This is a genomic window from Marininema halotolerans (assembly GCF_900116235.1).
Taxonomy (GTDB): Bacteria; Bacillota; Bacilli; order Thermoactinomycetales; family DSM-45169; genus Marininema; species Marininema halotolerans.
In genome coordinates, this window is the sequence record NZ_FPAA01000008.1 from 56,896 (window position 1) to 114,566 (window position 57,671).

The 57,671-nt window shown below is 44.9% G+C and carries 53 protein-coding genes, 1 tRNA gene, 1 other RNA gene and 1 riboswitch (1 of these 56 running past the window's edge); of the genes, 9 read left to right on the top strand and 46 right to left on the bottom strand.

The features are described 5' to 3' along the window. The 3 genes from CHX35_RS11280 to CHX35_RS11290 all read right to left on the bottom strand — a co-directional run. A protein-coding gene (locus CHX35_RS11280; RefSeq protein ID WP_091837540.1) for an MFS transporter crosses the window boundary here: on the bottom strand, positions 1 to 429 show its 5' end (the start). Its footprint begins 738 nt before the window's first position; only the first 429 of its 1,167 coding nucleotides appear in the window; its start codon is at positions 427 to 429; its stop codon lies off the left edge, out of view. An 83-nt stretch (positions 430 to 512) separates the two neighbouring features. After that, positions 513 to 926 (bottom strand): preQ(1) synthase, encoded by a 414-nt coding sequence (gene queF / locus CHX35_RS11285; RefSeq protein WP_091837542.1) that lies wholly within the window; start codon positions 924 to 926, stop codon positions 513 to 515. A gap of 236 nt (positions 927 to 1,162) precedes the next feature. After that, positions 1,163 to 1,732, bottom strand: a complete 570-nt coding sequence (locus CHX35_RS11290; protein WP_176392046.1) for an N-acetylmuramoyl-L-alanine amidase family protein — start codon at positions 1,730 to 1,732, stop codon at positions 1,163 to 1,165. Positions 1,733 to 1,996: 264 nt separating this feature from the next. On the opposite strand from CHX35_RS11290, the gene helD reads away from it, so the two are divergent. Further along, a complete protein-coding gene (gene helD / locus CHX35_RS11295) occupies positions 1,997 to 4,348 on the top strand; it encodes an RNA polymerase recycling motor HelD (RefSeq protein ID WP_091837545.1) in 2,352 nt (783 codons plus the stop codon). Between the two features lie 46 nt (positions 4,349 to 4,394). Here the strand turns inward: helD and nagB are convergent, their stop codons facing one another. The 5 genes from nagB to CHX35_RS11320 all read right to left on the bottom strand — a co-directional run bounded on the left by nagB (position 4,395) and on the right by CHX35_RS11320 (position 10,044). Further along, on the bottom strand, positions 4,395 to 5,120 hold the full coding sequence (nagB, locus tag CHX35_RS11300) for a glucosamine-6-phosphate deaminase (protein ID WP_091837547.1): 726 nt from the start codon (positions 5,118 to 5,120) through the stop codon (positions 4,395 to 4,397). Continuing rightward, positions 5,108 to 6,319 carry an N-acetylglucosamine-6-phosphate deacetylase gene (gene nagA, locus CHX35_RS11305; protein WP_091837549.1) on the bottom strand — a complete coding sequence of 404 codons (1,212 nt, stop codon included), beginning with the start codon at positions 6,317 to 6,319 and terminating at the stop codon, positions 5,108 to 5,110. The genes nagB and nagA overlap by 13 nt, the downstream gene beginning before the upstream one ends. Before the next feature lie 47 nt (positions 6,320 to 6,366). Further along, complete coding sequence (locus CHX35_RS11310; protein ID WP_091837551.1) at positions 6,367 to 7,290, bottom strand: hypothetical protein; 924 nt, start codon at positions 7,288 to 7,290, stop codon at positions 6,367 to 6,369. 214 nt (positions 7,291 to 7,504) lie between these two features. After that, on the bottom strand, positions 7,505 to 8,272 hold the full coding sequence (gene fadH / locus CHX35_RS11315; RefSeq protein ID WP_091837553.1) for a 2,4-dienoyl-CoA reductase: 768 nt from the start codon (positions 8,270 to 8,272) through the stop codon (positions 7,505 to 7,507). A gap of 32 nt (positions 8,273 to 8,304) precedes the next feature. Further along, positions 8,305 to 10,044 (bottom strand): acyl-CoA dehydrogenase family protein, encoded by a 1,740-nt coding sequence (locus CHX35_RS11320; protein WP_091837554.1) that lies wholly within the window; start codon positions 10,042 to 10,044, stop codon positions 8,305 to 8,307. Positions 10,045 to 10,239: 195 nt separating this feature from the next. Here CHX35_RS11320 and CHX35_RS11325 point away from each other — a divergent pair, with 195 nt between their 5' ends. Beyond that, positions 10,240 to 10,896, top strand: coding sequence for a CBS domain-containing protein (locus CHX35_RS11325; RefSeq protein WP_091837556.1), 657 nt, complete (start codon positions 10,240 to 10,242; stop codon positions 10,894 to 10,896). A gap of 56 nt (positions 10,897 to 10,952) precedes the next feature. On the opposite strand, the gene CHX35_RS11330 is transcribed toward CHX35_RS11325, so the two are convergent. Further along, a complete protein-coding gene (locus CHX35_RS11330) occupies positions 10,953 to 11,150 on the bottom strand; it encodes a hypothetical protein (RefSeq protein ID WP_140413606.1) in 198 nt (65 codons plus the stop codon). 11 nt (positions 11,151 to 11,161) lie between these two features. Beyond that, positions 11,162 to 11,950, bottom strand: a complete 789-nt coding sequence (locus CHX35_RS11335; protein WP_091837560.1) for a ParM/StbA family protein — start codon at positions 11,948 to 11,950, stop codon at positions 11,162 to 11,164. A 255-nt stretch (positions 11,951 to 12,205) separates the two neighbouring features. Between CHX35_RS11335 and CHX35_RS11340 the strand changes: the two genes are divergently transcribed. Beyond that, on the top strand, positions 12,206 to 12,457 hold the full coding sequence (locus CHX35_RS11340; RefSeq protein WP_176392047.1) for a DUF454 family protein: 252 nt from the start codon (positions 12,206 to 12,208) through the stop codon (positions 12,455 to 12,457). Positions 12,458 to 12,513: 56 nt separating this feature from the next. Here CHX35_RS11340 and CHX35_RS11345 read toward each other — a convergent pair whose 3' ends face one another. The 6 genes from CHX35_RS11345 to CHX35_RS11370 all read right to left on the bottom strand — a co-directional run bounded on the left by CHX35_RS11345 (position 12,514) and on the right by CHX35_RS11370 (position 16,764). Beyond that, the gene (locus CHX35_RS11345) at positions 12,514 to 13,143 is read right to left on the bottom strand and encodes an O-methyltransferase (protein ID WP_176392048.1); all 630 of its coding nucleotides are present in this window, start codon (positions 13,141 to 13,143) and stop codon (positions 12,514 to 12,516) included. A 12-nt stretch (positions 13,144 to 13,155) separates the two neighbouring features. After that, on the bottom strand, positions 13,156 to 13,623 hold the full coding sequence (locus tag CHX35_RS11350; RefSeq protein ID WP_091837566.1) for a DinB family protein: 468 nt from the start codon (positions 13,621 to 13,623) through the stop codon (positions 13,156 to 13,158). Positions 13,624 to 13,697: 74 nt separating this feature from the next. Beyond that, positions 13,698 to 14,240 carry a GNAT family N-acetyltransferase gene (locus CHX35_RS11355; RefSeq protein WP_091837567.1) on the bottom strand — a complete coding sequence of 181 codons (543 nt, stop codon included), beginning with the start codon at positions 14,238 to 14,240 and terminating at the stop codon, positions 13,698 to 13,700. 58 nt (positions 14,241 to 14,298) lie between these two features. Further along, a tRNA-Gly gene (locus CHX35_RS11360) sits at positions 14,299 to 14,372 on the bottom strand. A 125-nt stretch (positions 14,373 to 14,497) separates the two neighbouring features. Then, positions 14,498 to 15,025, bottom strand: coding sequence for a hypothetical protein (locus CHX35_RS11365; RefSeq protein ID WP_091837569.1), 528 nt, complete (start codon positions 15,023 to 15,025; stop codon positions 14,498 to 14,500). A gap of 110 nt (positions 15,026 to 15,135) precedes the next feature. Beyond that, positions 15,136 to 16,764 carry a peptide ABC transporter substrate-binding protein gene (locus tag CHX35_RS11370; RefSeq protein ID WP_091837570.1) on the bottom strand — a complete coding sequence of 543 codons (1,629 nt, stop codon included), beginning with the start codon at positions 16,762 to 16,764 and terminating at the stop codon, positions 15,136 to 15,138. Between the two features lie 190 nt (positions 16,765 to 16,954). Between CHX35_RS11370 and CHX35_RS11375 the strand changes: the two genes are divergently transcribed. After that, entirely contained in the window at positions 16,955 to 17,872 is a 918-nt protein-coding gene (locus CHX35_RS11375) for a C40 family peptidase (RefSeq protein WP_176392049.1), read from the top strand. Here CHX35_RS11375 and dacB read toward each other — a convergent pair. From dacB to CHX35_RS11395, 4 genes are all read right to left on the bottom strand, one after another. Continuing rightward, a complete protein-coding gene (gene dacB / locus CHX35_RS11380; protein ID WP_091837574.1) occupies positions 17,864 to 19,171 on the bottom strand; it encodes a D-alanyl-D-alanine carboxypeptidase/D-alanyl-D-alanine endopeptidase in 1,308 nt (435 codons plus the stop codon). The genes CHX35_RS11375 and dacB overlap by 9 nt on opposite strands. Before the next feature lie 173 nt (positions 19,172 to 19,344). Next, positions 19,345 to 19,680, bottom strand: a complete 336-nt coding sequence (locus CHX35_RS11385) for a DivIVA domain-containing protein (RefSeq protein ID WP_091837576.1) — start codon at positions 19,678 to 19,680, stop codon at positions 19,345 to 19,347. Positions 19,681 to 19,905: 225 nt separating this feature from the next. Next, a complete protein-coding gene (locus CHX35_RS11390; RefSeq protein WP_091837578.1) occupies positions 19,906 to 20,421 on the bottom strand; it encodes a YhcN/YlaJ family sporulation lipoprotein in 516 nt (171 codons plus the stop codon). A gap of 121 nt (positions 20,422 to 20,542) precedes the next feature. Further along, a complete protein-coding gene (locus tag CHX35_RS11395; RefSeq protein WP_091837579.1) occupies positions 20,543 to 21,226 on the bottom strand; it encodes a zinc metallopeptidase in 684 nt (227 codons plus the stop codon). 488 nt (positions 21,227 to 21,714) lie between these two features. Here CHX35_RS11395 and CHX35_RS11400 point away from each other — a divergent pair, with 488 nt between their 5' ends. Continuing rightward, positions 21,715 to 22,938: a cation:proton antiporter gene (locus CHX35_RS11400; protein WP_091837581.1), complete on the top strand. Its 1,224-nt coding sequence runs from the start codon at positions 21,715 to 21,717 to the stop codon at positions 22,936 to 22,938. 47 nt (positions 22,939 to 22,985) lie between these two features. Here CHX35_RS11400 and CHX35_RS11405 read toward each other — a convergent pair whose 3' ends face one another. Both CHX35_RS11405 and rodA read right to left on the bottom strand, forming a co-directional pair. Continuing rightward, entirely contained in the window at positions 22,986 to 23,261 is a 276-nt protein-coding gene (locus tag CHX35_RS11405; protein ID WP_091837582.1) for a hypothetical protein, read from the bottom strand. Between the two features lie 19 nt (positions 23,262 to 23,280). After that, positions 23,281 to 24,426, bottom strand: a complete 1,146-nt coding sequence (gene rodA / locus CHX35_RS11410; protein WP_091837584.1) for a rod shape-determining protein RodA — start codon at positions 24,424 to 24,426, stop codon at positions 23,281 to 23,283. A gap of 139 nt (positions 24,427 to 24,565) precedes the next feature. On the opposite strand from rodA, the gene ftsW reads away from it, so the two are divergent. Then, positions 24,566 to 25,738 (top strand): putative lipid II flippase FtsW, encoded by a 1,173-nt coding sequence (gene ftsW / locus CHX35_RS11415; protein WP_245838772.1) that lies wholly within the window; start codon positions 24,566 to 24,568, stop codon positions 25,736 to 25,738. 43 nt (positions 25,739 to 25,781) lie between these two features. On the opposite strand, the gene CHX35_RS11420 is transcribed toward ftsW, so the two are convergent. From CHX35_RS11420 to CHX35_RS11445, 6 genes are all read right to left on the bottom strand, one after another. Beyond that, positions 25,782 to 26,549, bottom strand: coding sequence for a thiazole synthase (locus CHX35_RS11420; RefSeq protein WP_091837587.1), 768 nt, complete (start codon positions 26,547 to 26,549; stop codon positions 25,782 to 25,784). Between the two features lie 2 nt (positions 26,550 to 26,551). Next, positions 26,552 to 26,755 (bottom strand): sulfur carrier protein ThiS, encoded by a 204-nt coding sequence (thiS, locus tag CHX35_RS11425; RefSeq protein ID WP_091837589.1) that lies wholly within the window; start codon positions 26,753 to 26,755, stop codon positions 26,552 to 26,554. Between the two features lie 15 nt (positions 26,756 to 26,770). Continuing rightward, positions 26,771 to 27,880 (bottom strand): glycine oxidase ThiO, encoded by a 1,110-nt coding sequence (gene thiO / locus CHX35_RS11430; protein ID WP_091837590.1) that lies wholly within the window; start codon positions 27,878 to 27,880, stop codon positions 26,771 to 26,773. Further along, the gene (locus CHX35_RS11435; RefSeq protein ID WP_140413607.1) at positions 27,877 to 28,560 is read right to left on the bottom strand and encodes a thiamine phosphate synthase; all 684 of its coding nucleotides are present in this window, start codon (positions 28,558 to 28,560) and stop codon (positions 27,877 to 27,879) included. Before CHX35_RS11435 ends, thiO begins: the two co-directional genes overlap by 4 nt. Then, positions 28,559 to 28,663, bottom strand: a riboswitch (TPP riboswitch). (Overlaps the previous gene by 2 nt.) A gap of 95 nt (positions 28,664 to 28,758) precedes the next feature. Next, the gene (locus CHX35_RS11440) at positions 28,759 to 29,058 is read right to left on the bottom strand and encodes a 2Fe-2S iron-sulfur cluster-binding protein (protein WP_091837591.1); all 300 of its coding nucleotides are present in this window, start codon (positions 29,056 to 29,058) and stop codon (positions 28,759 to 28,761) included. Between the two features lie 77 nt (positions 29,059 to 29,135). Further along, positions 29,136 to 29,753, bottom strand: a complete 618-nt coding sequence (locus CHX35_RS11445) for a DedA family protein (protein ID WP_091837592.1) — start codon at positions 29,751 to 29,753, stop codon at positions 29,136 to 29,138. Positions 29,754 to 30,073: 320 nt separating this feature from the next. On the opposite strand from CHX35_RS11445, the gene tnpB reads away from it, so the two are divergent. Then, complete coding sequence (gene tnpB / locus CHX35_RS11450; protein ID WP_091837593.1) at positions 30,074 to 31,204, top strand: IS200/IS605 family element RNA-guided endonuclease TnpB; 1,131 nt, start codon at positions 30,074 to 30,076, stop codon at positions 31,202 to 31,204. A 67-nt stretch (positions 31,205 to 31,271) separates the two neighbouring features. Here the strand turns inward: tnpB and CHX35_RS11455 are convergent, their stop codons facing one another. Continuing rightward, positions 31,272 to 32,369: an NADH-quinone oxidoreductase subunit D gene (locus tag CHX35_RS11455; RefSeq protein ID WP_091837594.1), complete on the bottom strand. Its 1,098-nt coding sequence runs from the start codon at positions 32,367 to 32,369 to the stop codon at positions 31,272 to 31,274. Between the two features lie 131 nt (positions 32,370 to 32,500). Next, complete coding sequence (locus CHX35_RS11460) at positions 32,501 to 33,568, bottom strand: M42 family metallopeptidase (protein ID WP_091837597.1); 1,068 nt, start codon at positions 33,566 to 33,568, stop codon at positions 32,501 to 32,503. 168 nt (positions 33,569 to 33,736) lie between these two features. Here CHX35_RS11460 and CHX35_RS11465 point away from each other — a divergent pair, with 168 nt between their 5' ends. Beyond that, positions 33,737 to 35,425 (top strand): hypothetical protein, encoded by a 1,689-nt coding sequence (locus CHX35_RS11465; RefSeq protein WP_091837599.1) that lies wholly within the window; start codon positions 33,737 to 33,739, stop codon positions 35,423 to 35,425. Between the two features lie 201 nt (positions 35,426 to 35,626). On the opposite strand, the gene CHX35_RS11470 is transcribed toward CHX35_RS11465, so the two are convergent. The 14 genes from CHX35_RS11470 to ccpN all read right to left on the bottom strand — a co-directional run bounded on the left by CHX35_RS11470 (position 35,627) and on the right by ccpN (position 53,242). Then, complete coding sequence (locus tag CHX35_RS11470; RefSeq protein ID WP_091837600.1) at positions 35,627 to 35,920, bottom strand: hypothetical protein; 294 nt, start codon at positions 35,918 to 35,920, stop codon at positions 35,627 to 35,629. A gap of 124 nt (positions 35,921 to 36,044) precedes the next feature. Beyond that, a complete protein-coding gene (locus CHX35_RS11475) occupies positions 36,045 to 36,857 on the bottom strand; it encodes a GDSL-type esterase/lipase family protein (protein ID WP_091837604.1) in 813 nt (270 codons plus the stop codon). A gap of 180 nt (positions 36,858 to 37,037) precedes the next feature. Next, positions 37,038 to 37,460: RNase P RNA component class A (gene rnpB / locus CHX35_RS11480), an RNA gene on the bottom strand. A gap of 53 nt (positions 37,461 to 37,513) precedes the next feature. Further along, positions 37,514 to 38,617: a Nif3-like dinuclear metal center hexameric protein gene (locus CHX35_RS11485; protein WP_091837606.1), complete on the bottom strand. Its 1,104-nt coding sequence runs from the start codon at positions 38,615 to 38,617 to the stop codon at positions 37,514 to 37,516. Beyond that, complete coding sequence (locus tag CHX35_RS11490) at positions 38,614 to 39,354, bottom strand: tRNA (adenine(22)-N(1))-methyltransferase (RefSeq protein WP_091837608.1); 741 nt, start codon at positions 39,352 to 39,354, stop codon at positions 38,614 to 38,616. The genes CHX35_RS11485 and CHX35_RS11490 overlap by 4 nt, the downstream gene beginning before the upstream one ends. Before the next feature lie 202 nt (positions 39,355 to 39,556). After that, the gene (locus CHX35_RS11495) at positions 39,557 to 41,020 is read right to left on the bottom strand and encodes a M1 family metallopeptidase (RefSeq protein ID WP_176392050.1); all 1,464 of its coding nucleotides are present in this window, start codon (positions 41,018 to 41,020) and stop codon (positions 39,557 to 39,559) included. A gap of 140 nt (positions 41,021 to 41,160) precedes the next feature. Next, on the bottom strand, positions 41,161 to 42,282 hold the full coding sequence (gene hppD / locus CHX35_RS11500; protein ID WP_091837612.1) for a 4-hydroxyphenylpyruvate dioxygenase: 1,122 nt from the start codon (positions 42,280 to 42,282) through the stop codon (positions 41,161 to 41,163). Between the two features lie 111 nt (positions 42,283 to 42,393). Next, positions 42,394 to 44,049 (bottom strand): AMP-binding protein, encoded by a 1,656-nt coding sequence (locus CHX35_RS11505; RefSeq protein ID WP_091837614.1) that lies wholly within the window; start codon positions 44,047 to 44,049, stop codon positions 42,394 to 42,396. Positions 44,050 to 44,234: 185 nt separating this feature from the next. Then, positions 44,235 to 45,374, bottom strand: coding sequence for an acyl-CoA dehydrogenase family protein (locus CHX35_RS11510; protein ID WP_091837616.1), 1,140 nt, complete (start codon positions 45,372 to 45,374; stop codon positions 44,235 to 44,237). Between the two features lie 225 nt (positions 45,375 to 45,599). Beyond that, positions 45,600 to 46,718 (bottom strand): RNA polymerase sigma factor RpoD, encoded by a 1,119-nt coding sequence (gene rpoD / locus CHX35_RS11515; RefSeq protein ID WP_091837618.1) that lies wholly within the window; start codon positions 46,716 to 46,718, stop codon positions 45,600 to 45,602. A gap of 30 nt (positions 46,719 to 46,748) precedes the next feature. Further along, on the bottom strand, positions 46,749 to 48,587 hold the full coding sequence (dnaG, locus tag CHX35_RS11520; RefSeq protein ID WP_091837620.1) for a DNA primase: 1,839 nt from the start codon (positions 48,585 to 48,587) through the stop codon (positions 46,749 to 46,751). A gap of 488 nt (positions 48,588 to 49,075) precedes the next feature. Then, on the bottom strand, positions 49,076 to 51,724 hold the full coding sequence (ppdK, locus tag CHX35_RS11525) for a pyruvate, phosphate dikinase (RefSeq protein WP_091837622.1): 2,649 nt from the start codon (positions 51,722 to 51,724) through the stop codon (positions 49,076 to 49,078). Continuing rightward, positions 51,721 to 52,548 carry a pyruvate, water dikinase regulatory protein gene (locus CHX35_RS11530; RefSeq protein WP_091837736.1) on the bottom strand — a complete coding sequence of 276 codons (828 nt, stop codon included), beginning with the start codon at positions 52,546 to 52,548 and terminating at the stop codon, positions 51,721 to 51,723. The genes ppdK and CHX35_RS11530 overlap by 4 nt, the downstream gene beginning before the upstream one ends. Positions 52,549 to 52,567: 19 nt before the next feature. Further along, positions 52,568 to 53,242, bottom strand: coding sequence for a transcriptional regulator CcpN (ccpN, locus tag CHX35_RS11535; protein ID WP_091837624.1), 675 nt, complete (start codon positions 53,240 to 53,242; stop codon positions 52,568 to 52,570). 211 nt (positions 53,243 to 53,453) lie between these two features. On the opposite strand from ccpN, the gene CHX35_RS11540 reads away from it, so the two are divergent. Continuing rightward, on the top strand, positions 53,454 to 54,362 hold the full coding sequence (locus tag CHX35_RS11540; protein WP_091837625.1) for an apurinic/apyrimidinic endonuclease family protein: 909 nt from the start codon (positions 53,454 to 53,456) through the stop codon (positions 54,360 to 54,362). 142 nt (positions 54,363 to 54,504) lie between these two features. Here the strand turns inward: CHX35_RS11540 and glyS are convergent, their stop codons facing one another. Both glyS and glyQ read right to left on the bottom strand, forming a co-directional pair. Further along, a complete protein-coding gene (gene glyS / locus CHX35_RS11545; protein WP_091837627.1) occupies positions 54,505 to 56,595 on the bottom strand; it encodes a glycine--tRNA ligase subunit beta in 2,091 nt (696 codons plus the stop codon). Beyond that, positions 56,588 to 57,475, bottom strand: a complete 888-nt coding sequence (gene glyQ / locus CHX35_RS11550; RefSeq protein ID WP_091837629.1) for a glycine--tRNA ligase subunit alpha — start codon at positions 57,473 to 57,475, stop codon at positions 56,588 to 56,590. Before glyQ ends, glyS begins: the two co-directional genes overlap by 8 nt. Between the last annotated feature and the right edge of the window lie 196 nt (positions 57,476 to 57,671).

Here is a 57,671-nt window from a genome sequence, read left to right on the forward strand (position 1 = left end):
GGCAAAACCAACTGCTCCCCATAAACGTATCTGACCATAGTCACCTTTTATCCGATGCACATAACTCATCGTCAGGCTATCCGAAATGGGGATAATGCTCGCTTGGAAAATCGCCAATAATATCGCAGTCACCAACATCCAACTGTATGCATTATGAACGAGATAACCCAACCCACAAATCCCTGTCAGTAGTGTGGCGAGGGTAAGCACCTGTTTTGATCGTTGGGTATAATCACAGATTAGCCCCCATATGGGTTGCGCAAGGACCATGACAATCGGTCCAACTGATAAAATCATGCCAATTTGTGTACCAGTTAACCCTTCTTCACGAAAATAAACACTTAAGAGTGGGAAAAAGCCCCCTAAACCAAAAAAGATAAAAAAATACAGCATACGAAAAGTGATTTGTCTCGGTTGACTCCATGCCATCCCACTACTTCCCTCCATTAAACACCAAAGGTAACCCGCAAAAGACGATAAAAAAACCCGGGGGTCTGACCCCGGTTTCTCAGTTATTCTGTATATTCTGTAACTACCCGTGTTCCAAGTCCTCCACGAGGGTTCCACAAAGCTTCCACTTTCATTCTTTTTGGCTTGATCGCAGCGACTACCTCTTCTAAAATACGTCGTGTCGCATGCTCTTGATAAATCCCCACATTCCGATAAGAGGTGAGATAATATTTAAGCGATTTCATCTCGATTAAATCATGATTAGGTACGAAACTGATCATAATCTCAGCAAAGTCAGGCAATCCAGACCAAGGGCATACGGAAGTAAATTCATTGGTTGGAATTTCAATTTCCACTTCTTTCCCAGGATACTCATATGGAATTGTTTCTAAAATATCCGTCATAATCGCTGATTCATCCTGAATATCAAAGCGGATATTTTGATATTTACTATGATCTACATTCACTTTCCCCACAAGCAATTTCCCCCTTCTGTATATACGAGACGGTATCCAGTCAGATCCGTAGTCTCAATCTCATGTACCCATTACTGAGCACACCTCAAACCGCCTGTCCATCTATAGGGAAGGGATTCCACCCTATTATGCACAAAGGCATCGTGTACCATTATAACGAAAAGTGATCCATTGATCATCAACAAAAAAACCAGCTGATCATGGGGAAATCATTAAATCCCCCATCCATCAGCCAGTTATTTCACACTTTTCTGTTGCAATAAAGCGATCGCGCCTTCAGCAATCGCATATGCAAGCGCTTCCCGAAATGGACGATGACGACACCAACGTTTTTCTTCCGGATGTGTCAGGAAAAAAAGCTGCAATTGTATGACAGGACACACCGCTTCATCCAATAATGGAAATGCGCCTGTGGAATCATACTTTTTTCCGCGATCCCATATCCCAAAAGGGCGAAAAAATGCTGCGATATGATTATGTAACCACGATTGAAGACTTCGTTCAGTCAGGCCAGCACAGCCCCCGATATACGATTCAAATCCTGAATCCTGGTGATCAGAAGATCCACTCAAATGGAGACTGATCATCACCTCGGCTTCAAATTCCTCCGCTCGTCTGGCACGCTCTAACCACGTCAACGCAACATCCTCACTTCGTGTGAGTCGCCCTTCTACCCCTTGCATCGAAAGGTATTCTCTTACACGACAAGCAATATCGAGACAAATTTCCTTCTCTTCCAAGCCAAAAGCAATGACGCCGGTATCTGCACCACCATGGCCTGGATCGATACAGATCCTTCTCTCCATCATACCGCTTCCTTTTAATTCGTTAATCCCAACAAGGATGTTTCCCCTTGGTATTCAGAGACAAACCTAACTTGTCTCATCAAAAAAGAGGGGCACATATGCCCCTCTTTAATTTCATTGAAAAAACAATACATTCTATGCTATAGTATTAACAGTGTCAAAAATATAGCATCATAAATACAATTCAAATTAATTTTATCACTTCTTAGACGCTATGTCAATAGCTTCACATTATTTATTTTATGTGAACAGGAGATGAAGAGGATGGGTATACGGCCTGAGGACCACCAACAAGAGCAACACCGAGTTAATCAAGTGATTCAAGAAATTGAACGTCAAATGAATCTCCTTCTGCAAAACACATCTCAATTAAAAGGGGACATTGTTTCGATTCGCAAAAATTTTTGGGAAGATATTCGCATCAACCTTGAGAATGAGTCCGAGGTAATTGAAACGGTGGCCAGTATGCTACAACAATCTCAGGTTCTTTCCGAACGAGAACGTACCCATCAACAAGGAAGTCGGCAACTCTCCTCCCTTTCCCGTCTGCACCAATCTCCTTGGTTCGGTCGTGTGAACTTTATGGAAACCGGTGAACAACATGAAGAAGCCATTTATATTGGAATCGCTTCACTCTATGATGCAGAGGGTGATGAAATCCTGGTTTATGATTGGCGGACACCGATTGCGAGTCTGTTTTATGATTATCCACCAGGACCTGTACAATTTGATACCCCCACTGGAACCATCTATGGAGATATGTCGCTGAAAAGACAATATATTATTCGTCATAACACCATTCAAGCCATGTTTGATACTGGATTAACCATCGGGGATCAAATCCTGCAAGAAGTTCTCGGACAACAAGCCAATTCAGAAATGAAAAGCATTGTCGCTACGATTCAGAGGGAGCAAAATCGTCTCATTCGAGCAAAGGATAGTCGAATTCTTCTTGTACAAGGCCCTGCAGGTAGCGGAAAAACCTCCACAGCCTTGCAACGAATTGCTTATTTGTTATATCGCGATCGGAATACCCTTACTTCAGAAAACATTCTCCTCTTCTCCCCTAACCCATTATTCAATAGTTATGTATCCACGGTATTGCCTGAATTGGGCGAACGAAATATGCAACAAACCACTTTTCAGGAATACCTCGAAAGTGGGATTGAATCCATATTCACTCTCGAAGATGCCTTTACACAATTGGAATATTTACTAACTGCTACCAAAGACGTTGCTTATGAAACGCGCCTCACCGGCATTTCGTTTAAGGCGAGCCTTTCCTTTATGAAAGCCATCGATCACTATGTCACGTCACTCGAAACACAAGGCATGGTCTTTAAAGACCTTATTTTTAAAGACCGTATTCTCATCTCCCATGAGGAAATCCATCACTATTATCAAAACTGCGATCCTGCTTTATCTATCCCGGAACGCATTCAAAAAGTAACCATTTGGATTCTTGCTCAAATGAAAAAACGTACCCAAAAGGATCGCAAGCTTCCCTGGGTATCCGAAGAAATTCAACTGCTTGATGATGAAACCCTAAATCGCGCCTATCAAAAACTACAACAAAAGAATGCCTTTACGGAAGACTCCTTTGATGATTTTGCAAGAGAGGAAGAACTTCTGGCAAACTGGGTGATTCAAAAACACTTGCAACCCTTACGAAATGATGTGAAAAAGCGATCTTTCATCGACGTCCCTGCTCTTTATCAACAATTATTCTCAGACCCATCTTTTCTCCATCGTTTTATGGAAGATCTTCCTGCAAATTGGCCTGGGATTTGCGAACAGACCACTTCTCAATTAGCAACAAACCAACTCGCTTATGAGGATACGACTCCCTATTTATATCTAAAGGAGAAGCTGGAAGGATTTCGAGAAAATCGCTCTCTACGTCATGTTTTTATCGATGAAGCCCAAGATTACTCCCTCTTTCAATTTGCATTTATCCGTCATCTTTTTCCTCGTGCCAAGATGACCGTTCTCGGGGATCCCTACCAACAAATCCATCCCCATAGCGGTTCCTATGACGATAACCTGTTGTCTACCCCCTTTACTACCCTTTTCTCGCAGGAGGAGATTAAAGAAATCCCATTGGGGAAAAGTTACCGTTCCACCCGACCCATTGTTGAATTTACTCGCCAGATCATCAAAAATCCAACGATTCAACCCTTTGATCGTCAAGGAGAACGTCCTCATTTAGTTCAATGGAGAAACAAAGACGAACATATTCAACAATTGATTACACGGCTTCACGAAATCCAACAACGAGGGCATCGCACCATTGCCATCCTTTGCAAAACGGCTCAAGAAAGTCACGATGCTTATGAAAGATTACAGGATCGTATCCAGCTACAGCTAATTCATCACGAAAGTTCCTCCTTTGACGATGGAATTCTCATTCTCCCTTGCTATCTAGCGAAGGGCGTTGAGTTTGATGCCGTGATCATCTATGATGTTTCCGCCTCCCAGTACAACCATAAGAGCGAACGCAAGCTTCTCTATACCGCTTGTACGCGCGCGATGCATGAACTTCACCTCTTTTATGGGGAAGAATTAAGCCCGATGATCGCCTCGATTGATCCGGCCTCTTATGTGCATGAATGCTAATCGGTATATAAAAAAGGTACCCTCGGCATCTATCAGGGTACCTTTTTTATTGCCGTATGAGTGCTTCTCGGTCCACAATCATGGTCACTTTCGGGTGTTCCAACAAGGCCGTTGCAGGAAATTGATGCTGGATCTTCCCTTCTAGTAAACGAGTGATGGCCTCTGATTTACCGCTCCCAGACGCAAGTAATACAATTTCACGACTCTCTAATATGGTCGCAATCCCCATGGTAATTGCACGCGATGGCACCTCATCTTCCCTTGCAAAATAACGAGCATTGGCCCGGCGGGTAGAACGGGCAAGCTCTACCACATGGGTTCTTGCATGAAACGAGGTACCGGGCTCATTAAATCCAATATGGCCATTCCTCCCTAATCCGAGCACCTGTAAATCAACCCCTCCCATGTGATGGATCAGATCTTCATAGCGGAAACATTCAAGTGTTAGATCCTCTGCTTTCCCATTCGGAAGATGGGTATGGGAGCGATCGATATCGATCCAGCGAAAAAAATGCATCGCCATATAAGTATGGTAGCTACTGGGGTGGTGCCTTTCCAAGCCGACATATTCATCAAGATTGACCGTTTGCACATTTCGAAAAGAGACCCCTTTTTCCTGATGGGAAGCCACGAGCATTTGATACATCCCCCGCGGCGTTGCGCCTGTTGCTAACCCTAGGGTCACTTTTTGTGTGTGATTCATCTTATTTAACAAAATGCGTGTCGCTGTCATGCTCATCTCTTCGTAGTTTGCCACCTCTAACACTTCCATGAAGAAAACGCTCCTCCATTTCTCGCAAAAGATAAACTCCCCTTGCAAAACGTAGCAATTCGCTCTCCCTCTTCATTATAAACATTCAAGTCTGCATCTTTACCGGACGCAAGACTCCCTTTCCGATGAAAAACACCCAGTTGTTTCGCTGGATTAACTGCGGTCATATGAACAATATCCAATAGGGTACATCCGGTATATCGAAGCATATTCGTAGCTCCATCGTCCATAGTTAATACACTTCCTGCCAATGTCCCATCGGATAAGGTTGCACAGCGGTCGGTTACATTGACCGTTTGACCCCCAAGTTCATATGTCCCATCAGGTAAACATTTCGCCCGCATACCATCTGTGATGAGAATTATGCCTCGGGCAGTTTTCATCTGTAAAGCAAGTTTCACCATCTCGGGGAGTGAGTGAATACCATCCGGGATCACCTCCACCATCAACTCCTTGTGCAAAAGCGCTGCTCCAACTACACCCGGCTCGCGATGATGAAGGCCTCGCATGCCGTTATAAAGGTGAGTGATATGAGAAGCTCCCAGCTTTATTGCTTGCTCCACCTCCGAAAAAGTCGCATCGGAGTGACCAATCGAAACAATAACACCCCGCTGCTTTAACGATTTCACTAGATTAAACCCTCCCTCGATTTCCGGAGCGAGGGTCACAATACGAATACTCCCCTTGGCAAGTGATTGCCAATGATTAAACTGTTGCAAGTCAGGTAACTGAATATAATCAATGGGCTGAGCGCCACGACGTTTCCATGCAATAAAAGGCCCCTCCAAATGAATACCGAGCACCTCTGCATACCCTTTCTTTGGTTGCATTTGCTGGTATGAAGTTACATTGGAGATGGCCTGACTAATTCGATCCACTGACTGGGTCAGCGTTGTCGCTAAAAAGGAGGTGGTTCCTTCACGAGGGAGAGCTTTGGCGATGGTAGTTAGTGCATCTAAAGTACCATCCATGATATCGGCACCTTCCGCACCATGGATATGAATATCAATCATGCCGGGTGTAAGATAACAACCTGGCAAAGAGAGTGTACGAATCCCTCCTTCTCTCTCTAACTCCTCAATTCTTCCAACCCTTTTAATCATCCCATTCTCAACAATAAGAAATCCATCGGAGATTGCTTCGTATTCTGTATAAACCGTAACATCCCGCAGGAGAAACCTTTCTTCATGTTGAGTCATATCGGCTCCCTCCACTTCAATCCATTTCAAAACGAGCAACCAGGAGATTATTGACCTCTCTTTTCTTTCCACTGCCAACGGATGAAAGCAAGAATCATAAGAACTGTCCAGATAAGAATCCAAAGATAGACATTCTGCTTCGATGCATACTCGTGGATCGGGTCAGCAAGATAGCCACTTTTTTTCATTTTATCCATGGCTGCACGCGCCTGTTTATCCGTGATATATTCATTATCATAAGCGGTGTTAATGGGGTAGATCTTCGTACGATGGTCCTGAATAAGAAGCCGTTTCGTATCGTATATTGCAATGGGTGTCCCGCCTACTTCTCCATGAAAGACCGTCCTTAATAAATATTGACCAGAGCTTAAAGGGGACGAGATCTGACTTTTCCCCGGACCACTTTTTATAATTTTGCCATTCATCTTTGCAACTGCAATCATAAAGCTTCCCCTTACATCCTTACCGACCAAACGAGCACTCATCTTTGTTTCACGATCTTCTTGCCGATCCACTTGTATGGTGATCTTTGGGATCTTCACCGTTATTTCCGTAACCCCTTTTTCTCCAGAAACTCCCGTCCAATGGATACGTACGTTGCGTTGACCAGGCTTTCTCATTGGGAGAAAAGCCATTCCATCTTGGGAATTCACCCTAATTTTAGGCTGAAGGGGGCCTTCTTTCATTGTTCGTCCTGGAACCCTTTTATAGGATGGATAGATAAAATGCCATTTCCCCTTAGGAATTCCGTGTTGAGGGAACGATTGTATCCAAACACCCTGGACCTTGCCTGTTGTCGGATCAACAACCAAATAATCCTTTGTCCGTAACCATTCCTCTGTCAACGAATCGTTCTCCTGCAGGGGTACTTCAATGCTTGACGCTGCATTCATCAAGTCTACATGGTGAACCACACCTTCCGAATGAGTGGTTCCCCATAGACTGATCCATATCATCATCCAAACAACCACGCTTACAACGACTCCTTTTCTCCCCTACTTCATGATTTCTATAAAATTATTCCTATCTACAGGCAGGTTATCACTACAAGTACAGGATCGACGACCCCTTCTCTCTGCCATAATTTCTACTCCCCGGTTTGAATCCATTCATTATACCACCCCGAGTCATAAAGAAAAGACCGACTCTGGGACGAGTCGGCCTACTAGTTCCACTCAACTTAACTTAAATGAAACGAGCACCGTTTAACCACATACCACCATCCATGGTAATGCAATCACCATTAACATATTGGGCATCATCGGACATCAGGAAGGCAGCAACGCCAGCGATCTCTTCCAATTTTCCAAAGCGACCTGCAGGGATGGAAGCGAGGGCAAGTTTATGCATTTCCTCATTTAAGATCAGTTTATCCACTCCACCTGTATTTTCTACAGCACCTGGAGCGATGCAGTTGATACGAATACCGTATTTACGTCCCCACTCCACTGCTAGCGTACGGGACATTGCCAACACACCTGCTTTTGCACTCGCTGAATGGACAACTCCTGCAGCACCTGTCCATGCATAGGTAGCTACAATGTTCACAATAGAGCCTGATTTCTTCTCATCAATCCATTCCTTTGCCACTCGTTGGGTGCAATGCCAGGTCCCATTGAGTACAATATCAATCACAGAATTCCACCCATTAAGAGATAACTCCTCCGCTTGAACAATAAAGTTCCCGGCAGCATTATTTACAAGCCCATCAATTGTTCCAAAGGCTTCCTTCGCTTTCACGACGGTTTCATCCACTTGATCCGGCTTACGAACATCCATTGGAACTGTAAGTACTTGACCAGCAAGAGAAGCCATGTCTGCTTTTGCTGCTTCTAATTTTTCCGGGTCACGACCTGTGATCACAACATTCGCTCCATCTGCACAAAATCGAGTCGCCATCGCTTTCCCCATGCCATTTGAACCGCCTGTTACGATAATTGTTTTTGCACTCATTTCTCTCACTCCACATCTAGTTTTTTAATAATTTAAGAACCAATAGATTGACTTGGTTTCGAATGACGCAAAACCACTTGTTCAAATAGATCCATCGCTGGGATCGTTTCACTCCGGATGCTATGAACCTCTGGACGGAAGGTACGATCCACATAATACTCAGCAATGCGAGCTAGACGATCATCCCCAGATTCCTCTAGATCCATCTGGGCCTCTTTTAATAAACGGATGCCTGTATAAACATGGGTGAGCTGATCCAAAAAGGTTCGAGCATGGGCGTTTTGCACCATCGCATCCGCAGCAAGTAAATAGCGCACATCCAAGAAAAGTTCTTTTCTTTTCTTATCAATACATTGAGAGGCATCCGCCAGCTCAGGTCGGTCCACCTCCGCAAGCGTCCTTTTCATTTCCGAAAAGAGTATCCCCTCACCCTCACACTGCTTCGCCTCTCGAGCGAGAATTTTCAGAACTTCCAGTGCCATAATATTGGAAGGGCCTTCCCATACCGTACTCACCTGGGCATCTCTCAATAAGCGCGGCGTGACAAAATCTTCAATATATCCATTGCCACCAAGAAGTTCTAGCGCTTGTTTCGCATGAGCAACACTATTTTCACTTAAACGGTATTTTGCCATAGCGAGCAGTAGACGAAGGCGTGTCAACTCTTCCAGGGTTTCATGTCCCTCTGTGTGACAACGATCCATCCCCTGCATCATTTGAGCAGCTAATGCCCAACCTGCTTCAATATCTGTCATGATGTCCAACAGGGTTTGTTGAATCATTGGAAAATCCTTCAACAAGTGACCAAAAGCGGATCGCCTAGAAGCGTGAATGATCGCTTCAAGATATGCCCGGCGTGACATCGCTAAGGAGCCCGTCGCCGTACACATTCGAGAAACATTAAGGGCTTCTGCCATATACTTAAACCCTTTATCCGGTTCCCCGATTAACTCCGCCTCTGCTCCATGAAGTTCCAATTCTCCACTTGCAACTGCTCGCACACCCAGTTTATCCTTCAGGCGCCGAATGGTTATGTGATTCTTCGAACCATCATCCAGTACCCGGGGCATTAAGAACAAACCTAATCCCTTTGTTCCAGGGGCATCGGATATGCGAGCAAGTGTAATTGATACATCCCCATCACAGTTACTTGCAAACCATTTTTCGCCGGTAAGTAGCCACCGATCGCCATCTTTCACTGCCGTTGTTTGTGTCGCCCCTACATCCGATCCTCCCTCGATTTCCGTCAGGAAGGTAGCTCCCTGCATCAATTGCTCAGGATCCATTGCAGCCAAACGAGGAAGGAACTTTTTCTTTTGCTCATCATTCCCAAACTTCTCAATGACGAAGGCAACGGACATCGTTAAGGTAACCGGACAAGTAAACCCGGTTTCGGCCCCCGACATTAACATGTGGAGTAGTTGTGTAAAGAAGAAGGGAATTGGTTCGGGTACATCTTCACGGTATCGCCATCCCACCACCCCTGAACGGAAACCCTCTGCCACCGTTGTGCGATACCCTTCGTTGTACCATACTTCGTTAATTTCATTACCATAACGATCATACCGAAGGAGCTGTGGTGCTCCCTCACGATCCGTATGGCGAGCCCGTTCATCCATCGGTCCAGCAGCATAGGCCCCCATTTGTACGAGCTGCTCTTCTCCCCATTCCTTAAGGGCTGGTGAAAGATATCGTTGAACATAACGCTTCATCGTGTAATCGCTTTCATACCAATTGACAGCATTACTATCTGTAAAACGACTGTAATCCATCACGCCCTCACTCCTTCACTCGTCAGGTTAGAGAATGGGAAATCACTTATTCATAAGAGTAAGTGAATACTAATTCAATGCTAACCAAGAGTCTGGAACACGTCAATAAACAATTTTTTTACCAGAGGAGATTTTTTCATCATGTCGAATGTTTTTCTATAGAAGGATTTTTTGAATGGACTGGAGAGATGTGATGTGTTCATAAAACAATGTCTAACCACTGTGGATGAAATCGCCACCGTTACACCAGAAACCCCCATCAAGGACATGCTCAATCTCCTCAATGAGCATCGTTTAGACTCAATTCCTGTCATTGATTCCAACGGCCTTTTTCTTGGTATTACTGGCTATACCTATGTGATGAAGGCATTTTTAGAAAATAAATCAAACCAGGTTACCCACCTTGATGTGACCCATGGCACCGTCAATGAAGCTCTTCATACGATGGACCCTCTAACGATCAATAACGATTTTGAAGAAACCCTTCCTGTTATCGTTCGCTACCCGTTTGTTCCTGTCGTTGATGAAGATGGCTTTACTTTCCTCGGAATCGTCAAGATTAGTGATATCGAAACCGCTCTTGCCTCCACTTATGGTCATGATTTACCTGGCGTCCGCTTTTTGATGGCGGTCGTTCTTGATGCCCCCCATGAATTGGAGCATATTGTTGAATCGCTACAAACCTTCGATGTCAATATCATCAGCCTTGTCACCTTTGATGCAGGTGATGCCGCTGTACGACGCATTATGCTAAAAGTTCAGCCAACACCCCACGTTGAAGCGATCCAAAAAGAGTTGGAGCAACGCGGTTTTCGTATTCTCAATATCAAAGAAACCCACGCCACCAATTAAATTCTTTCACACCCATGGATCCATAGAAAAAAGAGCAGGCATTTTGCCTGCTCTTTTTATGCAAAGGGAAGACCACTATTCCGTATATCTTCTTGCGGATCTTCCTCTTCTTCCCCCGTTGACTTCTGATAACCATAAGCCAGGGTAAATAGGTGATTTTTTACAATGTCGCTAAAATCCTCAGGGTTACGGTTCACAAAATGATATAACTCACGATCCAATGAATTTTCCATATCAAAGGAAACGCATTTCATTTTCTTGTAACTCATCGGATCATGGCCTTTCCAATCTCAAAATAGCCGCGCACATTCGCCATTTGTGGGTTTTCTAATGCAAAGGCATGACGGAAATGATCTTGAAGATAGGGTTCTAATTTGCGGGCCATTCCACCGACCAACATCACAATATCTCTTTCTGACCACGTCTTAGAAACGGTCCCGGCAATAAGATCTGCCATCTCTTTAATATTGGAAACTTTGACGGTTTCCCAACCAACGGGTAACGTTCCTGACTCTCGATCAATAAACACCTTGTCACGGAAAGTCGCATAATTGGTTGTTTTTGCTCCCACATCAATGATGCGCACTAGACCCATACGCGGTGCTGAGAAAAATGCCCCTCCACCTTCGATCGTGGTATATACGTTTTCCACATAAAATCGCTTTTCGGCGCGATTTAAGCTGACGACGTGAGGTCCCTCTAGAAGACGCTTGATTGCTTTTTGCTCGACATCTGTAAAGTTCCCTATTGGAAGACCCGTGACGAGGGTGATCCGCCCACGCGCACCTGCTAGATGAAGAGCTGCCATCATTAGAATCAGTGTTTCTTCTACCGCTTTAGAATCTTGCATCGCCTGTCTGGTAAATTCACCTTCTCTTTCTGCCAGTTTTCCAACAAACCACTTTCTTCCCTGATATTCAAGCTCAATATCTCCCGCCAATTCCTGCTTATAATTTCGCTGTCTCCAACTGCTGACCTTGCTGGGAAAGAGGAAAGTATGTCCCTCTGTAATCACTTTTACATAACTTCTTCCGCAGTCGACCGCCACTATCATGCCGCATCCCTCCGCAATAAGGTATACGCGCGTTACTGGTCCGCCATGCATTATGCGGAAAAACAGACCCTCGCTAAAGTATATGGTGATGCACCTACTTTTTTTCCAGTGACACCTATTCCATAAAGGTACCGTTAAATTAATTAAACCCAGAAAGAAAATAAAGCTTTCCTAATCCCTAACAAACATGAATAAGGGATCGACACATTGAAACAATAAACCTGCCTCGATCTCGAAAGGATGTATGGAAACCCCATGAACAAAACAAGGCTCAAAATAATTGGTAGCCAAGTACTTGGCTGGTTCTTTATTGTGCTTGGTATTCTCGGTCTCTTTTTGCCTATCCTCCAGGGTGTAATTTTTCTCATGCTGGGTTTTTTAATCCTTTCAAAAACATCGCCATGGGCCAAACGTAAACTTCATCAATTCGAAGAACGTCATCCCCTGATTGCAAAACAGATGAACCGCCTACGAAAACATCCTCGTCTGCGACGAATTTTGCCATAAAAAAGAGCCCCAGAAGGGCTCTTTTTTATTAATCTAAAAGGATTGTCAGGGGTCGATTATTTTACACGAGCCACAGCCAATCCATCACCAACAGCCAGTAAGGTGGCATCTAACCGCTCATCCTGAGTTAGGATATCATGGGCCCGTAAAATTCCTTGTACACTTGGGTTATTGTCATCTTTATCAAAGATCGCATCCCCAAAGAACATATTATCCATAGCAATCACTGCACCTGGTGTACTCATCTTAATCGCTTTTTCCAAATAAAATGGGTAATTTTCTTTGTCTGCATCAATAAAAAAGAAGTCAAATTGCTTACGCTGGGAGTCCAATACCTCGAGACTTTTTCTAGCATCCCCGATATAAACACTCGCCTTATCAGAGAGGCCCGCTTTTTTTAAATTTTCTTCAGCAAATGCTGCATAATCGGGCTCCAACTCGAGGGTGAGAAGCTCGCCTTCTGCAGGAAGGGCTCTGGCTAGCCAAATCGAGCTATAGCCCCCAAGTCCTCCTACTTCTAAGGCGTGGTGGGCACCACACATTTTCACTAACATATAGAGTGTTTTACCGATTCCGGGCGGAACAGAAATCTGTGGCATTTCTCTGTCCTGTAACCCTGGGGCAATCGACTGTAATACATCATCTTCCTTGGCGTATCGATCATTTACAAATTGATATCGATCCATAGTATCCCTCATTCACTCTTGATAATAGGTTGGGGGAGTCACCCCGTTCATCCGTAAGTAAATAACCATCTGCCCTCGATGATGGGCTTCATGTTCTAACATCATCCGGAATGCTTCTACACATGGGATGGGCTCTTCTCTAAAGGGCGTCTGTATCACTTTATCCCAACCCGCAAACCTTTTTAAATGATCTTCATGCAAAAGAAAGGTCGTTCGTGTAACGTCCCGTACCGCTTCCATGTCTACATAATTCTCCGGCGTAAAGATTGGATTCCATTCCCATTCACCTTGCTCAATCCCTTTTAATATCCACGATTCCGCAGCTAACAAATGGAGAGCTTGTTCACGAAAGCTCATCATTTCACTGGATGGCTTGTATTCCCCTTTTTCGTTTGGCATCGCGTCAATGACATGAGAGGAGTAGTTACGAGAACGCTTCCAATATCCGATTAGGTACTCTTTTTCGATAGAAGATAACATTCCAATGCACGCTCCTTGTCTTTCGTCAATCAAATGAATTCATCTAATATTTTCTCTTTTTTTATTGTTTTTGTCTACTCTTGTTTTCTTTCCCAATCGGAACGTAAAATCCCCATTATTACACGATCTTGGTACCCCTTCGTCGTCCAAAAAGATTGCCTCAATTTCCCCTCCTGTTTAAATCCGCACTTTTCATAGGCACGTATCGCTCGAATATTATCCTGAAATGTGTCCAATTGAATACGATGAAGATTGTAGCGACGAAAAAGTAAATCAACAAAGGCGCGGATCGCTTTGCTACCATACCCTTGGCCCCAGTATTCTTTATTGCCAATCGTAATTCCAATGGTGACAGCATGCACGACGGGTTCATAATTTCGAAACGTTACCCGTCCAATCGCCCTCCATCCCTTAGCCCCTTCGTTTACATCGATCATCCACCATCGTCCACTATGCAGAGAATTCATCGTTGCTAAGCGTTCCGCTAACTGTTCCCGTGTAAATAACGTTTCTCCATGGGATCCTGAGGACCAATACATCACTTCTTCGTCAGCAAACCAAATCGCCATATCATCTAAATCTTTCTCCTCAGCATATCGCAAACGTATTTCCTTCATCTGGCTCCTCCTGCAAAGTTAAAAAAGTCATTGCACTACCTGTGCAATGACTTGGTTGTGGAGCGGACGACGGGAATCGAACCCGCGTTACCAGCTTGGGAAGCTGAAGTTCTACCATTAAACTACATCCGCATCATTTAATTTAATCCCTCAATAGGGAACTTTATTATATCACCAATAAAATTAAACTGCAAGGAATATTTCCATTCGATTAAAATAAAAACCACCCCATATTCAGGGTGGCTGTTGGGCATCATTTAAAAACCTGCAAGCGGAGCTACAAAGGCAGTTAAAAGAATCGCTGCAGCACCGATCCCTACTGCCCACCACCCTAACATGCTTCCACGACGTGCACTGATGATACCAAGAACGATCCCGGCTGGTCCCATGAGAAAAGGAACCAAGAAAAATGCAAGGGCTGATAAAATAATTCCCACAACACCAATCCCTTGACCACCACTCTCAGTCGAATCCTCCACTGAACTATCATCGCGATCCACAGGATCCGGTGAATAGACATTGGGGGTAGGCGCTATTTCAGCTGCCGCCTCTGCATCATCGTCCCGATCGTTAAAACGTTCATACTGCCCCATATCCTTTGTCGCTAATTCATCGTGATTACTGATGGGAGCTTGCTGAAGATTACTTACTCCAGCAGGAGCAAATTCGCTCGCTGTCTCCTCGTCGAAGGAATCGGAAGGACGATCTTCCTTCGTTCTCATGGGGACATCATGATGTTCCCTCTGCCCGTGATTGTGCTTATGCTTTTTTTTGTGTTTGCTCATCGTTTAATCCTCCTCTCTAATCAATCTGACCTTAGTATGCTCCGACAGGCGCAGGGTACAATGGCAGATTGATGCAAAAACCCCTCCGGACACATCCGGAGGGGTTTTTATCATCCTTTGATTTCGGCAAACCGATAATCCCTGGGACCAGTGGGGTGGGATAATACCCCATGGACAGTCGATTTCTTCATTTCAATGTTGTTATAGTAATATAAGGGAATCACAGGCATTTGATCCATCAATACCTCTTCCGCTCGATGCAAAAGCTCCATGCGTCGCGCCTCATTCTTCGCTGTGTATGCCCCATGAAGTAATGCATCATATTCCTTATCACTCCAACCCGTCTGATTCATTGGGTGATTCGTTTGAAAGCTTTCTAGGTAGTTGTAAGGATCATTATAATCCGGAAGGAAACTGGAGCGAGCAACCATATAGTTGCCCCGGGTTCGATTATTTAAAAACACCTTCGCTTCTTGGGCTTTTAGGGTCACATTGGCACCCAGGTATTTATGCCACATTTCCTGAATCACTTCAGCTACTTTTCTGTTCTTTTCATCCTGACTAAATAAGATCTCTACTTTGGGCAATTTCGTAATGCCCTCTTCTTTCATCCCTTCCTTCAATAATTTCTTGGCTTGTTGCCCATCATGATCACTAAGGTATGCCACCTTCCCATCTTTTCGAAAATCTCCAGAATGGGTCATGGTGCCCGGCGAAACATAAGCCAGTGCAATCTGTTGCCGTCCTTGAACCACTTGATCCACGATGGTTTGGCGATCGATGGCGAGGGAGAAGGCTTTTCGGATTTTTGCATTGGTAAATGGCTTCTTCTTCACATTCAAACGATAAAAATCCACGCCCCCACCATCGGATACCGTAGCATCGCCTTTTTCAATTAGCTTTCCCAAAAGGTCCGGCGGAATTGAGGTACTATCGATATAATTCATTTCACCTGCTTGATATTGTTGATACACCGTCGCTCGATCCTTATTCATCCCCCAATCGATTTCTTCCAATGACACGTTTTTCGCATCATGATACTTTTCATTCTTCACTGCAATAATTCGATCATCATGTTTCCATGCTTTCATCATAAAGGGGCCATTGGATACGTAGCTTTTCCCCTTACTAAAAGGATGCTTCTCTTTTTTAATTCCCTTGCTGTAAACGGGCATAAAGGGGGTATAGGCTGTTAATTGTTCAAAATAGGGCGTGGGTTGCTCCAAAGTGACAACCAAGGTATTCACATTCTTAGCTTTTACCCCAACATCTTCTGCCTTCGCCTTCCCCTCATTGTAAGCCTGTGCATTTTTTATCGGGTTCATCAGTGAAGCAGCGCTGGAGGCCATGTTCGGATCCATCACCCTTTTCCAAGCCACCTCAAAATCCTGTGCCGTCACCGGCTCCCCATTGGACCAAAGAAGATCGTCACGCAGAGTAAATGTGTAGGTTAACCCATCCTGAGATTTCTCGATGGTTTTTGCGGACGCTGGTTGTGGTTGATGGTTTTTATCTAAGCGCATCAACCCTTCAAATAAGTTGTTGACTACCTCCATGGAGTTTCCATCGAAGGCCTTTGCCGGATCAAGGGAAGTAGGTTCACCTGAAGTGAGATTTAAACGTAATTTTTGCTGTTTTACATTCTTTGAAATTGCATCCGAATCATTATTCATACATCCTGCTAACAATGCACTTCCTGCAAAAAGGAAAGATAACCCAATCATCATCATTTTACGCATGGTCAGGCCCCTCCTTCGTTAAAATTTAACAATTATTTAACCTTTACCCATTTCCATTTTATAAGGAAGAATTCCTTCTCATCTCCCCTGAAAAGAGGTGCTCCTTCTTTGCATCCCGAAGATGTTTAAGACCTTGTTGATTCGATCTGCTCAAATTGATTATTTGGCTTCCAACGGAAAGGAGAGCCCAATGGAAATACGATATTGCAACGTTCCAGTGGCCAACTTATGGCGATCCCCTGAGCACGGTTTGGAAGAAGAACCTCTAGTAAAAAAGAGTACCGAAGGATATGCAGATTGGATTAATTCCCTTAATCTTGATCAACGAAAAAAACTGAATGGAAGACTGGAATCCCAATTTCTTTATGGTGAACCAGTAATGATCTTGGAGGAAAAAGAGCATTGGGTTAAGGCCTGCCTCCCCCGTCAGACAACAGAAAAGGATTCAAAGGGATACCCCGGCTGGGTCCGACACGATCAACTTACCTTCCATCCCCGTTTCGATGAAGCTTACAAACAATCTCCCTTCACTTGGGTCGTTGCCAACCAAACGATTCTCTTTAATCAGAATCGAACAAAAGCACACACGCTCTCTTTTATGACGCGCCTTCCTTATATCGATCATGAAGGAAGCGATACCCTTGTGCTATGTCCAGAAGGTCAACTCAAACGGATAACCAATGGTGATGTCCAAGTCGCCACTCACTTGCCCATTTCGCCCCCTCTTCAACGTATCGCCACAGCAAAACAATTTCTTGGCCTTCCCTATTTATGGGGTGGGATGTCTTCCTTTGGGTTTGATTGTTCAGGCTTTGTATATCGAATTTTTGAAGCCCATGGCATTACCATTCCCCGAGATGCTAGTGATCAAGCCCATCATGGTAAAAAAGTAACGGAGAAAGAACTTCAACCAGGGGATCTTGTCTTTTTCGCCCATAAAAAAGGGCATGGCGCGATTCATCACGTTGGTTTATATATGGGAAGTCAACAGTTTATCCATTCTCCCCATAGTGGTCAGCCGGTTCGCATTAATCAGCTGAGTGATGCTCCTTATCATGAAGAATTTTGTTGGGGTGTCCGTTACCATTTCCGATCCAGCCTACATTGACCCTGCCAACATATGAAGAAATCGATCTTGTAAATCCTCCCCGTTTGCTTCTTCGCTTAATCCATTAATCAAAAGGGAAAATACCATGATGGGAGATTGGTTCTGCAAGAAATATCCACTTAATGTCCTAACATTGACCAAACTACCGGTCTTTGCCGCAACGTCCCAATTAGAAGGCAGGGAAGTCTTTCGATCCGCCAATGTCCCAACCTTCCCATAGCGAGAAAGACTATTTAAAAAGAGCGGAAACATCGGGCTGTGAAGTTGGTATGCTAATAATTCAACAATGGCATTGGGAGAAGATAAATTATCCATGGATAAACCAGAACCATCCACATATTGAGTAGGACCTTGTAATCCCCAATTGTGCAAAACCCTTAACACGCGATGGATTCCTTTTTCTTCACTGAAGTTTTCACTTGACTTACCTAGGGTACGCAATAAGATTTCAGCCGACAGATTATTACTCTCCCGGTTAATTTGCAAAACGATTTGGGACAACGGATTTGAATAATGGATCAAGCGTAACCCTTTTTCATCCAATCGGTCTCCGTATAAAATTTGAGTCTTTTCTGAAATTTGAATTCCTTCTCTCAGACAAGCTTGGCGAAATCCTTCCACAAAATAAGAAGGTCCCGACCAAACGGCTCCTGTGACTTCGGGCTCCCTGCGAGATAGCTTTCCTGAAATATAAAAATCATTGGTATGATCTTCTCGTTGCACCACGACTTCTGATTCCCCATCCGTCCAAGTGCAATGGGAAGATACACGAACCTTTCCGAACCCGTGTGAACAAAATTGCGGAATTTCAGTTTGGGGGTTCGCTTGAAAGTGAATGCGATTGCCCTCCATGATCAGCCCTTCAATACGAGGGCAGTATCCAGAGGCAAGATGATCCCACTTCCATCCCGCGCCCCAAGGATGATCATCACACCAACCATTATTGATCCACCATTTCTTAGGAAGACGTTCGACGCCTCTCACTCGTAACCGTTGAGCGATTTTCTGTGCATCCTCAAAACAAAAGCCGGGGTCTCCTCCTCCTTGGATCATTAGCTGATCTGGAGTGATATGCACCTGTGTCTCCCAACGATATTGACTACCCAACTGATCTAAGGCAACGGCAGACGTCCATAATTTATTATTAGATGCTGGGATAAAAAGTTTATCTCCATCAATATTGCCCCCTTCTCCCAAGGGGACACAAAATAGAGCGCAACCCACTCGTGCGCCCTTCTCATCACGCTCTTTCTCCCAATCCGCTACTAACTTTTCCACCTTCAGAAGCAACTCTCTCATGGTACCCCCTCCGAATGTACATTGTACGATCCAGTTGCGGCCTAACCTACTCGTTAGCTTTCCAAACAGTATAAAAGGCCTGGGGTTTCACCCTCCTTTTTGAGATAATGCTTCCCATGATGATAAAATGTATCATCATCATTTTCTAATAATTAAGAGAGAACAACAAACTCTCACCCGCGTCTTCTTATGTATTCCTCGAGTCGATCTAAACGACGCATCAAATCTTCTACCTTCCGGTCACTATCCACCGATGCTTGTGGTGACATGGATGGTTGCGTTGCCGAAATCTGATTCATTGGTTGATTCAGTTGATTACCTGGACCTTGTTTTATTTTTGTTTTTCGCTCTTTCTTTAGTTCTTCCTTCAGCTGGAGGTTTTCTTCGAGCAAGTCCTCGAAGTTTTTAATAACGACATCGAGAAACTCGTTCACTTCATCCACGTTATATCCTTTCCGCGTCGTTTTGAAATCTTTATTAAAGATATCTCGTGGTGTCAAACGCTCCATCTGCACACGCCTCCTGAATTCTCATAAATTATTTGAAATCAGCAATCTTTTGCTCATCTTTGATTTCGAGCATCGTTTCTTACGGATGAGCTCATTCAAAATATAGGAATCAACACCCCTTATTGTACCATATCGCTACATTGAGAGAGAATGCTTTCAATGATATTCTACCCGTTGATATTGGAAAAAATGAAGACCTCCAGTGGAGGTCTTTTGACTTGCTTGTTACTGTGAGGACGGGAATGTACGTCCTACCAGATCCATAAATCCATTAACCAATCCCGAAATGGGTTTTCCTTCACGTACAGATCTAGCGTAATTTTCCAAAGCATCGACAAAGCCTGGGTTTGCTGAAACGTAGACACGTTTTAAGCTTGAATCAATCTCCCGCGCTTTTTTGGCAACTTTATTCTTTAATTTGCTGGTCATGCCACCTTGATAATTGTTGGCAAATGCTACTCCAATATACGCAGTATCTCTGATGACGACGGTTGTTGCAGCATCAATTTCATTCATTTTTACTAAGGCATCCGATACATCATCAGCAGTACGCATTTTTTGCCCAACCGGCGGTTTTGTTGTATTGCTTGGATTCGTGTTCCTCATACTTTCATTGTATCGTACCTGTTGCGTATTCGGCTTTTGCATCGATTGGGGCTTTTGGCTGATTGAACATCCTACAGTAGTAAAGACAAGGGGTACAGCAATTGTCAAGACAAACCATTGGTTACGAAATCGCATTGTGTTCCCTCCTTTTCTGAAGCAAGATCAGCCTTAGTATTTATCTCTCCGTTGAAATTATGTGCAAAAAAAGCTGGGTCGCATAAGCGTCCCAGCTTTCATTTATTGCCTATTCCATTGCTTAATCCTCATCAGACATGAAGAAGAGGAGGGCAAAACGGATTAATTCCAGAAGCGCATACAATGCGGATGCGACATACGTAAGCGCAGCTGCATTAAGCACTTTGCTAACTCCCCGCTCCTCTTGGCTACTGACCATCCCTTGATGGACAATAATTTCTTTTGCCCGGGAACTGGCATTAAACTCCACGGGTAAGGTGACCAATTGAAAAGCCACAACCGCCGCATATAAAATCACACCTAGACCAAATAAACCCATGGCTTGGAGGAGAAGACCTCCCATTAACAAGAATGGTGCGATTCCTGACGCAAAATTTGCAATCGGGACCATACGATGACGCAAAACCAAAGCACCATAAGCATTTTTATGCTGAATGGCATGACCACACTCGTGAGCCGCTACCGATACAGCAGCAATCGAATTACTGTAAAATACAGGTTCTGATAAATTAACCGTCCGGGAAACCGGATCGTAATGATCAGTTAATTGTCCACGAACAGGATGAACTGCCACATCACGCAACCCATTCTGATCCAAAATACTCCGCGCAACTTCTTGCCCAGTCATGCCCGATTTGGCTTGCACATTGGACCATCGTTTGAAGCTACCTTTCACCCTGAATTGAGCCCAGATGGTAAGTCCAAAGGCTGCCAGGACGAGAATCAGCATCAACAGGTTGATCATCAGTCTTCACTTCTCCTTTTTTCTTGCTCTTACATTCATTATATGGGTCTACCTGGATACCGTCATCCTTAGTAAGAGCCAATCTAAAAAAATGGAGAGAATCCTTGATTGGATTTGACTCCAAGGATATCCTAATGGGTAGTATGGTATCCTTAGAGTCATTATACCATGGTGAAGATCCCTTCTTATCAATCTTTTGATTGTATTCAAGAAGGCGTCACAAATTGCAACACGAGTCCAGCAATAAGGACCACGGCTAAAATCAGCACAACCCAAAGTCCGACATTGGATTTACCCATTTTCATCCTCCTATTTCGGTATCTCATTCTGATTGGAGCCTGAACAATTCGGGAAGGATTTGATATAGGCCTTATCAGAACATATCTTGATGAGGGTGTAACACCAGTAACATTCCTCATCCATGAATTGCTTCCCTTCTTTTTATGACGAAACACTTAGGAATGAAACCTCTACATAAGGAGAATGTTATGGATTTATTTGCTAATTTCTTTGATATGCAAACGATGAAGGATTATTATTTCTTATTGGAAATTGTCATGATGTTGCTCGCTGTAAAGTTAGCAGGTCATTTAAGTAGAAAGATGGGCCAACCCTCGGTTTTTGGTGAACTCCTTGTTGGGGTAATCCTCGGACCTGCTATACTCGGTTGGATTGAAATCAATCCAGAACACCCTGGTTTCATCAAACATCTAGCAGAAATTGGTGTGATTCTGCTTATGTTTCTGGCCGGACTTGAAACTGATGTGGATGAGTTTAAAGAAAATGCCTCCACTTCTACACTGGTTGCCGTGGGTGGAGTCCTCCTCCCATTAGTGCTCGGTTTCCTTTGTGGAAGCCTCTTTGGCTACAGTATCCCAACTTCCATCTATATCGGCACACTCTTGGTAGCGACCAGTGTCAGTATCACGGTTCAAACGTTACGAGAGCTGGGTCAACTGCAGAGCAAAGAAGGCGTCACGATATTAGGCGCAGCTGTATTAGACGATGTATTGGGCCTCATCCTTTTATCCATCGTGATTGCCTTGACATCAGGGAAGGGTGGTGGAGATTTTACTGACATTGGCATTCTTCTCATTAAAATTATTCTTTTCTTTTTCGTTGCCATTACCATCGGGAGAAAGATCCTTCCCCGCATCTTTCGGTGGGCATCCCCTCTGATGACCTCGGAAGTCGTCATCACCTTTGGAATCATCACTGCCCTTAGTTATGCTTATTTCGCCGAGATCTTTGGACTTGCGGGCATTGTGGGTGCTTACTTTGCTGGGTTGATTCTCAGTAGCACCCGGCACAGGCAAGAACTTTATGAAAAAGTAGAGGTGGTTTCCTCATCCTTCTTTGTCCCCATCTTTTTCGTCAGCATTGGGGTTTCAACCGATGTTCGGTACTTAAAACCCGAAGCAATCGGACTCCTTGTCGTCTTACTCCTCATTGCCATTGCATCGAAAATTGTCGGGGGTGGATTAGGAGCCCGTATATCCGGGCTTCCATGGAGTAGCTCATTGGCTATTGGTTCAGGCATGGTGGCTCGTGGTGAAGTCGGACTCATCGTCGCCTCATTGGGACTCAGTCGTAAATTGATTGATGGACAGTTATTTACGGTTATGGTCCTGATCATTCTATTAACAACCTTAGTCACTCCACCCTTACTCAAATTAAGCTTTGCCAGAAAGCTCCGCAAAACCAACACCTGATCCAGCAAAAAAGAGGGCTTGCCAAGTGGCAAGCCCTCTTTTTTGCTTCATTCATCTGGTGTTTTATCTGCCTTACGTAGTTCGTGAAAAATCCGCTCAATAGTTGACTGTTTAATCCCATCATGGTTACGAGCTGAAACTGAAAGGTATAAGTCTGCACTAAATGTAGGAAGGTGTTCTCTTACCTCTACTTCGGTTTCATCAAAGGTTTTTCGAAAGACCCGTTGGTTATTGATCTTTGACCACCCTAAGTTTACAAGTTCCTCTTGATAGAGGTCAAAGTCAGCCTCCTGGATATTTAACAACACACTCGTCACTTTCATTATTGAACCCCTTTCATCATCAATCTGCAAAGTATAGGTCGGTGTTTCGCCGCATCGAAACATTGAGTACAAGACCTGCCGCTATCAATTGCGTTAGAAGAGAGCTCCCTCCATAACTGATATAAGGTAGTGGCAACCCTGTAACGGGTAGCATCCCAATAGTCATTCCTATATTTTGAAAGACTTGAAAGACAACCATCCCCACAACACCTGTCACAATTAACGTACCAAAACGGTCATCGCAGTGAATCGCAATTCTCATCATGCGATAAATCAAGAAAATAAATAAGCAAAGAAGAACGGCTCCCCCTACAAAGCCCCATTCCTCAGCAAATACAGCAAAAATGAAATCATTATGGGGTTCGGGAATCCACCTACCTTGGGCCTGGGTACCATGATGAAACCCTTTCCCCATCAATTCACCAGAGCCAACGGCGATCATCGATTGTGTCAATTGATAACCGGCCCCACTCGGATCCGAGGCAGGATTGACAAAGGTGCTGATCCGTTTAATCTGATGATCCTCTAAAATCACATGCAGTAGGGGGCTATCGGTTAAATAAAGAGTGAACACCGCTGCCATCAGCACCACCCCAACCGTCCCAACGGTTACCACTGTACGCCAGTAGAGACCCCCTGCTACTAGAATACTGCAAAGGATTCCAATCAGGACCAGGGCTGTACCAAGATCGGGCTGTTTTAAGATGATGAAAAAAGGAACGGCAAAGAGCAAAAACACTTTCCACAGGGTACGGGCATACACCGGTGTGGATCTCACTTCTGCTAGAAATTTAGCAATCAGGATAATCATAATGATCTTCATAAACTCGGAAGGTTGAAACTGAAAGCCTCCGATACGAATCCATTGTTGGGCTCCTTTTACTGTCACACCGATTCCAGGAATCATGACCAATAGTAAGAAGAGAAGACCCACACCATAAAGCACGTAAACAAATCGACCTTGAGCCAACACACGATAGTCAAAAAGGAGAGTGGCAAACATAAGTAGAATACCTGTTATGTACCAGGAGATTTGTTTTTCAAAATAAGTAGGATTCGTAGAGTAAGTTGCTCCTGAAATGGCAACCATGCTAACAATAGCCAGCATCCCAATTAGCATAATCATAAGAAAATCAATTTGCCGAATCATACGGCCAATTTTCATGGAATAACACCCGTTTCCTGCAGACTCATTTCTAGTGTAACATGTCTACCAAACAAGTATACCGCATTCGTTCTCGCGGATAAAAGAGGGGTTAAAATGAGTAATTCCATTTAATTTTACGATGAAGGAGATAAGTAATGTGCGTGGTAAACCGGATTTCTGGATGATGTTTATTATATTTTTATTAACAGGATTTGGGCTAGTGATGGTGTTTAGCTCAAGTTATTATGAAGGCCTGACCAGACATCATGATAGTTATTTCTTCTTCAAAAAACAACTATCATGGAGTTTTGTTGCTTTGGTCATGTTTTTTATCATGTCAAACATTCCCTACACGATCTATCAAAAGAAAGTAGGGCTTATCCTAGCAATCAGTGTATTTCTGCTTCTATTGGTTTATATTCCAGCTCTTAGCATAAGTCTGAATGGAGCAAGACGATGGTTGCAGCTGGGCCCTGTGGGTTTTCAGCCGTCGGAAATAGCTAAGATTGCAGCCGTTATATATACTGCCGCCATTATGACCAAAAAACAAAATCAACTTGATCACTTCTCGCGTGGTCTTCTTCCCCCTATTATTGTACTCAGTTTCATTTCTGCGTTAATTGTATTTGAACCCCATTTTAGCTCGATTGTTATCCTGCTAATCTCATGTATGACCATTATTTTTGTTGCAGGCGCACGCGTTAAACATTTGCTTCTTCTTGCGAGTACAGGGATCCCCTTCCTTATCTATATCATGCTATTACAACCCTATCGCATCAAAAGATGGGCAGCGGTTTATGATCCCTGGAAAAACCCCTCATCCGATGGTCATCAAATTATTCAATCCCTCTTTGCCATCGGACCAGGTGGATTGTTCGGTAAGGGTTTAGGGAATAGCATTCAAAAATTAGCCTATCTGCCCATGGCCCAGACTGATTTTATCTTCTCCATCATCGCAGAGGAACTTGGATTTTTGGGCGGACTGTTACTCGTTACCCTATATGTTGCTTTTATTTTACGAGGCATTCGCATTGCAGTACGGGCGCCTGATCTATTTGGTCATTTATTAGGAATCGGTATCATTACCATGTTTGCCACCCAAACACTATTGAATCTAGGGGTTGTTACCGCCATGTTACCACCAACAGGTATTCCACTCCCCTTCATCAGCTACGGGGGAACTTCGTTGGTGATATGTATGATGGCAGCAGGAATCCTCATGAATATCTCCCGATATCAGACCGTAGCTTCCACTCAGCAACAACCGACTTCAGGCAATCGTCCACAGCGACGACGCCCTCACCTAGTCACATCCAATTTTAAAGGGTAAGCAAAAAATCGCTTTTGGCTTTTAGCCAGAAGCGATTTTTTGTTTACTGATTGACGAATCCTTCTGTAGGGCTACTGGCCATGGCCGTCTCTTTCTTTGCAATCCGGCCCGCTAAATGAGCTAATCGTCCTGCTTCAACTGCCAATCGCATTCCACGAGCCATAGCTACCGGATCTCCAGCATGCGCCACCGCACTATTTAACAATACGCCATCTGCCCCTAGCTCCATGGCCAAAGCGGCATCAGAAGGTGCGCCAATGCCTGCATCCACAATTACGGGGACTGATGCATCTTGAATAATGAAGGAAAGATAGAGAGAATTGATAATTCCTTGACCGGAACCGATCGGGGAAGCACCTGGCATAATTGCATGGGCGCCAACTTCTTGTAATCGTTGAGCTAATACTGGGTCATCTCCGGTATACGGAAGAACGATGAATTCCTCCTCTACGAGTCGCCGTGTGGCTTCCAATGTAGCTATTGGATCAGGTAGTAACCTCTTTTCATCTCCAATGACCTCGACCTTTACCATATCGCATAATCCAGAAGCACGAGCAAGACGAGCCAATCGTACTGCCTCATCCGCGGATCGAGCTCCCGCCGTATTGGGTAATAACCGGTATCGTTTTAAATCAAGACGATTAAGGAAAGATTCCTCTGTTGGCTGATCCAAGTCCAATCGTTGGAGTGCAAAGGTTAGCACCTCCGTACCCGATTCTTGAACCGCTCGCGATTGAATATCAAGGGATGGATACTTCCCCGTCCCAAGCAATAACCGAGATTGAAATCGATAAGGGCCAATATTTAGCATGATTACCCTCCTCCTACAAATTGAACAACCTCTAGTTGATCTCCCTCTGTCAAAAGCGTATGGGCATGTTCCTCCCGCTGAAGAACCGTACCATTCTTCTCTACCATCACCAGTTGCGCCTGTACATTTAAGGTCTCTAGTAATTCTCCTACCGTTTGCACTTGTTTAGGTAAGGCATGATTTTTTCCATTTAAACGAATGTCCATCTTCCTTCTCTCCTCTCATACCCCAACCATAATACGATTCGGGGAAAAGGGTTCTAACAGAGGGGTTTGCTCTCCAACGATTAGATCAGCCATCAATTTCCCTGTAATCGCAGAGAGAAGAATCCCATTTCGGAAGTGACCCCCTGCGATAAATAGATTGCTTGTTGTTCCTGAAGCCCCTAGATAAGGCATGCCATCAGGGGTTCCTGGTCGAAACCCATACCATGTCCGTACCCACTCCGCTTCTTCAATGGGGGGGATCCACCCCATGGCAGCGTCCGTTAGTAATTGGATTGCTCCAATTGTCACCCCCGGTTTCAACTCCTGTTTTTCTGTCGCTCCTACAATGATCTGACCGTCCGCTTTCGGTACCATATAACAGTCCGATCCAAATAACGTATGGTGAAGTATTGGAGTCGATGGACGAAGGGCGATTGACTCCCCCTTCACTGGGAAAACAGGTAGGTACTCTCCCATCATCTGAAGCAAGGAACCACTCCAGGCACCTGTTGCAACAACCACTTTCCCCGGGCGGAAAATTCCCATTGAAGTGTCTAAGGAGGTGATGCGTCCTTTTTCTAGGCGACACCCTCGCACATCCACCCCTTCGATCAATTGTGCTCCGCCCAACTGTGCCGCTTTGGCAAATGCCTGAACCAAACGCGGAGCAGAAACCTGGCCATCATCTGGTAAATAAAGGCCACCCATCACCTTACTTGATAAAAAAGGTTCAACCTCTTTTACTTCAGCTACAGTTAACCACTCTGCTCTTTCACCTAAACCACGTTGCCACCGCTCACGTTCACGGAGTTGTTGGCTCTCCCTTTCCGATCTGGCTACTCGGAGCAATCCTGCCTGATTCCACTCAATATCCAGTCCGGTTTCAGCACGTAATTGCTCTTGTAACTGGGGAAATAATCGACGGCTTGCCAAACAAAGATCCACCATAGGACCAGGATGTTCCATTTCCACCTGTGCGCCAAGCATCCCCGCTGCAGCACTGGATGCTTGAGCACCCAAGCGATCACGTTCAAGGAGCGTGACACGAAGGCCTTTTTGTGTCAAATACCAGGCAATTGCGCAACCAATTACACCGCCTCCAATGATCACCACCTCATCATTCATTGCCGATCCCTCCTCTCCAAGTTTAAATTTAAGAAATACCTTAATCTTCTTGTAACAATATCAGGTGAATTTGCCTTCGCAATCGTCGAAATCACCGCCACACCTGCACAACCCGAGCTCGTAACAAAACCGATATTATGTTCAGTAATTCCCCCAATAGCAATCACAGGAACATTGACCGATTCACAAACACACTGCAATGTTTCTGTTCCTCGGGGGGCTTTCCCTGGTTTTGAATCGGTTTTGAATACATGACCAAAGTAGAGGTAATCCGCCCCTGCCTGTACTTTCTTGCGAGCAGCCGTTACTGAATGAATAGAACATCCAACCATTGGAAGGTGCCCATACCTTCCACGAACCTGCTCTGGTGAGGGTCCATCTTCAGGCAGGTGAATACCCACTCCCAAGGTCATGGCCACTTGCGGCGATCCATTAATCACCAACTTTTTCTTTGGCACACCTTCCGCCAACAGCCGTTTTCCCCACTGCAGCACCTTTTCATCCGGCTGTCCTTTATAACGGAGATGAACAATCGTCAGCCATGGAAGAGCTGCTTTTACAACAGAAATCCATTCCACACTCTCCATCTTTGGTGAAACAATCAAATGAAGCTGTGGTGGCGGCATCAAAAAACCGGCATCCAAGGGGATGCCGGTCCGTTTACTCACAAATGGGTCCACGTACCACTCCCCACTTTCTTACGCTGGTATCAACCAGTTCAAGTTCAAAGGGTTAAGGTGTTCACCTCTCTCAGCACAATCAAGTGCACCCCTAGTGGAAGGTAAATATGAATTTTTTTCGTTCGTCTTTTCCTATTTTATCAACCAGCGAAAGAGGTGGTCAAGTATTAGACAACCCTTATAAACCAAATCAGTCGATCAATATAAACGAGGCTGAGGAACTTCAATTTTAATATCCCCATGAACATAGGCTTGGCAAGCTAATCGGTAACCTTCATCTACTCTTTCTTCTCCTAATCGAAGCACCTCAGGTTCTCCAACCTCACTTAAAGAATCTTCCCCTTCGATCACTTTGATCCGACAGGTCCCACACCGTGCCGATGTGCAATTAAAAGGAATCATCACTGATCGAGATATGGATTCAAATAATAGATTTTCACCCTCTGCCATTTCAAAAACGTGTTCCTTTGGTCCTACAATTACTTCCACTTTCGGCATAAACGCTTCCTCCCCTGCAACTCTCTTTTTTCCGTTATCTACCGAAAATAAAGGTCCAATTCTCCTACACGTCCTTCTTACTTACGAATGGAATTGTAACGCCTTTGATGGTGGTTATAGAAAAACCATGCGAGTGCAACAAGCAGTAATGGTACCAACACCCAAAGAGACAGTTCTCCATAATGATGCAGGGTAGTAAACGTTTGCTCCCAATTGGCTCCCACTAAATACCCTAAGCCAATAAAAGTGGAACACCAAAACAGGCCCCCTGCATATGCATAAGCAGCAAAACGTGTCCAGGGCATGTGAGAAATTCCGGCTACATATGCCGTAATATGACGCACCCCAGGAATAAAGTATCCAAAGAAAAGCACCCAGTTTCCATATTTCCGAAACAAAAACTGTGTCATCCTTAAGCGCCGACGGTTGATAAACATTTTATTACCATACCGCCTGAGAAAGGGATATCCTAGCCGCCCTCCCAAGAGGTAACTTATTGTAATACCACAGATCGAACCAGCAAGTGCACTAACAAATGTAAGTACAAGTTCTAACTGCCCCGTCGATGCAAGATAACCGATAAAGGTCATCATAATTTCATCTGGTAATGGCAGCCCTACAATCCCCAAAACGAGGAAAAAAAAGATGCCCCAGTATCCATACTGTGAAAGGAGTTCTAACATGGTCTGTTCCATTTTCCAACCCCGTTCGCTCGTACTCGCAATGTGTTTAGAATATCATATTTGACCCTTGTCCAAAAGAGAAGCGTAGATTTCAAGTAACCTATTACCCATTATATCCATGAATCCCCTCAAAACTTTCATTTCCATACGAATCCTTTTGATTGTAAAAAAAGAAGACCTCTCATAGAGGTCATGATTATCTTTGCGAGCAAGAAACCCCCTAGCTTCATCTATGGGGATGAAAGCGAGCGTCAGACGAGGGAGGGGTGTGCCTATTACTCTCGCAAGTCTGACTATCCCCGTATATAATCAAATACAGAGGAGGTGAACTCATGCACAAAGCGTTTAAATTCCGGTTGTATCCAACGAAGGAACAAACGATTCTCATTAATAAATCAATCGGATGTAGTCGCTTCACGTTTAATTATTTTCTAGCTAGATGGAACGAATCCTATGACAGCACAGGAAAAGGTCTGACCTATGGAACCTGTTCTGCCCAACTGACCTCCTTGAAAAAAGAGATCGATTGGCTTCGTGAAGTTGACGCTACATCGCTCCAGAACACCTTGAAACACCTCGCCGATTCCTTCTCTCGCTTCTTCAAAAAGCAGAATGACCGTCCTCGTTTTAAAAGCAAGCGCAACCGTGTGCAATCCTACACCAGTCAGTGCAACCATCCGAAAAAAGGGAAACCCACTGTCGAGGTGGTAGCCAATCGGATCAAGCTTCCGAAACTTGGTTGGGTGAGTTTCGCCAAATCCCGTAAAGTAGAAGGACGGATTCTTTCGGCTACCATCCGGCGTAATCCTACGGGGAAGTACTTTGTATCGATCTTGTGTAAGGTGAACCAAAGCCCCTATGTTCCCGTAGCTAAAGGGAAAGCCGCGGGTATCGATTTGGGACTGAAAAACTTTGCGATTCTAACGGACGGAACCAAAGTAAAACCGTCTCGATACTTCCGCCAGTATGAAAAGAAGTTAGCCAATGCACAGCGTATCATGAGTCGTAGAACCAAAGGCGGTTCCAACTGGCACAAAGCACGGATTAAAGTGGCCCGCATTCATGAAAAGGTCTCAAATGCCCGTCATGATTTCCTACATAAACTGTCTTCCAAGCTGATTCGTGAAAACCAAACGATCTGCATCGAAGACCTTGGTGTCAACAACATGGTGAAGAATCACAAGCTAGCCAAATCCATCACGGATGCATCTTGGTCGGAGTTTGTAACCATGCTCACCTTCAAGGCAAAATGGCATGGTAGAAACATAGTGAAAGTAGGAAAACAGTTCCCTTCGAGTCAACTATGTTCTTCTTGTGGCTACCGCCATAAGGAAGTAAAAAACCTCAAACTTCGAGAATGGACATGCCCCACATGCAACGCCTACCATGACCGAGACATCAATGCATCCAAAAACATATTGCAAGAAGGACTTCGTATACTTGCGGTCGGGCAGAACGTCTAAGCTTGGAGTTGATCCTGTCAGGTGATGGGAGCCCCCAAGAATCCCATGCCTTCAGGCATGGGGAGTGTCAAGCATCTACATCTCCCAATACAATATCGACAGCCCCCAAGATGGCAATCAAATTGGATACATTTTCTCCCTTTAACAGGTGAGGTAATATTTGTAGATTACTAAAGGAGGGGCGCTTCCAATGAATTCGCCAGGGTTTATCCTTCCCTTTGCTAATTACATGAACACCCAGCTCGCCTCGGGGATTTTCTACTGCTGCATAGACTTCTCCTTCAGGCGGTCGCAATACACGGGGAACTTTTGCCATGATCGCCCCTGATTCAGGAAACGAATCAATGGCTTGTTCAACAATGGATAAACTCTCTTTCATTTCTTCCATACGAAGGTCGAATCGAGATCGACAATCTCCTTCGGTCGCAATGGGTACCTTAAAATCAAATCGCTCATAAATAGAGTATGGAGCATCTTTACGTAAATCCCGGGGCACTCCTGTGCAACGCAAGCACGGACCGGACAGACCATAACGAATTGCGGTTTCTTGATCATACTTTCCGATTCCTTTTACCCTGGATAAAAAGATTTCATTTCCACCAGCAAGGTCCATATACTCTTGATGCTTCAGCCGCAATTCTTTGACTAATTCCGAAACCTTTCCAATCCAGCCAACGGGGGCATCCCATTTCACACCCCCCACGCGCATATAATTGTAGGTAAGTCGAGCGCCACACAATTCATTAAATAAGTCCACAATTTTTTCTCGATCACGAAAAGCAAATAAAAACGGACTCATCGCTCCGATATCCAATAAATATGTACCAAACCAGACAAGGTGGCTTGCCACTCGATTCAGCTCATTGACAATAATACGCAAATATTCCGCTCGCTCAGGAACTTCAATGTCCATTAACATCTCCACTGCATGGACAAGAGCGTGGTTGTTATTCATTGCATTGACATAATCCATTCGATCGGTATAAGGGATGATCTGTGTATATGTAAGATCTTCTGCCAATTTTTCTGTTCCTCGGTGGAGGTAACCAATCACGGGAGTTGCTTCTTTGATTACTTCACCATCGATACGCAGTACAAGCCGGAATACTCCATGGGTACTTGGGTGTTGTGGTCCCACATTTAAGAGCATTTCTTCTGTCCGCATAACTAGCCCCCTCTTCCCTTCTGATACGCCCTCGCAATATGAGTATTAATAATTTTCGTTCATCAATCACTATTCGCTATTTTATCATGAAAAAGGGGGCTTTTCCATGTGAAAAGCCTCCTTTCATCTCTCTATTCTTTAAAAGCAGTAAAGGATTTCACCCGATCACGATCCAGTTTTTTGATCGTCTCCGCCAATAATTTAATCGCGGCTTCCGTATCTTTTTTGCTAACCATCGAAACATGACTATGAATATACCGGGCAGGAACGCCAACAACTAACGATGGGATCCCACGGTGAAACAGGTGGAATTGACCAGCATCCGTGCCGCCCCCCATCATGGTATCTACTTGGTAAGGAATTTGATGCTCTTCTGCTGTCTCAATGACCAGATCACGCAACCCCACATTGGGTATCATGGTTGCATCTAAGAAGGTGATGAGCGCCCCACCACCTAGCTTCGGTTTGGTACCATCACTCGTAGGTCCATCTTGGGCAATCCCCACATCGACAGCAAAGGCGATATCCGGCTCGACAGCCCGGGGGGCCGTATTGGCTCCTCTTAATCCCACTTCTTCCTGTACCGTTGCACCTCCCAAAAGGGTATTGGGATGATCTTCATTCTTCAACATTTTTAATACTTCCAGCACAATATAACATCCTAGACGATCATCCAATGCCTTTGCCAAAATGGTGTCATGATCAGGCATCACCTCAAAGGGGCATATCGGCAATACCGGATCCCCTACTTTAATTCCCCATTTTTTCACTTGCTCAGCATCCTTAGCCCCTACATCGATATACATCTCCCTCATCGGATACACCCGATTGCGCTCCTCAGGTTTAAGTAGGTGGGGAGGCTTCGATCCGATCACACCTGTAAAGTTTCGATTGGTTGACATAATCGTCACCCGTTGCGAAAGTAACACCTGATCCCACCACCCCCCCAAAGGGGTAAAATAGAGATATCCACTTTTATGGATCTCTGTAACCATAAAACCGACTTCATCCATATGTCCCGCTAGCATAATTCGCGGGCCATCACCGACGCCTACTTTTTCACCAAAAATACTACCCATTCCATCCGTAATCATGTTTTTGCAACCAGAGGATTCTAACTCACGTCGCATGATATGACGTACATTCCCCTCATTTCCGGAGACTGCATTTGCTTCTGTTAATTCTTTAAGCAGTTCCAATTCATACACACTCCTCTGTCAATTTGGCTTCTCTAGGTAGTATGGATGAAAGATATAAGATTTATTTCATCTTCAAGACAACAGCATAAAACCCCATCGACTCCAGGATAATAATAGTCATTCCAACACTCTCGGTTGTGCGACCAACAAGAGAGGAGCGTATGCATCTTGGAGCCTTATCTATACAGCCCATTTTGGTCACGTTGGCTAATCATGATGATCGTGACACTACTCCTGTGGGGGAATAGCCTTTTTTACCCCCAAGCCATTTTTGCTACTCAGCTCACCCCTCCACTCCCGCTCACCGCTCCAACAAACTCTATCCTCGGTGATTATGCAGGAGAGATTCGGGAGAGTCATCCGCGCCGAGATGGTATTCGACATATCGATACCCCTCGAACCATTCGCAAGCTAAAAGAGCTTGGCGTGAATACTTACTTCTATCTCGTATGGCATCAATCTACTGACTGGAATGACCTACGTCAGGAATTTCTCCCTGCTGCCCAAAAGGCAGACATCCATGTCTGGGTGTACCTTGTGCCTCCCTCCGAAGCACGATCCATTCAATCAGAACCCTTTGGAACAGACTTTGTTGCATGGTTTCGTGCGGTTGGAAGCGTTTCAAAAAAATACGATCATCTCAAAGGGATTGTAATTGATGACTTCAACCACAATTTTTCATTTTTTAATCCAACCTATGTCAAACGAATGCGGGCAGCAGGTGCTACCTTCAACCCCCATTTACAATTTGTACCGCAAATATATTACAGTGCAATCCATTCACGCACGCTACATCCCTATCGCAACCTTATCGACGGTGTATTAATGACGTTTCGTGATGGTCAATTTCGTAATACACAACGTACTCAATACCTACAAAAACAGATTGATCATGCCGCTCAAATCCTTTCCTCAATGCATTTACCCTTCTACTTAATGGTCCATGCAAGTAAATTATCCGCTACACCCGCGAGTCCCACTGTGAATTATGTAAAGAAAAGTTTAGGGATAGGCATGAGGAATTTAGCTGCCGGAAAGATTCAGGGATTGGTTACTTATGTCCTTTATAAAGAGTGGTTTGCTGAGCAACGCGAAAAGATTGCTCATTCTGGCTATGGGTATGCCAGTATGTTTGTCCCCCCTGACCGCAAACCATTACCCGGTGTGTACGGGGAAATCAAGCAAGTGATCTACCCAGATCCCTCAGCAAAAGATTACCAACTCACCTTCACCCATATGGATGTCTATTCCCATCGCATTCGACGTGGACAATACTGGAAACAGATCCTTATCAATGGACAGGTTGTTTGGCAACAAGATGTGACAAAGGGATGGCTTAATCGTTGGCAAACGCAAAGGATCGACCTATCCAAAGTCCTAAACGGTAAAAAGGAAGCCGTCATCAGCCTCCGCCTCTTACGCAACCATACGCCTTCCACTCGTTCATGGCTTTATGTGGGCTTTGATTCGTTAATCCCTCGTGGTTTTTCCTTAGAAAATGCACGCTTTGAAGAAAAACAAGGATGGTCTTCTTTTTCCAATCACCCATCGTTGTTAACTAGCCTTCTTTTTTATGACCCAAAACGGCGCTTTCGCGTCTACCTCACTACAATGGCTGATAATACAGCTTATCGATTATTAGATGATACTCGGCAAACAGGAAATCCTGCCCTTGTTTCCAGTGGCGAAACGGTTTTACAACACCTTATCCATGACAGAAAAAAATCGGCCCAACACGAGCTAAACCATTGTCTTGAGCTGATCCACAAGGAAAAGGATACCCTTTCGCCCTCTCTTTATGAGCATCTGCTTGCACAAGCAAAACGACTGGATCGCCTTTTAAATATTTCGTGGTAAATCCATATAAAAACCCCCTCGATATGTATCGAGGGGGTTTCAAGTCATGTCGTTAGCCTGCCCAATGAGTTAATGCCCCAAGGACAGCACCTGCTAGATATCCTACCCACCACATTAGGGATCAGCTCCACTAAGTCATGCATCATGTTGCTTATCATTGATTATTCCCTCGGCGCATCCTCCCTATACATCTCCCATCACCTACAAGCCATGCCAAGTCCTGCTTCCTTGCTGAAGGAAGTTATCGGTTCCATCGGCAATCGCTAGCTCGTTTTCGAGAAAGTTGATGACATTCATATAATACATAGCAGCTTCCTCTTCTTGTCCCTGGGTTAACAGATCCCGATAGGTGATGTAACTTTCTCGTAACAATTGAAACTTCCCCTTAAATTGATGTTTGGACATTAACGGAGGACGGTGATCCCCTTCTTCTGACCAAAATAAACGATACCGCTCTTGATAAGCTTCGTATGTGGTAAATGGATGGCGACGCATGCTACTCTCATCCCCTCCCTACATAAGTTGCCCCTATCTTTCCACTGACACCTCCAGCTCATGCGAAAGGATTTCTTCCCCTTTATGGAATCAAAAAACACTCCTGATCAGGAGTGTTTTTTGATTAACCCTTACCAGCTGCAGATTGTTTACCTTCACGAATATTATTCAAAATTCCCAGCGCAATCAACTTATACCCATGGTCATTGGGATGAATTTGATCAGATAACCAATTTTCACCACCATGCTGAAGTCGTTCATTCACATCCACTACGCGTGTCGTTGGATATTGATAGGCGACTTCCTTCAACCCTACATTCCATTTTTCCATCAACGTATTAGAAATCGAATAATAAGGTTTACTTGATGATACGGGATTATACAGTGAAGTCATTACGATCGGAGCCTTTGGATTCAACTCACGAATGTGAGATAACGTTTTCGATAAGTTCTCTTTATATTGACGTTGAATCGTATGAAATTTGGACACCACTGAGAGGGGATCTTTGTTCTCTAATGCCACTTTCACAAGATCATTTCCCCCTATGGTTAAGGAAATAAAATCCGCATTTTTGATCTCATTTTGAATGTCGGGTGTTCTCACATAATCATACAATTTTTTGGAGGTTTGGCCGACAACCCCTCGGTTTTCCAAATGCATCGGAATTTTTTGTTCCGCAAGCTCTTCTGCTACTACCGAACTGTAGCCATGATTCAGTTTCGAACCATAACCCCTGGCGACAGAATCACCTAAGACGAGATAATTTAGTTCTTCTTTTTCCGCCGCGGTCTTTTTTAGCCTCTCCATGATGTTGGTATGAGTAAGCATTACCGGCTCCGCCGGGGTTTGCGCAAACATTATTTCTATAAAAGGATAAAATTTTACTGTAATGAACACCAGAGAGAGGCTTAGAGCGACCAGAATCCACTTTTTCATCGCTGTGCCCCTCCTTTAAATACCTATACCCTATCGCTTCACGATTTGCGCAGGATTGATTTAGTATCAAAAGGATACCATGTGATTATTACTCACGCTTCACAGCCATTTAACAGTTATTTTACACGCACATAAAAAAATGACGCTAACCTTCGCGTCATTTGGTCTAGTTATTCATAATTGGAAAGCAAACCATAAGCCGAGTTCTGTACTCTTCGTGGTCAAAACAGCAATTGTCGCAATGCCTCCCACGGTATAGAGTGGCAATCATCTGTCTAGGCGATGTATTGCTACACCGCTCAAGCGACCAACCCGAGATCACTGCGGGCTACAGCTTCGCTTAAAAGCGTTGATCTCTTTAAGGTCTTGCTCCAGGTGGGGTTTACCTAGCCAGTATGTCTCCATACTGCTGGTGCGCTCTTACCGCACCGTTGCATCCTTACCTGTGAGAGGGCACCCCTCTCCATCGGCGGTCTTCATTTCTGTGGCACTAGCCTTAGAGTTGCCTCCACCGGCCGTTAGCCGGCACCCTGCCCTATAGAGCTCGGACTTTCCTCCCGTGGGGCCTTGCGGCGCTCCACCGGCGATTGCCCGGTTTACTTTCCAGTTTGAAAGCGACATTCACCATTGTACCAAAAATAAAAAGGTGAAGCAACTCAAACAAAAGTAAATGGATTGGTATCCACAGTGGTTACCTCTACCTGTACAGAAGGAAGCATTTTTTGCAATCGATCCTTTACTGTTTCCAATACCAACTCTTCCGCATGATGGCCGGGATCAAGCAGAGTAAGTCCTTCCGCTTTGGCATCCATCACCGTGTGGTGATCAAGATCCCCTGTAATATAGACATCCGCTCCTTGAGAAAGCGCTTCTCTATAGTATCCGCCTCCAGAACCACCTAGAACAGCTACTCGATTTACCAAGTGATCGGGCTCGCCGACCATACGCAATCCAGTCAGTCGATAAGCGGTTTTCATTTTTTCAGCTAATTCTTGAAGGGTCATGGTTGATGGCAAGCTTCCCACTCGTCCAATGCCAACCACCTTTCCTTGCAAATCCAATGGATACATATCATAAGCCACTTCTTCATAAGGATGAGCGTTTTTCATGGCTTGAATTACGGATTCTCGTACTTCGGTGGATACAATTGTCTCCAAACGCACTTCGGAAACCTTCGCTAGTTCTCCTTGTTTTCCGATGTACGGATCACTGCCCGCACCCGGTAAAAATGTACCGGTTCCTTCAAGATTAAATGTACAGTGACTATAATCTCCAATCGCCCCAGCACCCGCTTCACACATGGCCGTAAGAACTTTTTCATGATGAGAGTCTGGAATAAAAACGACAATTTTATGATAGGACGGCCTATTGGTAGGCAGAAGAACCTCACGATCTTTTATACCGAGAAGATCACACATCACATCATTTACTCCACCCTCTGCGGCATCCAGATTGGTATGGGCGATAAAGACATTAATCTTGTGGGTGAGCAATTTGGCATACATTCTCCCAGCAGGTCGATCGGTTCGCAAATCCTTTAGTGGTCGAAAGATAATAGCGTGATGAGCCACAATCCAATTCGCACCCATGCGAATCGCTTCATCCACCACCGCTTCAGTAACATCCAGAGCAACGAGAACCCCTTTGACTTCCTCATCAGGTTCACCCACTTGTAAGCCAATACGGTCTTTTTCCATCGCCATATGTTTTGGCGCCCAAACTTCCATTGCCTGAATTAATTCGGTTCCTTTAATCGTCATTGGAGTAACCTCCTCCATGTCTCTAACTCTTCTTCAAGGTGTTGTTTACGCACCTGTGCTTTCTGGGACCGTCCGGCAGCAAGATCTTTTAAAATCCGCTCTCGTTCTGCAATGGTTTCTTTAATGTGTCCCTGGATCAGGGGATGCTTTTCTTTCCATAAAATCGGGCCCACTTCCATTGCAATCTCAAGAGGTAGATCAATCCGCTGATAGGGCTTGGATACGTCTCCTGGCTCTGCAACCAAAATCGTATAAACAATCCCACCATCTTCGACTAAGTCTTCGGCAATCAATTGCCAACCATGTTCAAATAGCCACTTTCTAAGACGTACTTGTCCATTATTGGGTTGCAAGACAAGCCGCCTTACCCCTTCCAGTTCATCCGCCCCTTTATCTAAAATCGAAGCGATGAGTGCACCTCCCATCCCTGCAATCATGATCACTTCCGCTTCACCTGGGGCAATCACCTCAAGGCCATCCCCTTTGCGAACGGAAATTTCCCTCTCCATCCCCAGTGCATATACCCGATCCCGCGCATTTTTAAAGGGACCCCAATTCACTTCACCAGCGACTCCACTTGCGACGCGCCCTTCACTCACCAGGTAGGACAATAACATGGCATGATCTGCACCAATGTCAGCAACTCGCTGGCTTTGTGGCACATAACGAGCCACTCTAGTTAGTCGCGTTGATAATTCATCGCGCATCCCATTTCGCCCCACTTGTTCATTCTTCATACCCAACCCGCTCCTTTGACAAATTCCCTTCAATTATACCCAAAGAAGTGGATACCTTCATCCCTTACTCTCATTTCACAAATGAAAAAGCCCCCTGAACTCTCTCCCGTTTCCAAGTGAAAAAGGCGGCACCCATTTCACTTTGAATTTACCGTCAGAGATTTAAAGGAGCTTTTGGTGGTTGAAATATCACACCGATCCATTAGGGGTGATGGTGCTTTTTACTCTCATCCTTGGCTAATGTCCCTTTAAAGTAAAGCCAGTGGTCAAAGAAATCCGTCAAGTCTTCTCCCGCTACTTGATTGGCTGTTTGGATAAAATCATGAGTGGTTGCTGTGCGGAATTGATATCGTTGATAGTAGGTACTTAAAATTCGCATGACCTTCTCTCTCCCCAGTTTATCCATCAGAGACCACATCATGGCAGCGGGTCTTGCATATACCATCAACGCATAGATGGGATCGGAATACTTATCCAAGGATTCTACTGAGGTAACACCCTTTGTCTTATATACTTCGTCACTACGCTCTGCTACCTTGGTAAGGAAATCCCGTTCATTTTCCCCCATCTGGTCATGCATAAATAAAAACTCAGAAAATGTGGTGAGTCCTTCGTCTAGCCACGGCTCCTTCACTTGATCGTTACCAACAACACCATACCACCACTGATGAGCGAGTTCATGTGCTACCACATTGATCGCTGGTGTATCCCCTTTTTGAGTAGGAACTTTGGCTACCGAAGTTACCAACCCTGGGTATTCCATGCCTGCGATACCATATCCCGTTTCACCAAGGACCACATCTACTTCCTTATAGGGATATTGACCGAAATGTTTCCCAAAGAAGTCCATCGCAGATACCGCAGCATCATGAAGTTCTTGGGAAACATCCTCCATTCCCTTGAGATACCATAAATTCACCTTGACCCCTTTTTCACTCTTTCCTTGAACACGTTCATAATCTTTACTGATCACCGCAGCAAAATCTCGAATATTACTCTGTTCAATCGTGACTGGACCTTTTGAATCTCCATCGGGGTCACTTCCACTTGTGATCAAATGATATCCTTGTGGAACATGAAAGGTGACTTTAAAATCACTCATTTGTGTATAAAAAGGATCGCCTGTTGTTGTATAGGGTTCTTCATGCCAACCAGCGGCATCCTTCACCGCCAGCATGGGGTACCATTGGGCAAGAAAGGCCGTATTTCCATAGACGTTGAGCCGTGTTCCTCCCTTTGGCATCTTTAATTGATAATCCATGGTAATTTGCGCAGTTTTACCAGCTGCTAACGACTTTGAAACTGGGACATGTAGAACGGTCTCTTTCGTTTCCGCTGCTACCTTTTCACCATTCACACGGACATGATTCACAGTTAACCAGCCAGGAGCTGATGGTCGTGATTTTGTGCCCCATTTCCAATCGCGGAAGGCATTAGGATACAGCCGAAAGACCAACTTATCCAGTTTTTCTTGCGGTTTCACAGGTAGTTTTAGTACGAGATGACCGGTGATCATCTGTTGTTGATCATCATATTTTGCATCAATGATATATTTCGGACGCTCTTTTGAGACATTCTGATCTGCCGCGATCGCTCTTTCAGAGACCGGGACCATCCCGATAACCAAGGCAATCATAATAACCAGTGACACGATGCGACGTAACATATCCATCCACTCCCGTCCATGAATTCCCTACTCTCCTATCATTTCCATGGACGCACTTTTTATGAAAAATCCACTGCTTGTTTTCAAACACAAAAGCACCTACGAGTAGGTGCTTTTGTTAACCGATATCTCTTTGCTTCTTATAGATTTCCGCGTCGTTCCTGTTCTCGTTCAATCGCTTCAAAGAGCGCTTTAAAGTTACCCTCACCAAAACCACGAGCACCTTTGCGCTGAATAATCTCGATAAAGAGAGTAGGACGATCAACAATTGGTTTCGTAAAGATTTGCAATAAATACCCTTCGTCATCCCGATCAACAAGAATACCATATTTCTTTAAATCTTCGATTTCCTCATCGATCTCACCCACCCGTCCCTTCAGTTCTTCGTAATAGGTAGGGGGGGTGATAAGAAATTCGACCCCTTTTGCTTTCAATTTACTTACCGTGGACACGATATCTTTTGTGTAAAGTGCAATATGTTGCACACCTGCACCTTTAAAGTACTCCAGATACTCTTCGATTTGGGATTTTCGCTTCCCTTCAGCAGGTTCGTTAATCGGGAATTTAATCCGCCCAGTACCATTTTGCATCACCTTCGACATTAATGCAGAATACTCCGTAGTAATATCCGAATCACTAAAGTGACGCAACTCCTTAAAGCCCATCACTTTTTCATAATAGGAAACCCACTCTTCCATCCGTTCCACATTTCCCACAACATGATCAACGCCCATCAGACCTGCGTCTTCAAAGGGAATGTTTGACTCTGCTTCAATAAATCCAGGAGCAAAACATCCTTTGTACCCTTTTCTCTCTACTAACGTATGGATTGTATCACCATAGGTACCGATCACTGCGCGCTTTACCGTCCCATGTTCATCGGATTCTTCGATCGGCTCACAAATGGCAATCCCACCACGGGCAATGGCTTCTTTATATGCCTCTTCTACATTTTCAACTTCAAGGGCAATATCTTTCACGCCATCTCCGTGACGATTGACAAATTGGGCAATCGTATGATCCGGTGTAAAGCAACCGCTAACGATTAAACGAATGGTCCCTTGTTCCAAGACATAGGAAACAACGTCACGACTTCCTGTTTCAAGCCCTTTATACGCCACGAGATGAAACCCAAAGGTTTTACAAAAATAATGCGCCGATTGTTTTGCGTTCCCCGAATAAAACTCTAAATAATCCACATCTAAAATGGGTAAAAAATCCTGTTGGTCTGTGGATACTGACTGAACTTTCAAGTCTTCCATGGAAAAGTCCTCCCATCGGAATATTATCTTTCTTCAGATTACATAAGCCAACCTTGGGCCTGCAAGCATCTACGGAGGCGCGTTTTTGCTTGTATGTGATGAAGAAAGAGATCAAGTCGCCCACACACTCTTGCGAAGCTCTTCCGCTAATTGCCGTAATTTAAATTTTTGCACCTTGCCACTTGCTGTCATCGGGTAGGCATCCACAAAGTGAATAAAACGCGGGATTTTATAATGGGCAATCTGCCCCTGACAATACATCGTCACCTCATCGACCGATAACTTTTTCCCTTCAACGATCCGAATAAAAGCGGAGACTTCTTCCCCGTATTTTTCATCAAAAACACCAACCACTTGCACATCTAAAATATGGGGATGGGTATAAAGAAACTCTTCAATTTCACGGGGATAAATATTTTCACCCCCTCGGATAATCATATCCTTCAATCTCCCTGTGATGGAGAGATATCCTTCTTCATCCAACACACCAAGATCGCCAGTATGTAGCCACCCTTCCGTATCGATGGACTGATCAGTCGCCTCCTTCATCTTGTAGTACCCTTTCATCACATGGGGCCCGCGGGTACATACCTCCCCCTGCGCTCCCGTGGATACATCCAGTCCCGTCTCAGGATCAATGACTTTGACTTCCACACCAGGAAGCGCTTTCCCCACTGTCTCTACACGGCAGGTGACCGAGTCATCTCGTTTCGTCTGTGTAATCACGGGAGAGGATTCGGTTTGTCCATAGGCGATGGTGATCTCCTCCACGCCCATTTCCTCCATCACTTTTTTCATCACTTCACGAGGGCAATTGGATCCTGCCATAATTCCTGTACGCAAACTGGATAGGTCATAGTGATGAAATTCGGGATGGTTTAACTCTGCGATAAACATGGTTGGCACGCCATGGATGGCTGTGCATTGTTCCTTCTCAACCGATTCAAGTACTCTCAGGGGGTCAAACTTGATCAGGGGTACCATGGTAGCTCCCCGAGTTACACACGCTAACGTCCCCATCACGCAACCAAAACAGTGAAAGAAAGGAACAGGAATGCATAAGCGATCTGCTTCCGTTAGCTTCATCCGATCCGTTATGCTGCGGGCATTATGGATGAGATTCGCATGAGTTAGCATGACTCCCTTCGGAAAGCCAGTCGTTCCTGATGTGTATTGCATATTAATTACATCATCTGGCGAAAGAGAAGCTTCACGACCCCTTAGCTCCTCCTCAGGCAGTTCGTCACCAAGCTGAAGTAAGTCTTTCCAAGTAAACATCCCAGGACGCCTTTCTCCGTCAAACAAAACAACATTTTTTAAGCGCGGAAGCCGCCTCGATTGCAATTCACCAGGCGGACAATGATTCAATTCCGGACAGATCTCTTGAATCATTTCGATATAACTTGCTCCCTGATAGGACTCCATTAATATGAGAGTCTCTGCATCGGATTGTTCAAGAAGATAAGCCAGTTCCTTGGTTCGATAATTGGTATTCACTGTGACAAGGACGGCACCCGCCTTTGCTGAGGCAAACTGAGTGAATAACCACTCGGGGTGATTGGTTGCCCACATGGCTAAATGCGATCCTTTTTTCACGCCAAGCTTGATTAACCCTTTGGCTACCTGGTCACATTGATCACGAAATTGACGATAACTCCAGCGCAAGCCTTTCTCAGGGTAAACAACACCTTCTCGCTCACCATAAAGGGCTACGACCTCGTCAAGCAATGTTGCTATCGTAACGAATGGTGACAACGATCGATCCATTCATATCCCTCCTCATTTTTTCACGATTGATAGCTACCGTCATAGTTTGTTCTTATAGTAAATGGAGAAAAATCAATTTAATTGAATGGTTAGAGACTCCCTTCACTTAAGTGAGGGGAGTCTCTATTGATCCAATGCGTCTAATTCATTCTATGTGATGACTGAAGGAAAAAATAAGCTGGTTTTTAACAACCAATTTCCCGAGCGATAACCATTCGTTGAATTTCCGAGGTTCCTTCACCAATCTCGGTCAATTTAACATCACGGAAGAAACGCTCCACCTTATAATCGTGCATATACCCATACCCACCATGAATTTGCACCGCTTGATCGCACACTTTCATTGCAATCTCAGATGCAAAAAGCTTACACATGGATGCTTCTTTCGTAAATTTCTTCCCTTGATCCTTTAACCATGCCGCTTTATAAACCATGGTGCGGGCTAATTCAATATTCATAGCCATATCCGCTAATTTATGCTGAATGACTTGAAACTTAGAGAGGGACGTACCAAACTGCGTCCGTTCTTTTGCATATTTTAGAGCTAATTCATAGGCACCCTGCGCGATTCCAACCGCCATGGCACCGATTCCAATGCGCCCACCATCCAATGTAATAAGGAACTGTTTGAACCCTTGACCAATTTCCCCTAAGATCGCATCCTCAGGAACGCGAACATTTTCCAGTACCAACTCCGTTGTATTTGAGCTATGCAAGCCCAATTTCGTATAGTTATCAATTACACGAAATCCAGGAGAGTCTGTATCAGCAATGAAGGCTGTAATTTCTGGACCTGCCTCTGTCCGGTTGGTTACAGCGGTTAAGGCGAGGAATTTTGCATAACTTGCATTGGTAATAAAACATTTCGAACCATTAATCAGCCAACCCTCACTATCTCGTGTAGCCGTAGTCCTTGTGCCGCCCGCATCTGACCCTGCACCTGCTTCTGTCAAACCGAAGGCACCCATGCTTTCCCCTTGACATAGGGGGGTAAGGTATTGCTTTTTCTGTTTCTCTGTACCAAAAAGGTATAAGGGTGCACATCCTAACGAGACATGAGCCGAATAAGTAATTCCTGCGGATGCACACACACGGGAAAGTTCCTCAACGGCAATTGCAAAGCTGGTGGTATCAGCTCCACCACCACCATATTCTTCTGGAAAGGGCAAACCCATTAGATTAAGATCTGCCATTTTGCGAAATATTTCAACAGGAAAAGTTTTTGTCCGATCTCGTTCATCGGCTCCTGGAGCAACTTCTCCCTCTGAAAAATCCCTCATTAATTTACGAATCATTTTTTGCTCTTCTGTCAAATCAAAATTCATACTGTCTCCACTCCCTAGTCTTTAAAGAGTTAACGCTTTCATTTATATTATAGGAAATAACGGGCAATTCCTTCAAGAATTTTCGCAACGATACTGCTTTCACCCTCGAACTGCCCTACGGCGGTATTTGCATTGGTTTGGGAAAAGGGATAGAATTGAGCTAGACTCCTTGTCAGAATTACCACCCAAAACAAAAAAGCACCCGTTTTCACGAGTGCTCCCTCATTATTCGAGGAAATCCTTCAACCTTTTACTCCGGCTCGGGTGCCTTAATTTACGCAATGCCTTCGCTTCAATTTGTCGAATTCGCTCACGCGTAACGCCAAACACCTTGCCTACCTCTTCTAATGTACGTGTGCGTCCATCATCTAAACCAAAACGAAGACGCAACACATTTTCTTCACGATCTGATAATGTATCGAGCACGTCCTTCAGTTGCTCTTTTAACAATTCATAAGCTGCTGCATCCGCTGGAGCCTGTGCATCATCATCAGGAATAAAGTCACCCAGGTGCGAATCGTCTTCTTCACCAATGGGAGTTTCTAAGGAGACGGGTTCCTGGGCGATCTTCATAATCTCCCGTACCTTTTCAGGTGATAACGCCATCTCTTCAGCAATCTCCTCTGGCGTAGGTTCACGACCTAATTCTTGGAGGAGCTGTCGAGAGACTCGTATTAACTTATTAATCGTCTCCACCATATGAACAGGAATCCGGATCGTTCGCGCTTGGTCAGCAATCGCTCGTGTAATCGCTTGGCGGATCCACCAAGTTGCATACGTAGAGAATTTGAAGCCCTTGCGGTAATCAAATTTTTCTACGGCCTTAATCAAACCCATATTCCCTTCCTGAATCAAATCAAGGAAGAGCATTCCACGACCCACATAACGCTTCGCGATACTCACAACGAGACGAAGATTTGCTTCAGCAAGGCGACGTTTTGCCTCTTCATCCCCACCTTCAATCCGTTCGGCAAGCTCTACTTCTTCCTTGGCGGATAGAAGAGGGACGCGACCAATTTCCTTCAAGTACATCCGAACGGGATCATTGATCTTAACCCCTGGAGGAACACTCAAGTCATCTGCCAACAATTCATTGGTCTCGTTTTCGTTTTCCTGGGTAAATTGAGGTGCATCCTCATCATCTTTGATTACTTCAACACCTTGTTCCCCAAGTTGCTCAAAGAAGTCATCCACCTGTTGAGAATCTTGTTCGTAGGAGGCCATCTTCTCCATGATCTCTTTATAGGTGAGGACCCCGCGTTTTTTTCCGAGGTCTACTAATTGTTCTTTGACTTGTTCTAATGTAAGTTCTTGCTCCAGATCCACGTTTTGCTCGTTTGCCAACTTCTGGCTCCCTCCTTCCCTGGTCCCATGCTACTCCGTCTCTCTTTGAACTTTTTCCCTGAGTTTCATCAGTTCAATCCCTAACTGGACGGCCTCAGCAATGTTGCCAGAGCGCTCTGCCTGTTTCACTTGCTCTTGTTTTTGTTCGATCTTACGATGAAGAGGATAATTACGGATATGGCGAATGTAGTCTGCTATTTCACCATTAGACACCTGATCGTCGTGGGATTCACTCATCATCAAGGCACTAATCTCTTGCACAAGGCGATCATCTTTTACATAATGGATAAAACGAGCAGGATCTGCTGTATACCCCTCCGCATAATAGGCATAGAGATACGCGGCAATAGCGGCATGGGCTTCTACATTAAACTCCGCTCCTACCTTTTCTCTTACCTGCTCAGCTATATCAGCATGATGGATCATTAAAAGAAGTAAACGGCGCTCTGCCGTCTCGAAAGCAAGGGCTTTCCGATCTTGACCGACCATGTGTTTGCTTTCTTGATATCCATTATGCCACTTCCCCTGCCCTTTATCCCCCATACTCTCTCTTCTCTTTTTCGACGCGACGACACGTTGTTCCTGTTTAAGTGCATCGAGGGAGACACGGAATTCTTCCGATAATCGCCGTAAGTAGTGATCCCGTTCAATCGCATGTGGTAATTCTGCCACGATATTTACCGCCTGATTCAAGTAACTCATCCGGTCATCGGTATCACGTAAATTAAATTCTTTTTTTAGACTTTCTAACTTAAAAGCAGTAAAGGGAACGGCCTGCGCAATCACTTCTGATTGAAAGGCATCCGCACCACGCACACGAATGTAATCATCCGGGTCCATTCCATCGGGCAGTTGAGCTACTTTGACGATACACTCTGCCTGTTTTAAAACATCCATCCCTCGAACCGTTGCACTGAATCCCGCACTATCCGAATCGTAGCAGATCACAACTTCTTCTGTATTCCGTCGAATGACTCGCGCTTGTGAGTCGGTCAACGCGGTTCCGAGAGTTGCCACCCCAGTCGTCAGCCCCGCTTGCCATGCTGCAATTACATCCATATACCCTTCGAAGAGAACCGCTTGTTCCTTTGTTCGAATTCCCTTGCGTGCACGATGAAGGTTGTATAAGAAATGGCTTTTATGAAAGAGTGTCGTCTCAGGGCTATTTAAATACTTGGGACGTCCATCCCCGAGTATGCGAGCACCAAAGGCGATCACCCTTCCCTGGGAATCTTGAATGGGAAACATGATGCGACCACGAAAACGATCAAAATAAGAGGGTTTTCCCCTCCGCTCTCGTTCAGAAATCAACCCCACTTCTGCAAGAACCTCTTCCGAAAATCCCCGCCTCTTCATAAAAGGATGAAGAAAATGATAGGAGTCTGGGGCATATCCGATTTGAAACTGGGCCATGGTCTCTGGTAGAATCCCTCGCTCACGAAGATATTCTCTCGCTTCCTTGCCGTGATCGGTTTCCGTCAGTAGATGGTGATACAGCCGTCCTGCTAAGTCCATCGCCTGTAATAGGTGAAGACGGTGCCGCTCTTCAGCACTATCTTCTCGGCTATCAGGGGTAGGAACTTCAATTCCAGCCTCTTCTGCCAGATGACGAAGTGCTTCAATAAAGGTCATCTGTTCACTTTCCATGATAAATCGGAAGACATTGCCTCCCAATCCACAGCCAAAGCAATGGAAAATCTGTTTTTCAGGAGAGACCGAAAAAGAAGGGCTCTTCTCAGAATGAAACGGACAAAGTCCAAAAAAGTTTCGCCCGCTCTTCTTCAGCTGTACCGTCCGCCCGACGACATCGACGATGTCATGATGCTCTCGAACACGGTCGATGACTTCCTCCGGGATCCTACCCGACATGAAATCACCGCCTCCTAGTACATACTATCCTTTGATGTTGAGCGATGTTCCCCTCTAACAGGAACCAATTCGCCAATTTTCGTCAAAATCCTTCATCCTTGCAATGGAAATTTTATTGCAATGTTTTCCATTGCCTTTACCCATTCATTCCAATACCTAGCGGAACATCACCCATGCCAATCGATTCTACAAGAACCAATTCTACAACATTCCGTTCATTCCTTCCACATTCCCTAAGGTTCGCATTTTCTCATTATTTGTCGAAGTTCGCGATCCTGAAAGTTCTACTTACCTAGTATACGCGTCATTCCTAGAAAAATCCTGCTCAGGCTTGACATTCAGAATTTTTTACATATCCATCTCACTGCAAAAATAAGGAACTTATTCCCCGTGATCCCTTGCAAAATTCTTGATGACCCGAGGAGTTAAGGGAAAAAGAAAAGAAAAAATAGCACCTGCTCCCAGGTGCTATTGGAGAATGGTTTTGTTTACGATGGAGGATTTACAGCGGCTTGTGCTGCCGCTAAGCGGGCTAGGGGAACACGAAATGGGGAGCAACTTACATAGTCAAGTCCGGTATCATGACAGAAACGAATCGAAGCTTTCTCTCCGCCATGTTCCCCACAAATCCCTGTTTTTAAGGCAGGCTTTACACTTCGCCCTGCGCGCACACCCATCTCAACCAATTTACCCACTCCCCCTGTATCCAGGGTAATAAAGGGATTTTCCGGTAAAATCTTTTGATCAATATATTGATGGAGGAATTTCCCTTCCGCATCATCCCGACTATAACCAAAGGTGGTTTGTGTTAAGTCATTGGTTCCAAAAGAGAAAAAGTCTGCTTCCAAGGCAATTTCATCTGCGGTTAGTGCAGCACGGGGTACTTCAATCATTGTTCCCACAGTATAGGGAAGAGTGTGTCCGGTTTGCTCTTTCACTCGAATGGCAGTCTCTTCGACCAAATTTCTCATTTCACGCAATTCATTCACGTGACCGACAAGGGGAATCATGATTTCAGGCAAAACCTGATATCCTGCTTGATCCGCCTGTACAGCAGCAAGAAAGATCGCTTCCACTTGCATTGCGTAGATTTCTGGGTAGATTAACCCTAAACGGCAACCCCGGTGGCCCAACATCGGGTTAAATTCATGAAGCGATCGTACTTTGCGCAATAGATCTTCTTTTTCTTTTAGGAGGAGCCGATCCGTATCAGGAGCCACTGAAAGGCGGGCCACTTCGGTCAACAATTCCTCTAGGTTAGGTAAAAATTCATGGAGGGGTGGATCAAGCAGTCGGATGGTAACAGGAAGCCCGTCCATCGATTGGAAAATCCCATAAAAATCCTCTTGCTGAAGTGGCAACAATTTTTCTAGCGCTTCTTGTCTCTCCGCCATGTTTTCTGCCAAAATCATTTCACGAACAAGGGGAACTCGATCTGCCTCCATAAACATGTGCTCGGTACGGCAAAGACCCACGCCCTCCGCACCAAACTCCCGTGCTTTGGCTGCATCCTTAGGATTATCAGCATTGGTTCTCACTCTCAACTGTCGCAGTTCATCCGCCCACTGTAAAAGGGTCTGAAATTCACTGGAAAGTTCTGGATCAATTAGTGGAACCTGCCCTTTGATTACTTTGCCTGTGCCCCCATCAATCGAGAGTAACTCTCCTTCTTTCATCACGGTATTGCCAGCAATGATTTTCTTTTGCTTTAAATCAATCTGTAATTCCTCACAACCACAAATACAGGGTTTACCCATCCCCCTAGCTACAACAGCCGCGTGACTAGTCATCCCCCCACGACTGGTCAAAATACCCTCTGCAGCAACGATCCCATGGATATCCTCCGGTGTAGTTTCAGGACGAACTAAAATGACTTTCTTTCCATTTTGCGATAAGCGTTCTGCATGATCCGCATCAAAAACAATCAATCCAGACGCGGCTCCTGGGGAAGCAGGAAGTCCTTTTGTAAGGACATTTAACTGGACATTTGGGTCGATCCGACGATGTAGAATTTGGTCCAAATGATCCGGGTCTACCCGGTTAATTGCCTCGTTTTTCCCAATGACACCTTCCTCAACAAAATCTACAGCGATTTTTACCGCAGCATGAGCGGTTCTTTTCCCTGAACGGGTTTGCAAAATGTAAAGTTTACCCCGTTCAACGGTGAATTCGATATCTTGCATATCTTGATAATGCTCTTCTAAACGTCGGCTAATCTCTCTAAACTCTGTAAAGATCGCTGGCATGCGCTCGGCAAGAGATTGAATGGGCTCAGGGGTACGAATGCCCGCTACCACATCTTCCCCTTGAGCATTAATCAAATATTCACCATATAATTGATTCTCCCCAGTAGAAGGGTTCCTTGTAAAGGCGACCCCTGTCCCTGAGTCTTCTCCCATATTGCCAAAAACCATCATCTGTACGTTGACTGCGGTACCAAGATCATCCGAAATTTTATGGATTTTACGGTAAATACGAGCTCGCTGATTATTCCAAGAATCAAACACCGCAATGATTGCCCGGTGCAACTGTTCCTCAGGTTGTTGTGGGAAATCCTCTCGGCTCTCTTCCTTAACGATTGCTTTAAATTGTTGAATAACTTCCCGCCAATCTTCGGCGGTAAGCTCCGTATCTGAAGCAATGCCCCGCTCTACTTTGCGTGCCTCAATCACACGTTCAAAACGATAATGGGGGATTCCCATTACCACATCACTAAACATTTGAATAAAGCGACGATAACAATCCAGAGCAAACCTCGGGTTATTGGTTAATGAAGCAAGCCCTTCGACGGTTTCATCGTTGAGACCTAAATTGAGTACCGTATCCATCATTCCCGGCATCGAAACGACGGCCCCTGAGCGAACAGAAACGAGTAGAGGATCCTTAGCGTCGCCCAATTTTTTACCGGCTTGTTGTTCTAACCGGGTCAAAGCCGTGGCAATTTCCTGTTTTTGTTGCTCTGTTAATGTCCGGTTTTCTTGATAATAGCTTAGACAAGCGGCCGTAGTGATCGTAAAACCAGAGGGTACAGGAAGTCCCGCTCGGGTCATTTCTCCCAGGTTGGCTCCCTTCCCCCCTAAAAGATGCTTCTCTTCCAATCGACCATCCTCAAATGAAACCACGAAAGCTTTGCTCACCGTTGACCGCCTCCTTTGCGAAAGATCTCCAAGATGATGTTGGCAGTTTCCTCCACCGCTTTATTGGATACATCAATGATCGGACAACCTACACGCTTTATTACTTTTTCGGAGTACTCCAACTCTTGTAAAATCCGTTCCATATTGGCATAGTTCGCTTGGGAAGTGAGTCCCAGTGCTTTTAATCGTTCACGCCGAATGCCATTTAATTGATCAGGATCGATCGTTAAACCAATACACTTTTCCGATGGCACCATATACAACTCCTCAGGAGCCTCCACCTCAGGAACGAGGGGGACATTTGCCACTTTGATTCGCTTATGGGCCAAATACATGGAAAGAGGTGTTTTCGAAGTACGCGAGACACCAATTAGAACGATATCGGCTCGCAAAAGACCGCGAGGGTCTCGTCCATCATCATACTTTACCGCAAATTCAATCGCTTCAACTTTTCGAAAGTAATCCTCATCCAAACGCCTTACTAAGCCCGGTTCTCTTTTTGGCTCACGCTGAAATAATTTCCCAATCCCTTCCAACATGGGTCCCATAATATCCACAACTGGCACCGAAGCTTTGTTAGCCTCCTCCAGTAAATATTCCTGAAGTTCTGTAACCACCATCGTAAAGGCGATCATCCCTTTAGTTTCAGCAGCAGCATGAACGGTTTCTTGAATAATTTTTTTATCATCTACGTAAGGAATTCGGCGTATTGCCACTTCTCCACCATTAAACTGACTCGCTGCTGCACGAACGACGAACTCCGCCGTCTCACCTACAGAATCAGATAGGAGATAGATGATGGGATGTTCTGATGTGTTAGAAATAGTTCTTCCCTCCCTGGTTCTATACAGGCGTATCTTCACCTAGTTCAACAAAAACTTTGGTGACGGTCGTTTTGGTGATTCTGCCAACCACTTCGACCCCTTTTCCTGAAGCGGATTCCTTCACAACTGGAAGCGCATCGACTTGATTGTAGATTAAGCGTGTAGCCGCTTCCAATAGCGTATCTTCCAACTGACATGTAACAATGTTGGGCATGCGGGTCATGATAACACCGATGGGTGTTTGTGCTAAGTCTTGGCCACCCATCGTACTCTTTAATAAATCTTTTCGGGAGACTACCCCGGTTAGAATTCCTCCATTACGAACAACAAACAGTGTTCCCACATCCTCAAGAAACATCGTGCAGATGGCATCATACACGGATGTTTCTTCCTGACAAACAACAGGCACTGATTTATGTTCTTTAACCGTCAACTTGCGAACGTAATCCCCTAGCAATTGGTTACTGGATTTGCCCGCATAAAAATAACCAACGCGGGGACGAGCATCCAAAAAACCTGACATAGTAAGGATTGCGAGGTCTGGTCGTAAAGTTGCCCGGGTCAAATTCAATTTTTCTGCAATATGTTCTCCAGTGATCGGTCCTTCATCTTTAACAATGCGTAGGATCGTCTCCTGGCGTTGTGATAGCTCGATAACATGGCACCCCCTCGCCAACCCTGAAAAAGTGATCATTATGACATACTTAAAAGAATTATTTCCTATATAGTATATACTATATTGAGCGAGTCAGTTACGCAACCTTTTTTCGACAAATCTCATCCCTGCGGGACTTCATTTGTCCAACTATTAGTAAAAAGATCTACCCATTCTTCCAATCACAAACATCTTTCTTCTCACCCCATTGACATTGTTAAGGATATCGAAGTAAACGGGAGGGTCGCCCATGTTACTCACCAATCCGATAGGCGGTCGATTTGATCCAGCTATCCCATCCTCTAACGGGAACCCACATTTCCATTGGGCGGAATTTTCACTACCTGAATCCCCGGATCATTGGATCACGTTCGCAGAGGATCTCCATAAAAGTCAGATTAAGCCCATGGCTTTTTCTGCTCCCCTACAATTCAACCTAGGGGGACATTTTCATAGAGATGAGTGGAACCAGCTCTTTCATACTTTTTCACCTTTATTGACCCCAGAATACCCTTTTCTGATCTGTCGAGGGACAACCGTCACCTTAAAGGAGTTATTTACCTACCTCGATGACCATCCTCGTGATTTTCATGCCTTTCAAGACTATAAAAGCCACTATGTCGATAGGATCATCAATCAATTACAAGACCTAGTCACGATGGCAAAGGCTTATGGAATTCAAGTCATCTTAGAAAATGCCCCGATGGGCAGTCCATTCTACTTTGAACCAGGTCAAGGACATATACACCCTGCTCTTCGTACACCTCGCCACCTCCGGCGTATTGCAAAGGCTACAGGAGTAAAGCTCTGCTTTGACACAGCCTATGCTCGCATCACCTCGAATGCCCTTACCTACATGAATCAATCTCGAAGTTTATTTGCTGGAGCTACGGAGAAGGAAATCCAGCATGCCCCTGCTGATTGGAATCAATTTTTTAGTCAAGTCAAATCGGTTACTGCACTCATTCGGCTATCCTCATCACTGAGTTGGGGAGATAGCCCTGAAACCTGCCATATTCCTTTCCGCCCCGATACCGAATCTGAGCTACGTACTTTTCTAAAGCAGGTTTCAGCAGATACCCCTATTCTTCTTCCTTTCAGACAGGAGAATCAATGGCAAGAATGGAATGCCAGTCTTGCTCGGATAGCAAAACTTTAAACAAGAAACCCTCACCTTTACAAGGTCGAGGGTTTTTGGTCTCCATTTTTGAGGGGCTTGGATTATGAAGGGGCGATAAAAAAGAGGGAGTTCAACATGCGAACTCCCTCTTTTATTTTGAATGGGAAAATTGCATCCTTCCTTAAGAGGCAAACACAATCTTTTTAAAGAGAGCAAAACGGCTGACCAATTCATCAATTTGTTGCAATAAGGCAAGGCGGTTATTCCGAATCTCAGGATTTTCATCCATCACGAGAACTTCATCAAAGAAACGGTGAATTACGGGGGCTAACTTGCTAATCTCTTGAAACATTCCCTGTGCATCTTGACGTGCCTCTCTTTCTGTAAATGCTTCACTCGATTTCCGTATCGTCGCGAGAAGTTCGCGCTCTGCCCATGCTTCGAGGAGATCACGGTTAATCGTCAAGCCCGCTTCCCCTTTTTCCGCTAAGTTTGCTGCACGACTAAACCCTTCCACTACCAACTTAAAGTCATCCTTCTCCACTTCTTGTGCTAACACGCGTGCTTTATCAAGAAGGAGCGAAGGTGTAGTCGAATCGCCAGTAAGTAGCGCATCAATAATATCATAACGAACCCCTTCTTCCTGCAGAAGCGCCTTCAACCGCAGTTCAAAGAACGCCGTCAACTCTTCCTTCACTTCCTCTGCCGGACGTTTTAACCAGCCATCCTTTTCAAGTTGATCAAGGGCAAGGTCAAAAAGGAATGAAAGGGTTAAATTCTTCCACGCAGGATCGGCGAGGATCTGGATGACACCCGCTGCACGGCGACGTAAACTATAGGGATCTTGGGAACCTGTAGGCTGAATCCCAAGACTAAATGCCGCAGCTACTGCATCCAGCTTATCCAACAGGCTAATGAGAATCCCTGCAGTGCCTCGAGGTGAACGATCCCCTGCAAAGCGAGGATAATAATGTTCCTCTATCGCCTCGGCGACTTCTTCAGTCTCACCTGCTTGTGTGGCATACACTCGACCCATCACACCGGAAAGCTCTGGAAACTCATTCACCATATAGGTCGAACCATCAAACTTACAAATATCAGCAGCACGCAATAATGTTTGTTGCGCTTCTCCCGTAATATCCAATCGGTCAAGCAAAGCTTCTGATAAGGCTCGAATCCGTCGTACATGATCACCAATGGTTCCTAGACCCTCAAAGAAAACGACATGGTTCAGCTTATCAACGGCGGTTTCAATCTTGAGCTTTTTATCTTCCTCAAAGAAGAAACGCGCATCGGCTAAACGAGCAGAGAGTACTTTTTCGTTCCCTCTTGCTACTTGATCTAGAGAATGCTCATCCCCATTCCGCACCGTGATAAAGAACGGAAGAAGCTTCCCTTTAGCATCTTCCACGGGAAAGTACCGTTGATGCTCCCGCATCGTCGTGATTAACACGGAGGCAGGTAATTCCAGGTAGGCTTCATCGAAGGAACCATAGAGAGCCGTCGGAATCTCTACTAAGTGGGTAACTTCCTCGAGTAGATCCTCATCGATAGGAATTTTCCAACCCTGTTCTTCTTCTAAAACAGCCAATTGCGAACGAATCGCTTCGCGGCGTGCTTCCACGTCCACCATTACCGCTTCGTTTTTGAGCACAGATTCATATTGATCCGCTACAGGAATCGTCGCCTCTCCACCCAAAAACCGATGACCCCGTGTCACGTTTCCAGCGGTGACGCCTGCAAAAGAAAAAGGGACCACTTCTTCACCGAATAACCCCACTAACCAACGAACGGGTCGAATAAAGCGTAACCGGCGATTACCCCAGCGCATCGATTTTGGAAAGGTAAGTGAACTTAAAACGGCTGGCACTCCCTCTGTTAGTAACTCCAACGTCGCCCGTCCTTTCACATGACGACGAGCAAACACATAGGTTTCCCCTTTAAACTCTTCAAGCACTAAATCCGCAGTGGTAAGACCTTGTTTACGGGCAAATCCTTCTGCAGCCTTTGACCAGCCACCATCAGCCCCTACAGCAATCCGCTTCGCAGGCCCACGCACCTCTTCTTCCACATCCGCTTGCCCTTCAACGACATCTCGTACACGAATGCTCAGCCGGCGTGGAGTAGCGAAGGTTTCAGCCACACCATAGGAAATATGGTGCTCATCCAACCACTTCAACATCTTTTCCTTTAACTGTGCAAGGCTCCCAGACACGAAGCGAGCAGGCATCTCCTCAACACCGATTTCTAATAGCCAGTCCCGGTTAGGCATGCGCTTCCCCTCCCTCTTTTAACATGGGAAATCCAAGACGTTCCCGTTCCGCTACATAGAGCTTGGCACATCGTCTGGCCAATGCACGCACTCTACCCAGATACCCTGGACGTTCGGTCACGCTAATCGCTCCCCTTGCGTCAAGTAAATTAAACGTATGGGAACATTTCAACACATAATCATAGGCAGGGAACACCAAGTTTTCTTCAATTGCCCGTTTCGCCTCATCTTCAAACTGTTCAAACCAACGGAATAACTTGTCCGCATCAGAGATTTCAAAGGTATATTTCGAGTGCTCAAACTCGGGTTGTTTAAAGATATCCCCATAGGTCACTCCATCCACCCAAGTGAGTTCATAGATGTTCTCTTTGTTCTGAATATAAGAGGCGAGTCGCTCTAACCCATAAGTGAGCTCCACCGATACAGGGTCTGCCTCTAACCCACCCACCTGTTGAAAATAGGTAAATTGTGTTACTTCCATCCCATCTAACCAAACTTCCCATCCTAATCCTGCGGCTCCCATGGCAGGGTTCTCCCAGTTATCTTCTACAAAACGAATATCATGTTCCAACGGATTAATCCCTAGCGCTTTCAAACTCTCCAAATAGACTTCCTGGATGTTATCTGGAGATGGCTTCATAATGACCTGAAATTGATGGTGTTGATACACGCGATTGGGATTTTCACCATAACGCCCATCCGCTGGTCGACGCGAAGGCTCCACATAAGCCACATTCCATGGCTCAGGACCTAAGCTACGTAAAAATGTCATCGGATTCATCGTCCCAGCACCGGTTTCGACATCATAGGCCTGGGCCAGAACACACCCTTGTTTACTCCAAAAGGATTGCAAATTTAAAATAATATCTTGCATATTCATATCGAACCACCTCCGTATCAAAAATAAAAAAATCTCCCGTCCCTATAGAAAAAAACTCCATAGGGACGAGAGATTCTCCCGCGGTTCCACCCTATTTGATCAGGAACATCCCCGATCCACTCGATTCGAATTGCACTCAGGACCGCCTTTCACCGGCTTTGTACCAGGCTTTCACCTTCCCTGGTTCGCTAAAAAA

Coding starts and splice junctions, on each gene's coding strand:
- CHX35_RS11290 (WP_176392046.1), bottom strand. CDS start 1,732: ATGGAGAGAAGGATCTGTATCGATCCAGGCCATGGTGGTGCAGATACC.
- helD (WP_091837545.1), top strand. CDS start 1,997: ATGGGTATACGGCCTGAGGACCACCAACAAGAGCAACACCGAGTTAAT.
- nagB (WP_091837547.1), bottom strand. CDS start 5,120: ATGGAAGTGTTAGAGGTGGCAAACTACGAAGAGATGAGCATGACAGCG.
- nagA (WP_091837549.1), bottom strand. CDS start 6,319: ATGACTCAACATGAAGAAAGGTTTCTCCTGCGGGATGTTACGGTTTAT.
- fadH (WP_091837553.1), bottom strand. CDS start 8,272: ATGAGTGCAAAAACAATTATCGTAACAGGCGGTTCAAATGGCATGGGG.
- CHX35_RS11320 (WP_091837554.1), bottom strand. CDS start 10,044: ATGGATTACAGTCGTTTTACAGATAGTAATGCTGTCAATTGGTATGAA.
- CHX35_RS11330 (WP_140413606.1), bottom strand. CDS start 11,150: ATGAAATGCGTTTCCTTTGATATGGAAAATTCATTGGATCGTGAGTTA.
- CHX35_RS11335 (WP_091837560.1), bottom strand. CDS start 11,950: ATGATAGTGGCGGTCGACTGCGGAAGAAGTTATGTAAAAGTGATTACA.
- CHX35_RS11340 (WP_176392047.1), top strand. CDS start 12,206: ATGAACAAAACAAGGCTCAAAATAATTGGTAGCCAAGTACTTGGCTGG.
- CHX35_RS11345 (WP_176392048.1), bottom strand. CDS start 13,143: ATGGATCGATATCAATTTGTAAATGATCGATACGCCAAGGAAGATGAT.
- CHX35_RS11350 (WP_091837566.1), bottom strand. CDS start 13,623: ATGTTATCTTCTATCGAAAAAGAGTACCTAATCGGATATTGGAAGCGT.
- CHX35_RS11355 (WP_091837567.1), bottom strand. CDS start 14,240: ATGAAGGAAATACGTTTGCGATATGCTGAGGAGAAAGATTTAGATGAT.
- CHX35_RS11365 (WP_091837569.1), bottom strand. CDS start 15,025: ATGAGCAAACACAAAAAAAAGCATAAGCACAATCACGGGCAGAGGGAA.
- CHX35_RS11370 (WP_091837570.1), bottom strand. CDS start 16,764: ATGCGTAAAATGATGATGATTGGGTTATCTTTCCTTTTTGCAGGAAGT.
- CHX35_RS11375 (WP_176392049.1), top strand. CDS start 16,955: ATGGAAATACGATATTGCAACGTTCCAGTGGCCAACTTATGGCGATCC.
- dacB (WP_091837574.1), bottom strand. CDS start 19,171: ATGAGAGAGTTGCTTCTGAAGGTGGAAAAGTTAGTAGCGGATTGGGAG.
- CHX35_RS11385 (WP_091837576.1), bottom strand. CDS start 19,680: ATGGAGCGTTTGACACCACGAGATATCTTTAATAAAGATTTCAAAACG.
- CHX35_RS11390 (WP_091837578.1), bottom strand. CDS start 20,421: ATGCGATTTCGTAACCAATGGTTTGTCTTGACAATTGCTGTACCCCTT.
- CHX35_RS11395 (WP_091837579.1), bottom strand. CDS start 21,226: ATGATCAACCTGTTGATGCTGATTCTCGTCCTGGCAGCCTTTGGACTT.
- CHX35_RS11400 (WP_091837581.1), top strand. CDS start 21,715: ATGGATTTATTTGCTAATTTCTTTGATATGCAAACGATGAAGGATTAT.
- CHX35_RS11405 (WP_091837582.1), bottom strand. CDS start 23,261: ATGAAAGTGACGAGTGTGTTGTTAAATATCCAGGAGGCTGACTTTGAC.
- rodA (WP_091837584.1), bottom strand. CDS start 24,426: ATGAAAATTGGCCGTATGATTCGGCAAATTGATTTTCTTATGATTATG.
- CHX35_RS11420 (WP_091837587.1), bottom strand. CDS start 26,549: ATGCTAAATATTGGCCCTTATCGATTTCAATCTCGGTTATTGCTTGGG.
- thiS (WP_091837589.1), bottom strand. CDS start 26,755: ATGGACATTCGTTTAAATGGAAAAAATCATGCCTTACCTAAACAAGTG.
- thiO (WP_091837590.1), bottom strand. CDS start 27,880: ATGAATGATGAGGTGGTGATCATTGGAGGCGGTGTAATTGGTTGCGCA.
- CHX35_RS11440 (WP_091837591.1), bottom strand. CDS start 29,058: ATGCCGAAAGTGGAAGTAATTGTAGGACCAAAGGAACACGTTTTTGAA.
- CHX35_RS11445 (WP_091837592.1), bottom strand. CDS start 29,753: ATGGAACAGACCATGTTAGAACTCCTTTCACAGTATGGATACTGGGGC.
- tnpB (WP_091837593.1), top strand. CDS start 30,074: ATGCACAAAGCGTTTAAATTCCGGTTGTATCCAACGAAGGAACAAACG.
- CHX35_RS11455 (WP_091837594.1), bottom strand. CDS start 32,369: ATGCGGACAGAAGAAATGCTCTTAAATGTGGGACCACAACACCCAAGT.
- CHX35_RS11470 (WP_091837600.1), bottom strand. CDS start 35,920: ATGCGTCGCCATCCATTTACCACATACGAAGCTTATCAAGAGCGGTAT.
- CHX35_RS11475 (WP_091837604.1), bottom strand. CDS start 36,857: ATGAAAAAGTGGATTCTGGTCGCTCTAAGCCTCTCTCTGGTGTTCATT.
- CHX35_RS11485 (WP_091837606.1), bottom strand. CDS start 38,617: ATGACGATTAAAGGAACCGAATTAATTCAGGCAATGGAAGTTTGGGCG.
- CHX35_RS11490 (WP_091837608.1), bottom strand. CDS start 39,354: ATGAAGAATGAACAAGTGGGGCGAAATGGGATGCGCGATGAATTATCA.
- CHX35_RS11495 (WP_176392050.1), bottom strand. CDS start 41,020: ATGTTACGTCGCATCGTGTCACTGGTTATTATGATTGCCTTGGTTATC.
- hppD (WP_091837612.1), bottom strand. CDS start 42,282: ATGGAAGACTTGAAAGTTCAGTCAGTATCCACAGACCAACAGGATTTT.
- CHX35_RS11505 (WP_091837614.1), bottom strand. CDS start 44,049: ATGGATCGATCGTTGTCACCATTCGTTACGATAGCAACATTGCTTGAC.
- CHX35_RS11510 (WP_091837616.1), bottom strand. CDS start 45,374: ATGAATTTTGATTTGACAGAAGAGCAAAAAATGATTCGTAAATTAATG.
- dnaG (WP_091837620.1), bottom strand. CDS start 48,587: ATGTCGGGTAGGATCCCGGAGGAAGTCATCGACCGTGTTCGAGAGCAT.
- ccpN (WP_091837624.1), bottom strand. CDS start 53,242: ATGATCACTTTTTCAGGGTTGGCGAGGGGGTGCCATGTTATCGAGCTA.
- CHX35_RS11540 (WP_091837625.1), top strand. CDS start 53,454: ATGTTACTCACCAATCCGATAGGCGGTCGATTTGATCCAGCTATCCCA.
- glyS (WP_091837627.1), bottom strand. CDS start 56,595: ATGCCTAACCGGGACTGGCTATTAGAAATCGGTGTTGAGGAGATGCCT.
- glyQ (WP_091837629.1), bottom strand. CDS start 57,475: ATGAATATGCAAGATATTATTTTAAATTTGCAATCCTTTTGGAGTAAA.